Raw genomic sequence first — 48,991 nt, 5'->3', positions numbered from 1 at the left:
CGCCCAATTGAACAACTTTTGAAGGATGAATATTCTTGTTAGTCCAATCCATTTCTGAAACGTGGATCAAACCTTCAACACCCTCTTCCAACTCTGCGAAGCAGCCGTAATCAGTCAAATTGGTTACTTTTGCTTTCACACGAGCGCCTTCAGGGTAGCGCTTGGTGATTTGTATCCATGGATCTTCGCCCAATTGCTTCAGGCCCAGAGATACACGGTTACGCTCACGATCAAACTTCAATACTTTAACGTCGATTTCATCACCAACGTTTACGATCTCACCTGGATGCTTGATGCGCTTCCATGCCATGTCAGTGATGTGCAGCAAACCATCAACACCGCCCAAGTCAACGAATGCACCGTAGTCGGTAAGATTTTTAACAATACCTTTAACTGCTTGACCTTCTTGCAAGGTGGCCAGCAATTCATCGCGCTCAACAGAGTTGGCTTGCTCAAGTACAGCACGACGAGAAACAACTACGTTGTTGCGCTTTTGGTCGAGCTTGATAACTTTGAATTCCAGCTCTTTGCCTTCAAGGTGAGTAGTTTCACGTACAGGGCGAACATCTACCAATGAACCAGGAAGGAAGGCACGGATACCAGCAACGTCAACGGTGAAACCACCCTTAACTTTACCGTTAATAACACCTTTAATAACTTCTTCAGCAACGTGAGCAGCTTCGAGAATTTTCCAAGCTTCAGCGCGTTTGGCTTTCTCACGAGACAGTTTGGTTTCACCGAAACCATCTTCAACGCTTTCCAGAGCTACTTGTACTTCGTCACCGATCTGGAGATTCAACTCACCCAGCTCGTTACGGAATTGTTCTGCGGGGATAACACCTTCAGACTTAAGGCCTGCGTGTACTGTAACCCAATCTTTATCAATATCGATTACCACACCAGTAACGATGGTGCCTGGAACCATATCAACGGTCTTTAAACTCTCTTCAAATAACTCAGCAAAACTTTCGTTCATACTCATGGTATTACCTATAGATTAGAGGTACAGACGTTAAAAGCACGCCCTACCTATTCCGCATGGCCAGTCATACGGGTCAATTAAAGTAAAGTGAACATCCCCTCAGGCTGGGTTTGACGACATTCACTACTACCAACTGAACCAAGCAATAAAAGCAGGCAAAATTAGCAGGTGCAGCAGACTATCAGAATGCCCTTTATTTTTCAATTGCTTAGGAGTGTTGCAATACCGAAGAGACTGAAATGGAACAACAAGTAGGGGAGGATTGATAGGCTCCAGCATTCAGAACCTATCGAGCTGAGAACGAATTAACGCCCAACCACACTCAAACCACGGCCGACCGCATAATATTGAAAGCCTAAACTTGCCATTCTTTCTGGCTCATAAAGATTACGACCATCAAAAATCACAGGGTTACGTAAAGTTGAGCTAATTTGCTCAAAATTAGGCGCTCGGAAGTTCTTCCACTCTGTGCAGATCACTAATGCATCAGCACGCTCCAAAGCAGCCTCTTTAGTCCCAACCAGTTTGAGATCATCCCTTAAGCCATAAATGTGCTGGGTTTCATCCATAGCCACTGGATCGTAGGCCTGAACTTTCGCGCCAGCGGCCCATAGCGCCTCCATCAATACTCTACTCGGAGCCTCGCGCATATCATCAGTATTTGGTTTAAAGGATAGCCCCCAGAGGGCAAATACCTTACCCTTCAGATCAGAACCAAAATGTCTGGAAATATAGGAGAACAACTTATCTTTTTGGGCTTGATTAACCTTGTCTACCGCTTCCATAAGCCCTGCGGTGTAATCAACGCCGTTAGCGATGTTAATCAGAGCTTTAACATCCTTGGGAAAGCATGAGCCACCATAACCACAGCCAGGGTAAATAAAGTGATAACCAATGCGAGGGTCAGCACCTATACCATTTCGCACCTTTTCAATGTCAGCACCCAACAATTCGGCCAAATTAGCCATTTCATTGATAAAGCTGATTTTCGTTGCAAGCATTGCATTGGCGGCATATTTAGTTAGCTCAGCAGAGCGCACATCCATAAATATCATACGGTCATGGTTGCGGTTAAATGGTGCGTAAAGCTCGCGCAGCAACCCTTCAGCCTTTTTACTATCTGTTCCCACAACGATGCGATCAGGCTTCATAAAATCATTGATTGCTGCCCCTTCCTTCAAAAACTCAGGGTTAGAAACAACATCAAATGGCACATCAATGCCGCGAGTCGCGAGCTCTGCAGAAAGAGCTTTGCTTACAATATCCGCAGTACCAATCGGTACGGTAGACTTATTTACAACCACTTTATAACCAGTGATTCGCTGGCCGATAGTTTTTGCTACCGCGACCACATATTGCAAATCAGCAGATCCATCCTCACCCGATGGAGTTCCAACGGCAATGAATTGCAGATCTCCGTGCTGAACAGCTTTATCCATGCTTGTCGTAAAATTGAGCAAGCCATGCTGGACAGCCTGCTTGACCACCGAATCCAGGCCCGGCTCATAAATCGGAATAATACCTTGGTTTAGGTTGTCTACTTTTTTCTGGTCGATATCTACACACAAAACATCATGACCAACATCGGCCAAACAGGCACCCGTTACCAATCCGACATAACCAGTTCCAAACACTGTGACTTTCATTAGAAACTCCCTAGCCTATTAAATTTAAGAACGACCGTAACTATCTTCGTAACGAATAACATCATCATCTTCAAGGTAGGGCCCTGATTGAACCTCGACAATCTCTAATGGAATTTTCCCCGGGTTGCTCAAACGATGCTTTGTGCCAACGGGGATATAAGTTGACTCATTTTCTGAAAGAAGCACGCTTTCATCCCCCTTCTGAACCAAAGCAGTTCCCTTCACAACAATCCAGTGCTCTGCTCTATGGTGATGAACCTGCAATGAAAGACTGCCGCCCGGTTTTACCCTAATACGGTTAACCTGATAGCGATCCCCAGTATCAATTGCATCGTAACAGCCCCACGGACGATAAATTTCGCGATGCTGTAAATGCTCTGAGCGCTTCTGTTTTTCGATCTGTGTAATAACTGATTTAACCTGCTGCGCCTGCGATTTATCCGCGATTAGAACAGCATCAGGAGTATTAATAATCATCAAATTATTAACACCTAAAGTAGCAACCAATTTGTCTTTTGAGAAAACGAGCGTATTGGTTGATCCGATATCGATGGTATCGCCAATTAAACTATTTCCAGCCTCATCTTTAACTGATAGATCGCCAAAAGACTTCCAGTCACCAACATCACTCCAGCCAGCATCAAGCGGGACACAAACAACATTTCGACTTTTTTCCATCAGCGCGTAATCAATCGAAATGTTAGGGGCATGAGAAAATGCTTCGCGGTCGACACGAATAAAATCCAAATCTTCAACTGCAGATACTTTTGCCAACTCAGCTGCAGAAACAACTTCTGGACTTTGATTTTTTAAATCTTTCAAGAATATTTCTGTTTTAAATACAAACATTCCGCTATTCCAGTAATAGCAGCCTTCGGCAAGGTATTTTTCCGCAGTTGCCAAATCCGGCTTCTCTACAAACTCCGAAACAGGAAAGAAAGCATCTTTACTAGCGCCTAATCCACGCTGCGTCTTGATGTAGCCATAGCCAGTTTCAGGGCATGTGGGCTGAACACCAAAAGTGGCGAGATGCCCAAGCTGGGCAGCCTGAATTGCATCTATGACCGCAGCCTGGAATACATCGACATCACGAATCATATGATCCGCAGACAGCACAAGTAACGTTGGATTATCGCCCAAAGTCTGGGCATGAATTGCAGCGAGAGCCAATGCAGGAGCAGTATTGCGAGCGATAGGCTCAAGAATAATTGATGACTTTTTCTGACCAATTTCATGCAGCTGCTCAGCAACCATAAACCGGTGCTCTTCATTGCACACCACAATTGGAGGGGCAAGATTCGGTAACCCCTGCAGCCGTAATAATGTTTGCTGCAGCATCGTAGTATCACCAAACAACTTCAACAGCTGCTTCGGATAGTGTTTGCGAGACAATGGCCATAGCCGCGTGCCAGAACCCCCAGCGAGTATTACGGGAATAATCAATTAATTCTCCTTAATGCAGATTCTAAACTCAGTGTTGCTTTGATAGGCGGTGCAACTACCCACCTATCAGAAACTTTCAATCAATTACTTCGTGTAACGATCCTTGAGGAAGGATTTAAATTTACTGCCAACCTCAGAATGTCTCTCACCGTAAATTACATTTGCCATTAAGTATCCAATTTTTGTACCACAATCATGACTGCGGCCAATTAATTGATAAGCCTCAACTGTCTCTTGCGCCAACAATGTATCAAGCGCATCAGTTAATTGAATTTCCCCGCCAGCGCCAGGCTGCGTTTTAGCCAGCAGATCCCACACCGTTTTGGACAAAACATAACGACCAACAATAGCCATGTTGGATGGAGCTTCGTCGACGGGGGGTTTCTCAACCATTGCCTTAATAACCGCCGTTTTACCTGCGGGAATCTCTATACCTGAGCAATCGACAACGCCGTACTTATCTACTTGATCATGCGGAACTTGCTCAACAAGAATCTGACTGTTACCAGTCTCGTGAAAACGTTTGGTCATTCCGGCAAGATTGTCTTGTCGAAGATTACACTCTGCATTATCAACAATCACATCCGGCAACAGCACAGCAAAAGGCTCATCACCTACAACTGATTTTGCACACAAAATTGCATGCCCCAATCCTTTTGCTTCAGCTTGGCGCACGGAAATAACAGTGAGACCCGGCGGGGTAATTGAGCGAACCTCTGCAAGAAGAGAGCGTTTAAGTCGAGATTCAAGCTGAGCTTCTAATTCGAAACTGGTATCGAAATGGTTTTCTATTGCATTTTTACTTGCATGAGTTACCAATACAATTTCTTTTATTCCCGCTGCAGCTGCCTCTTCAATAACATATTGAATTAACGGCTTATCCACCACCGGCAGCATTTCTTTAGGAATTGCTTTAGTTGCTGGCAACATGCGAGTACCAAGACCCGCAACTGGAATTACCGCTTTCTTAACTTGCATAGTTGTTTCCTTGTAAATTTTGTTTATTAGCTATTGAGTAAATTCAGCACTTCTGTTGTTTTTTGGTCAACCAATACTTGGTCGTTACGACTTTCAACATTTAAACGCACAACTGGCTCAGTATTCGACATACGCAAATTGAATCGCCAATTGTCAAACTCAAGACTAATGCCATCGGTTCGATCAATGAGAATCGCATCTGCTGAATAGTGATTAAACACTTTTTCAATTGCAGTTTTGGGATCATTCACATGGCTATTTATTTCGCCTGGAGAAGGAAATTTCGCGATGCGATCCTCCAGCATACTCGATAGAGTTTGTTGCTTACGGCATAGTAATTCGCACACCAACAGCCACGGAATCATCCCGCTATCACAGTAAAAGAAATCACGGAAATAGTGGTGCGCACTCATTTCACCACCATAAACTGCATCTTCTTCCCGCATGCGCTCTTTAATAAATGCGTGGCCCGTTTTTGACTGTATCGCCAAACCACCATTCTTCTGTGCAATATCAAGAGTATTCCATGTCAATCGAGGATCATGAATCACTTTTGCACCAGGATTTTTAAGCAAAAAAGCTTCTGCCAACAATCCAACAATGTAATATCCTTCGGTAAAAGCGCCTGTTTCATCAAATAAGAAACAGCGATCAAAATCACCATCCCACGCAATTCCCATATCGGCTTTATGTTCGATTACAGCCTGAGTTGTTGATGCACGGTTTTCTACCAACAGCGGGTTTGGAATACCGTTAGGGAAAGTGCCGTCGGGTTCATGATTAATTTTAATAAATTCAAACGGAAGATATTTTTCTATCGCATCAATTACATGGCCAGCAGCTCCATTCCCTGCATTAACCACTAAGCGAAGTGGCTTGAGTTGGCTGACATCAATATATGAAAGTAGATGCTGAACATATGCATCCAAGGTGCTAATTTCCTTAATCTCGCCACGCGCCGCGAAATTTACGGGTGCAAAGTTGTTTTCTTCCGCGAGACGACGAATATCATTCAGACCGGTATCGCCACTAATGGGTTTGGAATTGGCGCGAACCAATTTCATACCGTTATAGTCGATTGGGTTATGGCTTGCAGTAACCTCAATTCCACCATCAGTTTTTAAATAACTGGTAGCAAAATAAATTTCTTCAGTGCCAGCCATCCCTATATCGATAACGTCAACACCTTCGTCACGCAATCCATTACTTAGTGCCGTTTTTAAGGTTTTGCTTGTTAGACGAACGTCGCCGCCAACAACAATTGTCTTCGGGCGGAGGAATTGTGCAAATGCACGACCAATACGGTAAACAATATCTTCATTGAGTTCTTCACCCAACTTTCCGCGAATATCGTAGGCTTTAAAACAAGTTAACGTCATGTCTTAATCTCATCTTGAGTAAAAATAATCTTGTAGCCCGATGCTGTCGTGTAAAAAATATTGTTATTAAGAGAACAACTATTGCAAATTAAATGAGCATTCTTACCGTTTGTTGACACAAACTTGATGCTACATGCGAATCACTTGATTGCCGATAACATCCTGGTAAATACCTCATCGATAGTCATAGCCGTACTATCAATAATAATTGCATCACTAGCCGGTTTTAGAGGTGAAATGGCACGATTGGAGTCTCGCTCATCACGATCACTAATATCTTTGATCAATTCGTCAATATTGACGGATTCACCCTTGGAAACTAGCTGTTTGTATCGCCGCTCTGCACGAGCTTCGGCACTCGCAGTCAAAAATAACTTAGTGTTCGCGAAAGGAAATACAGTTGTACCCATATCCCTACCATCAGCAATCAAGCCGGGAGCAACAGCAAACGCACGCTGGCGCTCAAGTAGTGCAGCCCGAACACCGGGATATGCTGCTACCTGCGAAGCCCCCATGCCAACCGACTCCTGCCTGATTGCACTTGTCACCTCTTCGCCATCCAGCAAAATCTGCGCCGCTTTTTCATTTTCGAGACTAAACACAACATCCAACGTTGATGCTATCTGACTAACTTCCAGCTCTTGGCGCAAATCGATTCTTTTCTTAATCGCAGACAGTGCAACTAATCGATAAAGCGCACCACTATCCAGCAAATGATATCCCAGATGGCGCGCCAACATTTGACTAAGTGTTCCCTTACCTGAGCCACTAGGTCCGTCGATTGTGATAACAGGAGCTGCATTATTCATAACTGGAACCAAATATCTCTCAAAAGAAACTGACTAAAATCAAGCCAAAGATTGAATAATAGATTTACAGGTCTCTGCAGGATTGGAAGATTGGGTAATGGGCCGCCCAATCACTAAATAGCTACTACCCGCAGCCACTGCGGCAGCAGGCGTAAGCGTACGACGCTGATCATCAGCAGGAGAACTGGCAAGACGTATACCAGGAGTGACCAAACAGAATGAAGAACCAAAGTTGGAACGCATCAACGTTGCTTCTTGCGCAGAACAGACAATGCCATCCAAACCACAGGAATGCGTTAATTTAGCCAAACGCATCACATGCTCTTCCGGACTGGATAGAATACCTACAGCAGATAAATCGTTCGATTCCATACTCGTGAGCACAGTAACCGCAATTAATAACGGGCGAGCACCAGAATAACTCTCAAGCGCATCTCGAGCAGCAATCATCATGCGCTCACCACCGGATGCGTGTACATTTACCATCCAAACGCCCAAGTCCGCTGCAGCTTTTACAGCCTTGTTTGTAGTATTTGGAATATCGTGGAATTTTAGATCGAGAAATATCTCAAAACCCAATGCCATTAGCTGCTCAACAATCTTGGGGCCGCATGCTGTAAATAGCTCTTTGCCTACTTTGAGACGGCAGTCGGTCGGAGACAGGCGCTTGGCCATTGCTAGACATTGATCAGCGTTGTCATAGTCCATAGCGACAACAATTCTCGGACCTTGTACGGACATATAATGATCTCCAAAATAAAAAAGCCTGAGTTGTTAAACTCAGGCTCCTATTAAAACAAAAATTAACGCAAAATTCATTCGTTACCACCCAAGAGGGTGTTAACAGCTACCTAAATACGGATATTTTCACGGTTAGCATTAAGAGTCGCTTCACCTATACCTTTTACTTCCATCAACTGATCCACAGTTTTAAATTCACCGTTTTCCTTTCTCCAGGCAACAATCGCTTCGGCCTTTTTCTCTCCAACTCCTTTCAGCTTGGTTAATTCCTGTACATCAGCAGTATTGATGTTGATACCCTCCTGTTTGGCTACAGCTTCAGCTTTAGCAACTGGAGTTTTTACAGCAGGAGTTTCAGCAGCAAAAGCCAATGAAGACGTGCCCAAGAATAAAACAACAACTGAAATGAAAGACAAAATGAGCTTCATATAAATTCCTTGTATATTGATTATTTATACGCACAACCGCGTACTTAAATAGAATATGGCAAGCTCAAGTCGCTTTGAAGCCGATAAATACCAATTCGACTGTGCGACTTTTCTTACAAATTTGAGGCAAAAAAAAGCCCCAGTTCACAAAACCGGGGCTTTTTAGAGTTTTTACTCTTTACTTAAGCAATGTTTTTAAATCTGACGCATTCCAGTGCGGAAAATGTTTACGGATTAGAGCATTTAACTCCAACTCAAACGCACTGTAATTAGCCGCAACCTCTGTCTTCGCTTCCAATTGATCGATCACCATACCCGCTCCGACAGTAATATTGGTAAGACGATCAATTACAATAAAAGCACCAGTTGCACGATTATGTTTATATTGATCAGCCACTACCGACTGAGTCAAAATAATATCAACAACAGCAATATCGTTTAATTGCAATTGATTAACGGTCGAATGCTCTTGCGTATTTACATCAATACGGTAATCGATTGACTCAATAGCACCACTTACCGCTTTACTGGCAAATTTAAACAGATATTCAGATTGCGACTGCGCCGCTTTTTCCGCCATCCAAACGATATGAGCTTTAAGGTGATTTGATTGCGGAACAGAATCTTTTGCGAGCACCAACATATCACCACGGCTCACATCTACTTCCGTAGTTAATGTGATTGTCACCGCCTGACCCGTAAACGCTTCAGGTAAGTCACCATCGTAAGTCACGATGGATTTCACATAACTGGTTTTACCGGAAGGCAATACGCGAACTTCGTCGCCCACTTTAACAACACCGGATGCAACATTGCCGCAAAAGCCACGAAAATCCAGATTAGGGCGATTAACGTATTGCACTGGGAAACGGAAATCTGCAAAATTTTTATCGCCCGCTATAGGCACGGTTTCAAAAATTTCCATCAAGGTTTCACCTTGATACCAAGGCGACCGCTCGGAACGATTAACAACGTTGTCGCCATCCAGAGCAGATATGGGCACAAACATTACATTCGTCATGCCGAGTTTTTCCGAGAATTCCAGATAGTCTTGTTTGATTTTTTCAAACACAGCCTTATCAAAATTCAACAAGTCCATTTTATTTACAGCAACAACAATATGCTTAATACCAAGCAGTGAAGCGATATAACTATGGCGACGAGTTTGGGTAACCACACCGTAGCGCGCATCAATCAAAATAATCGCAAGGTCACAGGTTGATGCACCTGTTGCCATATTGCGAGTGTACTGCTCGTGACCGGGTGTATCGGCAATAATAAATTTGCGTTTTGCAGTGGAGAAATAACGATAGGCAACATCGATAGTAATGCCCTGCTCGCGCTCGGCTTGCAAACCATCCACCAATAACGCCAAATCAATTTTTTCGCCGGTAGTGCCATGCTTTACGCTGTCAGAACGTATTGCATCCAATTGATCTTCATAAATCATTTTGGAGTCATGCAGCAAACGGCCAATGAGCGTGCTCTTGCCGTCATCAACACTGCCGCAAGTTAAAAAACGCAGCAATTCTTTCTGTTCATGTTGCGCAAGATATGCGTTGATATCCTGAGCAATTAATTCGGACTGATGACTCATAAGGGTCTCTTTGCAATCAGTAAGATGTAATAAATTTGTATCAGGAAAACTTAGAAATAGCCTTCTTGCTTTTTCTTTTCCATAGAGCCTGAGCTGTCATGATCAATCACTCGCCCCTGACGCTCCGATGTTGTTGTTAACAACATCTCTTGAATAATTTCAGGTAGCGTGGTCGCTTCCGATTCAACGGCACCAGTTAATGGGTAGCAACCAAGGGTACGGAAGCGCACCATTTTCTCTTCAACTTTATCGTTAGGGCCGATAGGCATGCGGTCATCATCAACCATAATCAAAGTGCCATCGCGCTCAACTACCGGACGCTTGGCTGCAAAATAAAGCGGCACAATCGGGATATTTTCCAAGTGAATGTATTGCCAGATATCCAACTCAGTCCAGTTTGATAAAGGGAACACGCGAATACTTTCGCCTTTATCTACGCGGCCATTGTAAATATTCCACAATTCAGGGCGCTGATTTTTGGGGTCCCAACGATGGTTTTTATCGCGGAAAGAATAAACACGTTCTTTCGCGCGCGATTTTTCTTCATCGCGACGAGCGCCACCAAATGCTGCATCAAAACCATATTTATTCAACGCTTGTTTCAAGCCCTGGGTTTTCATGATGTCGGTATGCTTGGCGCTGCCATGAACGAAGGGACTAATACCCATATCCACACCTTCCTGATTGATATGCACAATCAGATCCCAACCTAAATCCTTGATTCGTTGATCGCGAAACTCAATCATTTCGCGAAACTTCCACGTGGTATCTACGTGCATCATCGGGAATGGTGGTTTACCAGGAAAAAAGGCTTTCATGGTGAGGTGCATCATCACTGCAGAATCTTTACCCACAGAGTAAAGCATGACTGGCTTGTCAAATTCGGCAGCCACTTCGCGGATGATATGAATACTTTCAGCTTCAAGCTGCTTGAGGTGAGTCAAGTTGTAGTTTGACATTCAATAGTTACCAGATTGAGAACAGCGTTAGCAGTTAATGCAGGTGTTGGAAAAACAGCAGCAATTATATAGGAGCTTGAACGCAAGGTTTAATGATTAAATGCTTCTAAGTTTATTCCTGTAAGTTTAGATACTTACAGATTAATCCTCTTTCGACGCAGCATGACGCTTGGCCAGCATAACGGTGAATTCATCACGCGCCTCTTTTGCGCGACTAAATACATTCAGTAAATAATCGCTATCTTCATGTTCAATACTGCTGCGCAGACGAGAAAGGTTATCGATGAATAAATCCATCGACTGCAAAATCGCACCTTTATTCGCTCGCATAATGTCGTGCCACATGACCGGATCGCTCGATGCAATGCGGGTAAAATCGCGAAAACCACCAGCGGCGTAACGGAAAATGTTGGGGTTTTGAATATCTTGCGCCAGAGTATCAACCAGGGAATAAGCAATCACATGAGGAAGATGGCTCGTTGCACCTAACACTTCATCATGCTCAGCTACCGACATACTCAATACCTCGGCACCCACTGCTTGCCACATTCTGGTGACCAAATCGAGATGATAAGGAGAAGTATTTTCCAAAGGAGTAAGAATGACACGGTGATTTTCGTACAGATTGGGATTGGCAGCGGTAACACCACTTTTTTCCGAGCCAGCGATAGGATGTCCAAGTACTAGTTGTGAAGGTACAGCACCAAAAACAGACTCTGCCGCGCGTTCCACGCTGCCTTTCACACTGGCGCCGTCGGTGATAGTTACGGTATCTGCAACGTATTGTTTAATTTCTTCAAATACGGCATTTACCGAGAGAGTCGGCACCGCAATAAAAATAACATCACCCTGCCCCAGTTCAGCTGCAATCTCCTGCAAGGAGGTGTAAGCGCGATCAACTACAGCATGTTTTACTGCTTCAGTGCAGGTATCGGATTTGCGCGCAATACCAATAACTTCGGCACAAGCACCACGCTGTTTCAAACCGGTAGCAAGACTGCCACCAATTAAACCTATACCAACAACAACAAATTTATTGATCAAGGGTTGGGACATAGATAATCACAACACCGCTTTAGGGTAAGAGCCGAGCAACTTTAAATCGGCGCAACGACTGGCAACTTCTTTCATCACATCACTAATCAGTGGTTCATCGACATGACCAGCAAAGTCGATAAAGAAAACGTAAGTCCATGCGCCGGTGCGCGAAGGACGAGTCTCTACTCGCGTCAGATCTATATTGTGGCGATGAAAAGGTTCCAACAATTTATGCAGTGCGCCAGGTTCGTTGCGCATGGCTACAACAATGGAGGTTTTATCAACGCCGCTTTGCGGAACTGCTTGTTTACCAATAATTAAAAAGCGTGTTGAGTTGTCCGGTTGATCTTCGATTTTTTCGGCGATCATTTTTAAACCGTATAACTCGGCCGCCATAGAACCGGCGATAGCAGCAGCATTCCACTCGCCTTTTAGGCGCTTTGCCGCCTCAGCATTACTGCTTACTGCGATACGCTCCGCATTCGGATAATGCGCGTCCAACCATTTGCGGCACTGCGCCAAGGATTGGGAATGAGAGTAAATACGCGTGATGCTATTGGTATTAGTTACATCAGACACCATCAGATTGTGGTGAATGCGCAATTCTACTTCGCCACAAATTTTCAGGTTAGAACCCATAAAATTATCGAGGGTGTGATTCACTACACCCTCGGTAGAATTCTCAACTGGAACCACACCGTAATTCACTGCACCAGCTTCCACTTCGCGAAACACTTCATCGATAGCAGAAAAAGGAAGCACCACCGCAGAATGACCGAAATGTTTTAACGATGCTTGCTGGGTAAACGTACCTTCAGGCCCGAGATAGGCAACCTTGATTGGATTTTCCAGCGCTAAACATGCGGACATAATCTCACGAAACAAACGAGCAACTTCTTCATTGCTCAGCGGACCTTTATTCTGTTCCATCGCTTTGCGCAGCACTTGTGCTTCACGCTCGGGGCGATAAAACAGAATTTTTGCATCCTCTGGCAGATTTGCTTTTTTCACATCCGCAACTTCTTGCGCGCATTCAGCACGAGCTGAAATCAAGCGACCGATTTCTTCATCGATCGCATCAATTTTGTTGCGCAACGCGAGTAGCTTTTCTGCTTCGATTTGATCAGTGCTCATTTACTTACTCGTCAATCGCTTCGTCTGCGGCATCGTCGACAATATCGTCAGCTACATCATCTGCAGCTACGCCATCATCAAGTGCCTCTTCGCCTTCAGCTGCTTCAGCACGCGCTAGTTCGCGCTTTGCATTTTCATCCACATTTTCTTCAATGCGCTCCAAGCCCTGCATACGCTCGCCTTCTTTCAGCTTAATCAGGCGCACGCCTTGCGTATTACGGCTAAGCACAGAGACTTCATCAACACGAGTGCGAACCATGGTGCCTTGGTCAGAAATCAACATGATTTCTTCGCCATCAAACACTTGCACCGCGCCAACCAGTTGGCCGTTACGCTCGGTTGTTTGCATACCGATAACGCCTTGCGAGCCACGGCCTTTGGCTGGGAACTCACCGACTTCAGTACGCTTGCCATAACCATTTTCACTTACGGTAAGTACTTGGCCATTTTCCATCGGGATAACCATACCAACCACGCGCTGGCCTTCAGCCAAACGAATGCCGCGCACACCGCGCGATGTACGACCCATCGCGCGCACTTGCGACTCACGGAATCGTGCGGCTTTACCCGAACTGGAGAACAGGATTACATCGCATGAACCGTTGGTGATTGCGGTGCCCACCAAGGTGTCACCTTCATCCAATTCAATCGCACGCAAACCAACGCTGCGTTGACGCGAGAATTGAGTAAGTGCAGTTTTCTTCACGGTACCGTTAGCGGTAGTCATAAAGATAAACTTGTCGTCGTCGTAAGACTTCACTGGCAGGATCGATGTAATACGTTCGCCTTCTTCCAATGACGGCAGCAAGTTAATTACTGGTCGGCCACGCGACTGGCGGCCGGCCACAGGAATCATGTAAACCTTCAGCCAATACACTTTACCGGCGTTAGTAAACAGCAGCACAGTATCGTGAGTGCTAGCGATTAATAAGTGCTGCACATAATCTTCATCTTTCACTGCGGTTGCAGACTTGCCCATACCGCCGCGACGCTGCGCTTGATAATCATCAAGCGGCTGACTCTTCGCATAACCACCGTGGGAAATCGTCACAACGCGATCTTCAACGTTAATCAAATCTTCTGTGGTCAGATCAAGGGTTGAAGCAACAATTTCGGTGCGACGCTTATCGCCATAATCGTTGATGACTTGCGTTAATTCTTCGCGAATAACTTCCATCAAACGCACAGCATTGCCAAGAATTTCGAGGAACTCGGCAATCTGGATCAACTTTTCATCGTACTCGGCAAGCAGCTTATCGTGCTCCATACCGGTCAAACGATGCAAGCGCAACTCAAGAATGGCTTGGGCCTGGGCTGCGGACAGATAATAATGGCCATCGCGCATGCCAAATTCAGGCCCCAAATCTTCCGGACGGCAGGCATCTTCACCCGCACGCTCCAGATAAGGAGCCATTTCGGCAGCATCCCAACCGCGCACCATCAAACTGTCTTTTGCTTCAGCGGGAGAGGCAGAGTTTTTAATCAGCGCAATGACTTCGTCAATATTGGAAATGGCGACAGCCAAACCTTCAAGGATGTGCCCACGCTCGCGTGCTTTACGCAGCAAATACACAGTGCGGCGAGTAACCACTTCGCGACGATGCTTAACAAATGCTTCGAGCAATTGCTTGAGGTTGAGGATCTTTGGTTGACCATCATCCAGCGCAACAATGTTAACGCCGAACGTGGTTTGCAATTGGGTTTGTGAATAGAGGTTGTTGAGCAATACATCAGCTGCTTCACTCTTCTTCACTTCGATAACGATACGCATCCCGTCTTTGTCAGATTCATCGCGTAGCTCGCTAATACCTTCGATTTTCTTTTCTTTTACCAATTCCGCAATACGCTCAATCAAACGCGCTTTGTTTAGCTGATACGGAATTTCGTGAATGATGATGGTTTCGCGACCGGTTTTGTCATCGCGCTCAATTTCTGCTTTAGCACGAACAATAATGCTGCCACGACCAGTGCGATATGCCTGTACGATGCCAGCACGGCCATTGATGATGGCACCAGTGGGGAAATCTGGCCCCGGAATAAACTCCATCAATTCATCAATGGTGATATCAGGGTTATTGATCAACTCAAGACAGCCCTGCACCACTTCTTTCAAGTTGTGCGGCGGGATGTTGGTCGCCATGCCTACAGCGATACCAGAGGAGCCGTTAACCAACAGGTTGGGAATACGGGTGGGCATCACTGCCGGAATTTGCTCGGTGCCATCATAGTTAGGTACGAAATCGACCGTTTCTTTATCCAGATCAGCAAGCAAATCGTGGGCGATTTTCGCCATACGGATTTCGGTATAACGCATTGCCGCTGCGCGGTCGCCGTCGACCGAACCGAAGTTACCCTGGCCATCGACCAGCATGTAACGCAGGGAGAAAGGTTGCGCCATACGGACGATAGTGTCGTATACCGCGGTATCACCGTGTGGGTGATATTTACCGATTACGTCACCCACCACACGGGCAGATTTTTTGTAAGGCTTATTCCAATCGTTGTTCAGTTCGCTCATCGCAAACAGCACGCGACGATGTACGGGCTTCAAACCATCACGCACATCAGGCAAAGCGCGGCCTACGATTACGCTCATTGCGTAATCAAGATAGGACTGTTTGAGTTCGTCTTCGATACTTACTGGTGATATTTCTTTGGCGAATTCGACCATGGGAATACAGCTTTCCTTTCTTATTTAAAGCTACGGGCTTATAAAGCTATGGCTTATTAAAGCATTGGTTTTGGTTACTGTGATTGCAAGCGATTAGACTTAGAGCGCCTGTTTTGCGCACCAATCGAATAGAGGCAAAAACCGCTACCCTACTACTTGCCAAACAAGAATCTGGCTAAAAATGCATCTAACGCTTAATTCAGGGGCGCGATGGTAGCATAAAATCTGTTGTATAGGCAGTTGGCCGCTTCGTATCGTTATGAAAATACAGTCAAATTTGACAATAAAAGCAAAACATCAAAACGGCTAGTCGAGCCTGCAAATCCACCGTGGCCGATTGGGGGCTTTGCAGTATACTGGGCGCCCCTTTTTGCGCCCGATTCAGCTTGTTACGCCTATGTCGACGACCACTTTTGAGCAACATTCAATCGATTTAATCATTAAAGCCCGCTGGATTATCCCTGTCGTACCCGAAAATCGCGTACTTGAAGATTGCGCAGTGGTGATTGATAAAGGCCGAATCATCGCACTAATGCCCAACGATGAGGCCGCCCGCCGTTTTACCGCGGCGGAGACAATCAACCTCGATAATCACGCACTCATCCCCGGACTGGTCAACGCGCACGGGCATGCGGCAATGTCACTGTTGCGCGGCTACGCCGACGATCAACCGCTGCACACATGGCTCAATGATCATATTTGGCCGACCGAGAACCGTTGGGTAGGTGAGGAATTTGTCCGTGACGGCACCCAGCTCGCCATGGCAGAAATGATTAAAACCGGCACCACCTGCTTTGCGGATATGTATTTCTATCCCGAGCAAGCGGCCCAGGTTTGTCTTGATGCAAAAATGCGCAGCCAGATCAGCTTCCCGATTTTTGACTTCGCTACTTCTTGGGGCGTGGGCGCAGATGACTACTTTAATAAGGGGCTCGCATTACATGACAGCTTGCGCGCTACCGATCTGGTGAATATCGCGTTTGGCCCTCATGCGCCCTACACGGTATCGGATGGTCCGTTGCAAAAAATTGCTATCCTCGCACAAGAAATGGATATGCCGGTGCAGATCCATCTCCACGAAACAGCATATGAAGTAGAAGAATCGATCAAACAATACGGTAAGCGTCCGACCCAGCGCTTGATGGATTTAGGCTTGTTATCGCCGCTCACGCAATGCGTCCACATGACACAAATTACCGATACTGATATAGCGCTATTACAACAAACTGGTGCACACGTGATCCATTGCCCGGAATCCAATTTGAAATTGGCGAGCGGCTTTTGCCCAGTCGACAAATTGATTAAAGCCGGAATCAATGTTGCACTCGGCACAGATGGAGCGGCGAGCAACAACGACCTGGATTTATTCAGTGAATTAAAAACAGCTGCGCTGCTTGCAAAAGCCGTTGCTGGTGATGCCGCGGCACTTGATGCACACATCGCATTGCGTATGGCAACACTCAATGGCGCCAAAGCGCTGGGAATGGAAGAAAAAATCGGCAGCCTCGAAGTAGGGAAATTAGCCGATCTTGTTGCAATCGATTTGAGCGGCGTGGGAACACAACCACTCTACAATCCTGCATCGCAACTGGTTTATACCCACTCGGGCCAAGGTGTGTCACACGTGTGGGTGCAAGGTAAAGCCCTACTCTTAAATCGCCAGCTAAAAACGCTTGATGAGCGTGAAATCTTAGGTAAAGCCAATTGGTGGCGGAAACAAATCGCCACTCACTAAATTTACGAAATGGAAAATATTATGGCCAATGTTGATAGCGCGGAAATTGCAAAATTTGAAGCACTCGCCAGCCGCTGGTGGGACAAGAATAGCGAATTCAAACCACTACATGATATTAACCCCCTGCGCGCCAATTTTATTGATGAGCGCTCACCAGTCGCGCAGAAAAAACTCATCGATGTAGGTTGTGGCGGTGGCATATTGGCAGAATCGCTCGCACAACGCGGCGCAGTCGTTACCGGTATCGACATGGGTGAAGCACCACTTTCGGTTGCTCGCTTGCATGCACTTGAGAGCGGCGTTGAATTAACGTACGAGCAAATTACTGCGGAAGAAAAAGCATCGCACATGCCAGGTGCGTTCGACGTAGTTACCTGCATGGAAATGCTGGAGCACGTACCTGATCCATCCTCCGTCGTTCGCGCCTGTGCACAATTGGTGAAAGGCGGCGGCGATGTCTATTTCTCCACCATTAACCGCAACCCAAAAGCCTACGCTTTTGCGATTTTGGGTGCGGAATATGTTTTGAAACTGCTGCCAAAAGGCACTCATGATTACAGCAAATTTATTCGCCCTTCTGAATTGGCGAAATGGCTGCGCGCTGCGGGGCTGGAACTGCAATCAATTAGCGGCATGACCTACAACCCGCTCACCAAGCATTACAAACTTGACCCGCATGACGTCAGTGTTAATTATCTTTTACACGCAAAAAAAGTGAGCGACTAATGGCAAAACCTATCCGTGCAGTAATGTTTGATCTCGACGGAACCTTGCTGGACACCGCACCCGATTTTATCGTTGTTGTTAATCAACTCCTCACCGAACAACAACGTCCGACACTTGCGCCGGATATTATTCGCGCAGGTGTATCAAATGGCTCAAAAGCATTGATTAAACTCGCTTTTGGTATCGAAGAAAACGATGCGCAATTTGAACCTTTACGTCATCGTTTATTGGAATTGTACTTAGCGCACATTGCTGTTTTCACAGTGCCATTTCCTGGCATCAATTCTTTACTCGACAAATTGGCAGACAACAATATCGCTTGGGGCATAGCCACCAACAAACCGGCAACCTACACATTGCCACTGATGGCCGCGTTAGATATCCAACCTGCCCCACGCAGCGTTATTTGCCCTGACCATGTTGCGCGCAGCAAGCCCGATCCGGAATCACTTTTTCTTGCGAGCAAACAATTGGGTTGCGCGCCAGAAGAAATTATTTATATCGGCGACCACAAACGCGACATCGACTGCGGCAAAGGTGCAGGCAGCATTACTATTGCTGCTGCCTATGGATATCTTGATGCAGATGAAAATCCAGCGAACTGGAATGCAGATTACTGCGTAAATCATGCCGATGAGATTTGGCCGATTGTTGAAAAGTATTTGTAACCTGTCGGAATTCTTCTGAATTACGACCATTAATTGAAGACATAGCTATGCAAATTCCAAACGACTACAGCATTAAGGCTGATGCGTTAAACGGCAAAATTATCATCGTTACCGGCGCTGGCGCTGGCATTGGAAAGACGGCAGCAAAAACGTTTGCCGCATCTGGTGCTACAGTCATTCTCTGTGGCCGCACCATGAGCAAATTAGAAGAGGTTTACGATGAGATCGAAGCTGCCTGTCACCCACAACCGGCGATCTATCCCATCAACTTTGAAAGCGCGGTAGAGAAAGATTACGACGATATGTGCAACGCGCTGGAAGATACCTTTGGTCGTGTTGATGGCATTTTATTTAATGCTGCTGATCTGGGTGAGCGCACACCACTGAGCAATTATTCCGTTGGTGCTTGGCTACGCTGCATGCAAGTTAATGTGAACGCACCATTTATGATGACGCAGGCATTGCTGCCACTGCTGGAGCGCTCTGAAAATGCGAGCATTCTGTTTACCAGTTCAAGTGTGGCATTTAAAGGGCGCGCCTTCTGGGGTGCTTATGCAGCATCAAAAGCAGCGACTGAAAATTTCATGCAAACACTGCATGATGAACTCGAAGGTGCAACACGTATCCGCGCCAACAGCATCAACCCGGGCGCAACCCGAACTGCCATGCGTGCGTCTGCTTACCCAGCCGAAGACCCTGAAACCGTAAAAGCACCCGACGCATTAATGCCCGTGTATGTGTATTTGTTGAGTGATGATTCCGTAGGTGTTAGCGGACAGGCATTTCATTATTCCGATTAAGTCAAATACGTCTCAAACGAAGATCAATATTGATCTTCGTTTTCCTCTCCCTTCCTTGCAACTTTATCTGCCATTTTTCATTAGCAATTAATGATCCATTCACTGTTAAATTGTTATACCGCTGACAGCGAATGTTATCGCGCATAAAAATGATAGGATTCCGCAAAATCCAATCATTCCGTGAACATATCTGCGCCAAAAAATTGCACCTTTTCAAAATTAGTGACCAAGTTAGTTTCTAAAATCCGCAATGACTGGATAATGCTCGTGCACAGTAATTTCCAAAACTTATCGCATTAAAAATCACAATAAACATGCAATACCGAACTGTGCATTTTTAGTCTGATTTTTGATTGCTTCTACTGCTGATTTTTATAAGCAAATGCGATGACACAGAAATCACCCCGTGCATAATTGTTTATTCATCCGCGGTCTCTTCAATTATCCTTGTACGCAGTTGATGTTTATCGTCAGTAACAGTAAACGAAGGACCTTTTATTTACTTCGAGGGAATTATGAATTTTTTCAGATATCCGTTACGCCAAACTGCAACCCTTATGGGGCTTGGCATACTTGCACTGCAATCAGCGCAAAGCTACGCAGCGAAATGTGAATATGTAGTACAGAGCGACTGGAATAATGGCTTTGTCGCCAGCGTTCGCATAACCAATAACACCAGCACCGCGATTAATGGTTGGTCAGTGAATTGGGCTTATACTGACGGTACATCGCGTACTAGCGGCTGGAACGCAAATGTCACGGGCAACAACCCCTACACCGCGACAAGCTTAAATTGGAATAACACGATTAATCCAGGTCAGTCGATTGAGTTTGGCGTGCAAGGCATAAAAGGTTCGGGGAGCAATCCTGCGCCCAAACCTATCATTAGCGGTAATGTTTGCAGTGCAAGTGTTAGTAGCGTGGCGGTATCTGCAATATCCAGCGTTTCGAATTCGGTATTGCCAAATTACAGCTCTCACTCCAGCAGCTCTCAGGCCAGCAGTATTTATACGAGCGCGTACTCTTCATCACGCAGCAACAGTAGCAGTAGCTATCAGAGCACGAGTTTTCCGTTCACCAGCAGCTCACGCATTTCCAGCAGTGCAAGTAGTGGATACCCGAGCACCAGTGCGCCATTTATCAGCTCACGCTCATCAGCCAGCAGTTCATATATATCCAGCAGCAGTTATACAAGCTCATCAAAATCTTCATCAAGTGCAGCAGTACTGCCAATAGCTGATTTCAATGTGACTGTTAACGGCTTAACCGTTTTTGTAGATTCACGCATCTCAAGCGATCCGTTGAATAGACCGCTTAGACAGCATTATATTAATTTCGGTGACTCATCAGCTTTGGCTCATACACATGGCTGGCACACCTATCAGGAACCGGGCGAATACGAAATCACTTTAAGCCTATATGCAGCTGGCTCTGGCACACAAGTTACAGCAAAAAAATGGGTTCAAACTTACGCTCCTACCGACTCCAATCGCGCGCCCATTAATATGTTGGCCGCTGCTCGTACTGGCTTAAGCTTCAGTGCATGGGGCTCAGCATCGTTTGATGAAGATGGAGATTCATTGCAGTACATATGGGATTTTGGCCAAGGTGAATTCATTGGCAATAGTAAAGAGCTTCATTACGAATGCATGGGTGGATCATCATCGTCTTACGCATCAACCAGTAGTGTGAGTTCATTATCCAAAGTAATACTTACCGTTTCCGACGGAACACTCGCTGACACTAAAACGGTAACAAGAAGTGCTAATTGCCGCTACAACGAAGAGCTTTACCCAACTCCCAAAATCAAGGTGCGCGCCGATGGCTTGACTATTTATGCTGACGCGCGCGAATCGTCGTCTGTTACTGGCATTGTTTGGGACTTTGGTGACGGCAGCATTTCGAACAACTTAATCGCCTCGCACACCTATGCAACAGCGGGCGAATATCAGCTGAAGCTGACAGGACTAGGTGAGTATTTTAATAACTCCGTTATATTGCCAATCACCATTGGTAACGTTGCGTCATCATCAAGTTTGCGTTCATCGACGCCATCGAGCCAGTCATCCAGTTCAAGCTCTGCGGTATCTTCTGTGCCCGCATCATCTTCAAGCGCGCAATCCTCAACACCCAATCACTACAACGCGCCACGAGCAGCAGTAGCGCCGATTATTGATGGTATCGAGGAGGCGGTATGGAGTAATGCAACCTGGAGTCCCATCAATGTTTTCTGGTTAGGTACACAGCCCAATCCAAATTTCCTTGATTACGGCGGCCGCTACAAAGCCGTGTGGACGCCGGAATATTTATACTTGCTCTTTGAAATAACTGACGATCAATTGTTCGATGGTGTTAGCAATCCATTGGATCGTTACTGGGAAGATGACACAGTCGAATTGTTTATCGACGAGAACCACAACGGTGGCGAGCACGCATACAACACTTCAGCCTGGGCTTATCACGTAAGTACTTTAGGCGATGTAGTGGATTACACCACGTCAGGCCCGAAATTGCTGAACGATCACATCCAGGTAGCACGCAGTTTGTCACCCGGCAATTTACATCGCTGGGAAATGCGCGTGAAAATTTTTGGTGAAGACTATGCAGATTGGAAAACCAATATACCACTGACATTGTACGCCGGAAAATTGATGGGATTTTCTGCCGCCTATATTGATAACGATGGCAGCCCACAGCGCGAAAGCATGATGGGATCAGTCGATACTCAAGGACACAAAAACAATCAGGGTTATCTGGATGCAAGCGTGTTCGGAACCTTGCAATTAGTGGAATAGTACGAAGTACTGATACAAAAAAACCGCTCTGAAAAGAGCGGTTTTTTATTTGCTGAAAAATACTAACGACTGCTTTTTTGCATCATCTCTAACAATGAAGCCTCTGCACGCGATAGACCACAACGCCGCGCCACTTCATCACAATCCATCCCCATCTTAAACATTTGGGCGGCCTGTGAGTAAGGTTGAAACTCATCATCATTGTAGTAATCAATTTTTTCTGGTTGTTTGGTAGCGCTGGCCTGCAACCGTTTTTCCATCGCCAACAACCGCTGCCCCATACCAACAGAGCCGCTACTGGACGCTGCAACATCACGCATTAATTTTTGAATCAGCTTTTCGTTTTCACCTGCCTGCTTACGCACACGCTGCAAACTGATGGATGCAACCACCAATGCCAGCACACTCACTGCCGCACAAACGACTAAACCTATCTCCAATAATGTCATGAATATTTCTCTGCGCCTGATTCCATCATGTGCAACAGACTACCTTGGGTTGCCTGACGAATCAAACATCTTCCAACTCAGACCACTCTTCGCTGGTTAACAACTTATTCAAATCGATCAGGATCAACAGCTCATTGTTTTTGTGGCAAACGCCTTGAATGAATTTGGCACTTTCTTCATTGCCAACGTTCGGTGCCATTTCGATTTCTGATTGGCGCAAGTAAACCACTTCCGCAACGCTATCCACCAAAATACCGATGACATGGCGGTCGGTCTCGATAATCACGATGCGGGTGTTATCAGTGATCTCACCGCTGGACAGGTTAAAACGGTGGCGAGTATCAATTACCGTCACCACATTACCGCGCAGGTTGATAATCCCCAACACATAGGATGGCGCACCTGGCACCGGCGCTATCTCGGAATAGCGCAGCACTTCCTGCACCTGCATTACATTGATGCCGTAAGTCTCGCCGTCGAGGCGGAAAGTCACCCACTGTAATACCGGATCATCAGTACTCTTATTTTTTGCTACATCTGTTGCCATCGTTTAATTCCTCTGAAGCCGCCCCGATAAGCGGCAAATCACTTAAATGTCGTTATAACTATAGCCGAGGACTTTTCCTATGCCACTTTTGTTTGATTGTCAGGTTTATCTGGAAAGGATCGAGCAGAATAGCGCGATTTAAGCAGCCCTACCCGCGCATGAAGTTTTTGTCTGCATCGATCAGCATTTGGCCAATTCGCGGGATATCCAGCAGTGCACACATATGCTCTTTGACCGTGCCTGCAAGCCAAGGACGCTTGCTGCGATCACCGCGCCATTTAACATCATCCGGTTGCAAGGTGATGGGCTGATTAACCGAATCGACCGCCAAGCCCCAGGGCACACCATTGATAGAAACTACATATTTCGCCGTTTCCAGAAAGGTCTCATCGTACCGCTCCGGCATGACAAACTTGGCGGTATTCACCGTGCGGATTTTGCCAGCCGGTGTTGGTTGCAGCCCCATAAACCAATCCGCCTGCCCAAAGAGCGGGGTCAATTCATCGGTCAGTGGCTGGATTTGCCCCAAGGAGATCAAGGGCACTGCGAGAGTGAGGCCTGATACCTTGAACAGAAGCACATCAAAACGCGATTGCGCCCATTGTGGAAGACCGTTCTCCAACCACTCCAAACCATCGATTTGATAAGGCGCGGGCTGGGTTGTAGCCTCAACCTGAGGCTCTTCAATTATTTCAGGCGATACAACCTCTACCACCGGAGCTTCAATTACCCAATCCTGGATTTCTTGGGGATCGCTAACAAATGCCGCTTTCACTTCTACTGCAACTTCCGTGACTACCGGCGTTTCGACCAATAATTGAGTTCGTGCGGATTGCAGGAGTTTTTCAAGTTTGAGTTTTTGCTCTAGCGTTTGTACTGGCTCCGGCTCAACAAAAGCTGCCACCGGCTTGGGCACAGATTTAGGTTTCGGCTCAGCGCGCAACGCTGGTTTTTTTGGTTGTTCTTCGAGATTCTTTTTGGTTGGCAGGGAAACAACACGCGCGCCACCGCCAGAACCGGCGGCCAGCGGCATTGGGCGCTCATCCATTGCGGCTAGCGCATGATCAAGCAGGTCTTCGCCGCCGAGCAAATCATCAAAATAATTACTCAGGCTATCATCCGGCGGACGAATTCCGTCGCCGCTGTCTTTTCGCTTAGTCACGACACAGCTCCGGATTTACTGGCAACAGCCATAGGAGCGACATCGGTCTTTAATTCATCATTACGAATTGCCTTTTCCAGCCAATGCCAAAGCGATAAATAAGCTTCTGCGCCACGACTGGCCGGATCGAATAAATGCGGCGGCACGCCTGCTTTGCTTGCATCGCGAAAGCGTGTGTCAATCGGGATATGACCGGGCCAAGCCTGCTCAGGATATGTATTACGGATGGTGCGCAAACTCGTCACCGATGCTTGGGTGCGGCGATCAAACATCACCGGCACGATGGTATAAGCCAAGGCCTTTTTGCGCGAGCGCGACATCATTCTGAGCGTGTTGACCATCCGCTCCAACCCTTTGAGCGCAAGGAATTCAGTTTGCACTGGAATCACTAAATACTGGCAAGCTGCCAATGCGTTAACCATCAACACACCCAGCAAAGGTGGTGTATCAATCAGGACGTAATCGTAATCATCAGCAAGATGAGCAAGCGCCCTGCTCAACACCAATCCCATCCCATCCTGTCCAATCGCTTGGCGCTCAAGTGTGGCCAATGCAGTAGTTGAAGGAAGCACATGCAGGTTCGGGTAATCAGTTTGAATAATGAGCCGCCGAATAGAATCGCGCGAAAGCTCTTTACGCTCCTGGAACAAGGTATAACTGCTGAGGGTTTGGGTGTCAGGATCCTGACGGAAATAGGTTGATAGAGAACCATGGGGGTCGATATCCAGTAATAGCACACGCTTTCCGGAATCGGCTATGAGCCCTCCAAGAGACACGCTAGTGGTGGTTTTACCGACACCACCCTTTTGATTTGCTACTGCGATAACACGCACATTGAATCCTCTCTGGCGTCAAACACCAGACAATTTTGACATTAAATCAATCAAAGCAAGCTCTGTGCCCACTCGCTTGAGATTTGATGACTAAGAGTTCGGTACTTTGCTGGTTACTGGCGTCTTTATCAACACCGAAAATCTACCAGATCCATGTCCCGCGTAATCAGACCAATTAAGGCGGTTATTTTTCGACCGACCGGGAGTTAAGTATTGCCCAGCCCAAAGGAACTTCAAGCTATCGGCATTTTTTGGGAAAAATATAGACAATCTGGAACACGAACGAGAGGCACAGCAGTAGCAAACTAGGGAGTTGCTGAGGACGCAGGTTGAGTGATTGGAGCAGGATTCACATTGACACGGGGGCGATCCATTTTTCGTTTGGCGATCATAATAGCCACACGACGATTCTGCGCCCTGCCCTGATCTGTATCGTTGGCAGCAACCGGCTGATATTCACCATACCCAACCGCCGACAAACGCTCAGGCGCCACACCTTTGCTGGCAAGGTATTTCACGATTGCGCTGGCGCGCGCGGTCGATAACTCCCAGTTGGTAGGGTATTTCACACTCTTGATCGGAATATTGTCGGTAAAGCCTTCGACCTGCACCGGGTTCGAATAATTTTTTAAAATCCCGGCAATCTCATCAAATATTTTTTGCGCCTGATCGCTGGTATCTGCACTACCAGACGAAAACAAAATACTGTCTTTTAATTCGATCTGCAGCCAAAGTTCATTACTGGATACCTGAATCATTTGGTCATTGATTAGCTGAGTGAATTTTTCGGTGACCAAATCCGAAATCTGTGTCAGTTCATCACTGGTTTTAACCGGATCAGTTTGTTCAGGAACAGGAAAAACGGTGTTAGTCGAGTTGTCACTCACATCAGTAGTGTGGTCACTCTGCGTCGCCGTTGTAGTGACTGTCTCGATAGGCGAAATTACTTCACTGGAGGGTGACGGATTATCTTGCGGTTCAACACTGGTTTGGGTATTGGCAGGTTGATTAAAAGCTTCCACAAACGTATCAGACAGCACGCGATACTTACTATCGCTCACTTGGGAGATGGAATACATAACCACAAAAAATGCGAACAATAGTGTAATGAAGTCGGCATAAGAAATTAGCCAACGCTCGTGATTGACGTGAATCTCTTCTCGCCTGCGACGCACCATAAAAACACTACTGTATTGACTATCAGCAATAAAAACATTTACACCGCATCAATGCGGATGTAGATAACCGTTTAATTTCATTTCGATTGAGCGCGGATTTTCGCCATCTGCGATAGCGATAATTCCTTCGATAATTAATTCGCGATATTGTGAATTCTCGTTCACACACATACGCAATTTATTTGAAATCGGGATGAACACCAAGTTCGCTAGCGCAACACCATAAATAGTCGCCACAAACGCAATCGCAATTCCAGGGCCGAGCGTTGCAGGGTCGGCAAGATTATTCATTACATGAATCAACCCCATCACCGCACCGATGATGCCGATTGTGGGAGCATAACCGCCCATGGATTCGTAAAATTTTATTGCGTCAAAATCGCGTTGCTCATCAACAATCAAATCGGTTTCCATAATACGGCGAATAACTTCCGGCTCGTTACCATCCACCAAAAGCTGCAACCCTTTTTTTGCAAACCTATCTTTTTCACGCTCGGATACAGCCTCAAGCCCTAAAAGTCCATCTTTGCGCGCGGCGGCGGCCCAACGGACAATATTGGAAACACCCTGTTTGAACGGAACATAGGGAGGCTTAAAAACCCAGCTGATAATTTTTAGCGCACGGCGCAAACTATTTTTTGAGGTTTGCAATACGGCAGCACCTAAAGTACCGCCCACCACAATGACCGCTGCCGAGCCATTCAGCAGCGAACCAATACCACCACCTTCTAAAAAATTACCACCAATAATTGCAGCAAAAGCAACGATGACGCCAATGATGCTAAGAACATCCATTACATTACCTCTCGCACCAAACGCGGCCCAATTTCTTTCAGGCTGAGCACTTTGTCAGTTAAACCGGCGCGCGCTACTGCCATGGGCATACCATAAATGACGCAGCTGGCTTCATCTTGTGACCACAGAGACGAACCCGCATCTTTTAGTAATCGCGCACCATTGCAACCATCTGATCCCATTCCCGTTAACACCACGCCCAGCACTTTATCGGCATAGGTATTAGCAGCCGATCCAAAAGTGATATCCAATGATGGTTTGTAATTCACACGTTCATCGTCAGGCAAAATCCGCACTGAACCGCCGTTGCGCTTATCCAGCATCAATTGTTTTCCGCCAGGTGCAAGCAATGCTAACCCCGGCTGTAACTGATCACCATCTACTGCTTCACGTACGCGAATATTGCACTGCTTATTCAAACGCTCGGCGAACGCTTTAGTAAAGTTCTCCGGCATATGTTGGACCAACACAATAGGCAACGGAAAATTGGCAGGAAGAGTAATTAACACTTCAGCAAGTGCCACTGGACCGCCGGTGGATGCACCAATGACCAGAATTTTAGGCTGCTTTTTTAAGCGGTAATTATCGGGGCCGGCTGCTTTCGCAGAATCATGCTGCACTGAAGCAGTTGGTGTTGATGCACGAAAAGACGAAGGCGCAGCTTGGGAAACTGGCGCGCGCATGCTAGTCGGGGCGGATATAGAGGAAGGTTTTGATTCAACTAAAGGTGCTGCCGCTATACGTGCAGATACGCCTGCCAGCGTAATTAAACGCTCGTGCAATTTCTTCTTGAGCGCCTCAGAACTGCGCGACACTTCGGCAAAATCTTTCGGGATAAAATCGAGTGCGCCAGCAGCAAGCGCATCCAAAGTAACCTTGGCACCTTCATAGGTAAGCGAGGAAAACATCAAGATGGGAACCTTGCGATTCGCCATAATTAATTTGATTGCAGTCACACCGTCCATCACCGGCATTTCAAAATCCATGGTGATGATATCGGGCTTCAACTCTTCGGCTTTTTCTACTGCTTCGCGACCATTGCTAGCGATGCCAATTACTTTTAAGTCCGGATGCTCATTAATTATGTCTTTCAGGCGGTGCTGAAAGAAATTCGAATCATCAACTACTAATACCCGGACAGGCATCTAACTTACTCCGCAGTCGCAACTGCTCTGGAAAAAATATTGATTAATATTGAGAGCATTAGCGCCAGCTGGCTGACGACTAACTATGCCCCCAACTCGTCGATCCTTTTGCGTAGCGACGTAATAAACTCGGAATATCCAATATCAATGCGATGGTGCCGTCACCCGTAATAGTTGCACCGGCCATACCCGGTGTACCTTGCAACATTTTACCCAGCGGCTTGATAACAACTTCTTCCTGACCGATGAGCTGGTCAACAACAAAACCAACGCGGCGAGTACCAACCGTTACTATGACTACGTGAGCATTATCAGGACGCTCACCAAACGCATTTTTTACCAACCAGTCTTTCATGTAGAAGAGTGGGATTGCCTGATCGCGAATTGCCACACAATCCTGACCGTCAACAATATGGCTCTTGCGCAGATCCATATGGAATATCTCATTTACGCTAACAAGCGGAAACGCAAACGTTTGCTGGCCGAGCATAAACATCAAGGTCGGCATAATCGCCAACGTCAATGGCACTTTGATAATAAAACGAGTGCCTTTACCCAACTCGGATTTAATTTCCACTGTGCCGTTAAGTTGGGTAATTTTGGTTTTCACCACATCCATTCCAACGCCACGACCAGACACGTCGGAAATTTCTTTTTTGGTGGAAAAACCTGGAGCAAAAATTAAATTATAAGCTTCAGTGTCAGATAAACGATTGGCAGTATCTTCGTCAAAAAGACCTTTCTCGACGGCAATGTTGCGCAAGCGAACCGGGTCCATACCTGCACCATCATCGCTGATCGACAGGAGAATATGATCGCCCTCCTGCTCAGCCGATAACACTACCTGACCAATACGCGGTTTACCTGCGGCTTCACGTGTATCGGGAAATTCGATGCCGTGATCGACAGAGTTACGCACCAAGTGCACCAGCGGATCGGCTAACGCTTCTACCAGATTTTTATCCAGATCGGTTTCTTCACCAACCAATTCCAGATTAATTTCTTTGCGCAGGCTGCGCGCCAAATCGCGCACTACACGCGGGAAACGGCCGAATACTTTTTTGATCGGCTGCATGCGGGTTTTCATTACCGAGGTTTGCAAATCGGCAGTGACCACATCCAAATTCGCAACCGCTTTTACCAAGGCTTCGTTGGCAGAATTATTTCCTAAACGCACTAAACGATTGCGCACCAATACCAACTCGCCGACCATATTCATAATATCGTCAAGGCGCTGGGTATCTACACGAACGGTTGTTTCAACTTGCGGCGCTTCTTTATCGCTTGCTGGCGCCGGCGAAGCTGCTGGTGCAGGAGTTGGTGCCGGTTTAGGTGGCTCAACTTTTTTAGCGGCAACCGGCGTCGGTTTTGCTGCAGCAGCAGGTTTAACTTCTGGCGCAGGTTTGGCAACTGGCGGAGCGACTGCTGCGGCTGCAGGTGCAACTACAACACCAGGTCCTTTACCTTTACCGTGCAATTGGTCGAGCAACGCATCAAATTCATCGTCACTAATTAGATCGCCACCCGCACCTGCCACGACTGGAGCTGGTGCAGCTACCGATGCAGGCGCTGTTGGAGCAGCACTTGGTCCTGGAGCTTTTCCCTTACCATGCAGCTGATCAAGCAATGCTTCAAATTCGTCTTCACTAATTTCATCGTTAGCAGATGTCGATGCAGCAACAGGTGCTGGTGCAGTTGAAGCCGCCAAGCCTGGTGCTCCACCTTTACCGTGTAATTGATCTAACAACGCATCGAATTCATCCTCAGTAATTTCATCGCTACCACTGGCAGGAGCAGCAGTTGATGAAGCAGCAGGCGCTGCTGAAGATGTTGACTTGCTTGCTGCAGGTTGCCCTGCAATTGCATCTAATAATTGCTCGAATTCTTCGTCGGTAATATCGCCACTTGGAACATCGGCAGGCAACGATTGTGCAGCAGGAACTTCATAACTCACTTGCGGCACTTCTTCAGCGGCAGACTCATTGAGATCTTCGCAAGAAACCAAACGCTCCAGCGCGGCAATCAATGAATGTTCAACTGGTGGTAATTCTTCACGCTGGGAAACCAATTCGAATTGTTGGTTAACCATGTCCAGCGCTTGCAGCACCACATCCATTAATTCAGGAGTAACAGTGCGCTTGCCATTACGCAAAATATCAAACAAATTTTCGGTGACGTGACAGCACTCAACCATTGGCGTCAATGCCAGAAATCCTGCGCCGCCTTTTACGGTATGAAAACCACGAAAGATTGCATTAAGCAAATCTTTATCTTCCGGGCGCTGCTCCAGGTCAACCAATTGCTGGCTGAGGCGCTCCAGGATTTCCCCCGCCTCCACCAGAAAATCCTGGAGAATATCCTCGTCATCACCAAAACTCATTCAACGATCCTCGCGTAACCCGCAAACCTGGAAACTTAATAATTTAAAATCCGAGACTCGATAGCAAATCATCGACATCGTCTTGCCCGGAAACTACATCTGCCCGCTCTTTATTGATTTGTGGTCCTTCGGCTTCGGTCTTGCGTTTATGCATTATTTCCATATCGTGTTCGAGTGTTTCAGGATCATCTGAAAGACCAGCGATCTCTTCAACCTGCCCCGCAATTCGAACAAGACTTACCAAATCTTTTTCGACATCATTAATCAAACCAATCACGCGTTTTAATACTTGACCAGTTAGATCCTGAAAGCCTTGCTCTAAAACAATATCTTGCAAGTTTTTACTGAGTTGTTCTGTGCCGGTTACCATTTGCCCGAGAAATCCGTCCATGCGTTCGTAGAGCTGGCGGAATTCATCCACACCCATTTCCCGCCGCTTGAGACGTGCCCATTCAGCGCGCAAACTGCTAGCTTCTTGCCCGAGGTTCATCGCAATCGGTGCAGCTTCATCAACGACATCCATCGTTTTTTCCGCCGCTTTTTGCGTGAGTTCAATAACGTAATTCAGGCGATTGGAAGCATCATGTATATCTGAATTCGCAATCTTTGGTGGCTCTTTGGTGAGATCAGCATCGACATTGAAATTCACAATGGCGTTATGCAAACCACGCGTTAGCCGCCCTACTGATTGAAAGATATGCCGATCACGCGCTTGCGTGATGGTTTGAATTAGCACCGATGCTTCTTCGAATTGATTGCTTTGCAATTTTTCCGTAAGAAGCTTGGCGCTTTCTTTCAACTCGATAACGAATTCGTTATTGGAGGATGTTTGGAGTTCAGATGCCATGACAACGCCTTATTTATTATTTGATCGAGCCAGCAACTACCCTACGCGATCAAAAATTTTCTCGATTTTTTCCTTGAGTGCTTGCGCGGTAAATGGCTTGACTACATAGCCATTAACACCCGCTTGCGCCGCCTCAATAATCTGGTCGCGCTTGGCTTCCGCCGTCACCATTAATACCGGCAAGGTGCGCAGTTTTTCATCGGCACGCACTGCCTTTAATAGATCAATACCGGTCATACCTGGCATGTTCCAATCTGTTACCAAAAATTGGAAATCGCCGCTTTTCAGCATAGGTAATGCAGTAACACCATCGTCTGCTTCATGGGTATTGGAAAAGCCCAAATCACGCAGCAAATTTTTAATAATCCGTCGCATTGTTGAAAAGTCGTCAACAATCAGGATCTTCATATTCTTATCCAACGCAACCTCCACTCACCCTGATGGGATTTTCATTTACTCATAGTCTAGTAGGAGTTGAAGCTTCGGCCAGTTCCGGCGCACAAATCTTCAACTTTTAATTCGAATCATAGCCCAAATTGCTGATAACGCTGGTTATTTGCCCAAATATCAACCACCGAAAAAGACTTTTCGCCTGATTCGCTTACTATTTAAACAGTGATTACGCGGATTGCCAATCAGACAGCTTGTTGCGCAAGCGCGCTGCCGCTTGACTATGGATCTGACTAACACGGGATTCACTTACACCGAGCACCATGCCAATCTCTTTCAGGTTTAATTCCTGATCGTAGTAAAGCGCTAATACCATGCGCTCACGCTCGGGCAAAACGGCTATCGCATCGACCAGTGCTTTTTTGAGACCATCGCGTTGAATACCTTCAAGCGGGCTGGCAAATGCGCTGCTGTGCTCGGATGCATCGATGTTGCTGTCTTCTTCGCCAAAGGTTTCTTCATAGCTGAATAAGCGGCTGCCGTTGGAGTCTTGCAACATGACATAGTATTCGTCGAGCTCTACCCCAAGCTCTGCGGCAACCTCAGCATCGCTCGCATCGCGACCAGTGCGCGCTTCGACAGCAGCTACTGCCTGGGACACTCTGCGAGCGTTGCGATGCACGGAACGCGGAACCCAATCACCACGACGCATTTCATCCACAATTGCACCGCGAATACGGATACCCGCATAGGTTTCAAAACTGGCACCACGAGAGGCATCGTATTTTTGGGAGGCTTCGATAAGACCGATCATGCCGGCCTGGATAAGATCGTCTACCTGCACGCTCGCAGGCATACGCATCATCATATGATAGGCAATACGCTTCACCAACGGTGCGTAGTCTTCGATTTTGATCTGCGCATCGAGTAAGGTTTTTTTATCGTACATGGCTAAACCATTGACTGCGGCCATCGAGCACCTTCTGTTCAGCAACATCAGGATGCGTTACCGTTAATTCGGCAACACATCCTTTTACATCCATACTTTTTTCACTGTGAAGCAATGAGCTAACGCGCATTCGCGGCCTGCAACAAACGCTCTACAAAAAACTCAAGGCGACCCGTTGGTGAATTTGGTAAAGGCCATTTATCCACTACTTGGGCAAGCGCGCGAATCGCCACCGCTGCTTTTGAGGTTGGAGCAAACTCCAACAGTGCTTTTTGTTTCTGTACTGACTTACGTACATTTTCATCAAACGGAATTTGACCGACGAATTGCAAAGTCACATCCAAAAAACGCTCGCAGACGGTATTTAATTTGTTAAACATATTGATCCCTTCCTGCGGAGTGCGCGTCATATTCGCAACCACGCGGAAGCGCTGCATCCCATACTCTTTATTGAGTAATTTGATCAACGCGTAGGAATCGGTAATAGATGATGGTTCATCGCACACCACAATAATCACTTCATTGGCGGCGCGAACAAAACTGACTACGGTGTCGGAAATACCGGCAGCAGTATCAATAACAAGAATGTCGACCTGATCGGACAAATCATTAAATGCATTGATCAAACCGGCGTGTTCAGCCGAGCTCAACTCCGCCATACGCTGTACGCCGGAAGATGCGGGAACGATTTTCATACCGGCAGGGCCGGTTACCAAAACATCGGTCAGACTGTGCGTTCCCGCCAACACATCAGCCAAGGTGTGAGTGGCGCGAATGCCGAGGAGCACATCGACATTGGCCAAGCCGAGGTCGGCGTCTAACAAGACTACGCGACGGCGCAACTCTGCCAGCGCAATACTGAGGTTAACGGAAATATTGCTCTTACCTACCCCGCCTTTGCCGCCGGATACCGCGATCACTTGTACTGGTCGCATTTGGCTCATCTACACATAACTCCAAACCTGTTCGTTGAGTTGTGCGCTGGAGAGTCGCAATTTCTGCGCTCAACTTAGCCAGGGCACACCAATGGTGAACTGAGTATAGATAGAGATTGGTAAATCATCCGACTAATTTCAGTTTCACCAGCAAATTTCCGTGGTTATAACTGTTTACTGATTAAGAAACCGCCGATGCTGGATTAGCTTTGAGCAAGGCGACAGCTTTTGATACCAATTGGTGAGCGCGCGCCACTTCCAGATTCTTGGGGATATCCTGTCCATCAGTGGTGTAAGCAATCGGCAGACAGTTCTGCATGACTACACCCAGTGCTTCACCAATGCTGGCAGTTTCATCGAGCTTGGTCAGCACACAACCTTGCAAACGCGCAGCACCGTAAGCGTGGATCGATGCTTTCAGCATTTGCGCTTGGCTATTGCATGACATCACCAAATAGGTTTTTACCTGTTGTTGATCCGCCAAGGCTTTGAGCTGGGCTTTCAAATGTGGATCGCCATGGCGGAAACCGGCGGTGTCAATCAAGACCAACGAACAATGACGCAAGCTGCGCAATACGGTATCAAGCGGATTTGCCTCATCCACTACGCGCACAGGTACACGCAAGATGCGCGCGAGTGAACGCAATTGATCGTGCGCGGCGATGCGATAAGTATCGGTAGTGATCAGCGCCACTTTATCGGCACCGTGCTGCAACACATAACGCGCGGCCAATTTTCCGATGGTAGTAGTTTTGCCCACTCCGGTTGGGCCAACAAATGCAAACACGCCACCTTGATCCACGATATCGCGACCACTGATCGGCAATTGATGCGCAAGATTCGCCAATGCGTCCGGCCAGGCATCGCTCAGGGTTTTGGTTTTGCTGCAAGAGTTAATCACTTTGGCAATCACATCTTTCGGTAAGTTCAATCGCTCAAGACGACGCGCAACACTCGCCAAAATAGGAGAATCAATTGGAGTTGATTGCTGACCAGTCAAGCGATCCAGTTGTTGCTCAAGCAGGAAACGCATATCGGCGATCTCTGCTTGCAGGTCATTCAATTGTGAAGCGTGATCCGAGGTTTCCGGCACTGCAGCAAATGATTGTCGGGCTTGCGCCTCTTGTTGCAATGTTTCTTTAAATGAAGCCTCTTTGAATGAAGCTGTTTTGGTTGCTACAGGCGCGGCATCAACCAACGGATACTTCTCTGCGGCACTCATACCTTTCATTGGCTTTTGTACAGCGGCAGTGGCATGACGAGGAATGCCGGCATTAACAACGGTATTTTTACCTACTAAAAATTCTTTGGCTGACTCTTCCGCCTTACGCGCTGCAATCATGCGCAGGCGAGCTTTTTCAATATCATCGGCCAATTGCGCACCGGTTTTTCCAGCGTTAGGGTGAGCTGCCGCTATCTCGCTAATCACCGGCGCAACTTTGCGCGGTTGATTGCTATTCAATGCACGCGGGGAAATATCACCATCACTTAACAATGGCTCGCTCGCCGCAAAGGTGGATTCAGCAAACGGACGGTTTTGCAGCTGTTTAAGCTCGTAATCAGATCCCATGGTCGTCAGCAATTCCACACCTTCAGGGATGCGATTGCTAGAGAGAATAATTGCATCTGGCCCCAATTCCTGGCGAACCAATTCCAACGCACGACGCATATCAGCAGCTACGAAACGTTTGACTTGCATATCCAACTCCTGCCCTGGGTGGGCGACCGTATCAAATTAATTAATTCAGTTACTTTTTATCAGCGCCGACACTCGCATCGATACTGATTTGCTTGTTGTCCGGGATCTCGTTGTAAGCCAACACGCGCATATCAGGAACGCTGTGACGTACAAAGCGCGACATCATGGGTCTGAGTGACGCAGCAACCAACAACACCAACGGCTTACCAGACAACTCTTGCTTTTGCGCTGCGCTAATCAGTGATTGCTGCAAGCGGTCGGCAAGCCCGGGCTCAATAAACGCACTGTCATCAGCGCCAGCTTTTTGTGCCTGTTGAACGGTATTTAGCAACAACTGTTCCAAACTCGGTTCAAGCGTGATTACAGGCAGGTTTCGCTCGTTTCCAACGATGTTTTGGACGATTTGACGGCAGAGCGCAATCCTCGCCAAGGACGTTAAAGCGGCGGGATCTTGACTCTTTATCCCTGCCCCCGCCAAGGCTTCGGCGATGGAGCGGATATCGCGGATGGGTACTCGCTCGCGCAACAGGTTCTGCAGAACCTTTAACAGCACGTTGATGCTGATGGTATTCGGCACCAACTCTTCCACTAATTTGGGTGATGTCTTGGCGAGCATGTCTAACAACTTTTGGACATCCTCGTGACCGAGCAATTCAAACGTGTGTTGCTGCAAGATTTGGTTGAGATGAGTTGCTACCACCGTGCTTGGATCTACCACTGTGTAACCCAAAGTCTGGGCCTGCTCACGTTGGTTCGGGTTAATCCAGATCGCGTCCAAACCAAACGCCGGGTCTTTGGTTTTAATACCATCCAAAGTGCCGAATACTTGCCCCGGGTTAATGGCCAACTCGCGATCCGGATAGACATCCGCTTCGGCCATAGACACACCCATCAAACTCAAGCGATAACCGGTTGGGTTCAAATCCAGATTGTCGCGGATGTGAACGGAAGGAATCAGGAAGCCCATCTCTTGCGATAACTTCTTGCGGACACCTTTGATGCGACCAAGCAGCTCCCCACCCTGATTCTTATCCACCATTGGGATCAGGCGATAACCCACTTCTAAACCAATCACATCGACCGGTTGCACATCATCCCAACCTAATTCCGGTGATTCAGGTGCTCCCGGTGGAAGTGCTGGAGCTGAACGCTGTGGCGCAAGATTAGCCGCAGAACCGCCACCACCGCCCGGTGGAACATCACTTGCCACACGTGTGCCTGCTGGGATGAATGAGTTGTCTTCTACGACGGCAGGCTGCTGCTTGCGCCAGTAAATGTAGTAGGCAACACCCGCACACAATATACCGAGACCGAGGAACGCAATGTGCGGCATTCCTGGAACAGTACCCATAATAATCAACATGATAGCGGCGACTGCTAATGCTTTAGGCGAGGTAAACATCTGCCCAACAACCAGCTTACCCATGTCCTCGGAGCTGTTAACACGGGTCACCAAAATCGCTGCAGCAACGGACAATAACAAACCGGGAATCTGTGCAACCAGACCGTCACCAATGGTGAGGATGGTGTATTTTTCGAACGCATCACTGAATTCCAGATCGTGCTGCATCATTCCGATGGCAAGGCCACCAAAGATATTGATAAACATAATCATGATGCCCGCGACCGCATCGCCGCGCACAAACTTACTCGCACCGTCCATCGCACCGTAGAAGTCAGCCTCAGAGGCTACTTCCTGACGACGAGTACGTGCCTGATCCTGGTCGATAAGACCGGCGTTCAAGTCGGCATCAATCGCCATTTGTTTACCGGGCATCGCATCCAGGGTGAAACGCGCACTTACTTCAGCGATACGACCAGCACCTTTGGTAACCACCACAAAGTTGATGATCATCAAGATGATGAACACCACTATACCGACCGCCAGATTCCCGCCGATCACAACGTGACCAAAGGCCTCGATCACCTTACCTGCCGCATCACCACCGTTATGGCCTTCCAGTAACACGACACGGGTAGACGCCACGTTCAAACCAAGGCGCAACAAAGTCGCAATCAACAAAATCGTCGGGAAGGCGGCGAAGTCGAGCGGGCGCAAGGCGTAGACCGCCACCAATAACACCACCAGCGAAAGGGCGATGTTGAACGTAAAGAAGATGTCCAATAACAGCGGCGGCATTGGCAAAATAATCATTGCCAACAAGATCATTAATAGCAGTGGAATACCCAGATTCCCGCGCCACAACCCTTTAAGCGAGCTTAATGCCGCGCGGTTGTTAACGCTGTTGAACTGGTTGAATGTAGGTAGTGCCATAAGTACGGATTCTTGACGGTGGATGCCAGTTTTCCGGGGTATCGCAAGAAGCGTACCGATTTATTAATCGGTTCAATTGAAGGCTCAAAATAGATTATTGTTTGACCAGCAATAAAAATGCGCATAACCTATGCGCATGTTGTTTTAACGCATTACTGAGCATGAAATATGAATGGTATTTACGATCCAAGCGCGCCTAAAAAAGCCACAAACTTGAGTATTAACAGTGAGTTACTACGTAAAGCTAAAGAGTTTGATATCAATTTGTCGGCCACCTTGGAACAGGCACTGATTGAGAAAGTGAAGCAGCGTCAGCGCGAGCTTTGGCTTTCAGCGAACAAAAGTGCCATTGATGATTACAACAGCTACGCAGAACAAAATGGTCAGCTCAGCGACAGCTTGCGGAGTTTCTAATGAGCCAATTCCGCGTCTACAGAAACGCTAGTGCAAGCAGCGACCATATTCCTTACCTGCTTGATGTGCAGAACGAATTATTGGCAAGCCTTGAAACACGAATGGTGATTCCGCTTATCCGGGAATCCAGTTTTAAAGGTAGCGGCATCACAACCTTGACACCCAAAGTGGAAGTCAACGGAGAATCCCTATTCCTGCTAACACCGCAAATGGCAGGGATTAGCAGGCGGCTATTAGTCGAAGAGGTTCACGATTTGAGTGACTTCCGCTATGAAATCCTGGCGGCGATTAACTTGCTGGTCATCGGATTTTAGTTAGCAGCATTAATCCACTTTACCCGATGCGTTGTAGCGCATATCACGCGGCACATTGATGTTGCGTGGATAATTTGGCTTATCGCCCTTCCCTTTACGATAGTTGCGCAGTTGGAATACGTACGCCAACACCTGCGCCACAGCCATGTATAAGCCTGAAGGGATTTGTTGATCCACTTCTGTGGTGTAATAAATTGCCCGCGCCAATACCGGTGATTGGATAATTTCAATCTTGTGCGCGTTGGCGATTTCACGAATTTTTAACGCCGTATGGTCGCCGCCTTTTGCGAGCATAATCGGCGTATCCATTGTCTCCGGGTCATATTGCAAAGCGACAGAAAAGTGTTCCGGGTTAGTGATAATCACATCGGCCTGCGGCACATTGGACATCATGCGACGCTGCGCCATTTCCCGTTGCAATTGGCGGATACGCCCTTTCACTTCCGGCTTTCCATCGGTATCTTTGGCTTCGTCTTTTTGATCCTGTCGCGACATTTTTAACTTTTTGTTGTATTCGTAAATTTGCAGCGGCACATCTATCGCCGCAATGATGATTGTCGTCGCAGAAAGCGCAATAGTGGCAAAAATGGAGATTTCTAACGAATGGATAATCGCGTTGCCGATACTCTCATCGGTTAGCCGAAACATATCCTGCGCATAAATTTTTAGTAGCCAAATAGTAGCGCCAAGAATAATTAAAACCTTGCCGAGCGATTTCAACAATTCGATCAACGACTTCACCGAGAACATTCGCTTAAGACCCGCCAATGGGTCCATACGGCTCAATTTCGGCTCCATCGCCTTGGCGCTGACATTCCAACCGCCCAAGGCAATTGGACCGACAATGGATGCAATCAAGAGAATTGCCATTAAGGGTGCAATGCTAAAAAGACCATCGTAAATTGCGCTGGCTAGATGCGCGATCATTGCATTGGGATCGTAAATCGTAGTGCGGTTAAGGACAAAGTTTTCGCGCGTGAGGCCAATAATTTTGCTGCCCATAAATTCCGCAAAAAAATACAAACCTAACGCCGCCAGCATTAACACTGCTGTCGTTGTTAAATCGCGCGATCGGGGAATCTGGCCTTCTTCGCGCGCCTTCTCGATCTTTCGCGCACTGGCCTCTTCCGTCTTTTCCTGACTGCTGTCGCCTTCTTCAGACATAACTACACTCTAGGGAGTCAAAGCCAAGGTACGCAGCACACCTATGCCCTCTTCCATAATTTCAAAATAAATTGGCAGGAAGTTGGCGAAGGTAAACCACATGAGAATAAAACCGAAGATCAGGGTAATAGGGAAACCCACAGTAAATACGTTCATTTGCGGCGCGGACCGGCTCATGACACCGAAGGACATATTGACGATCATTAACGACGTGAAAAGCGGCAGCGTAATTAATAATGCAGCGCTAAATAACCAGGAACCGAGATCAACAATCGTCATAAAATGCGCCGTGTTCATCCCTGGGCCACCGATGGGAAAGGTGGTAAAACTGTCGATCATCAATTGCAGTACCACCAAGTGAGCATTGCTGCTTAAAAATAACAGGGTAGAAAGCAACAAATAAAATTGCGATAAAATCGTTACGCTCACACCACTGGATGGATCGTTCATCGCCGCAAATCCAAGCCCCATTTTCATCGCCATAAATTGACCGGCAAGAATGAAAACATGCATTACCACTTGCATGGCAAAACCCAGCGCAAGCCCAATCAATACTTCTTGAATGATCATCACAAATGCTTGTGCAGATAAAAATGAAACCGTGGGTGCAGCTGGCAACACCGGAGCAAGCATGATTGCAGTAAATAGCGTGAGAATAATACGGACACGAGCAGGAACAGTACGGGCGCCGATAATAGGCACAGCGAAATAAAAGGCTCCAATACGCAGTAATGGCCAAAGGTACTGACCAATAAATTGCATGAGCTGCTCTTCGCTGATGATAAGTTCTTGCATCGCAATCTACCCGATCAAGGTAGGTACAGCCGAGTAAAGGCGATCAAATAAATCCATAAATTTGGTTAGCAACCAAGGGCCAGCCATCATTAAGGTGATCAAGGTTACAATCAGACGCGGCAAAAAGCTGAGGGTTTGTTCGTTAATCTGGGTAGCCGCTTGAAACATACTCACGATCAACCCCACGATCAAACCCGGGCCGATAATAACCAGCAGCATTAAAATCACCAGAAAAAAAGCTTCTGCGAACAAATCCATTACGACTTCGGGTGTCATCATAGAAAAACCTCCGTCATATACCGTAACTGGCGGCGAGCGTACCCACAATCATTGCCCAACCATCGACCAGAACAAACAGCATAATCTTGAACGGCAGTGAAATAATCAGTGGCGACAACATCATCATACCCATTGCCATAAGCACACTGGATACAACGATATCAATAACGAGAAAAGGGATAAAAATAATAAAACCAATCTGAAACGCGGTTTTTAATTCGCTGATAATAAATGCGGGAACCAAAATGCTGAACGGTGTTTGTTCCGGCTGTGCGATTGGTGGATGCTTGGCGATACCTACAAACAATGCGATATCGGATTCGCGAGTCTGCGCCAACATAAAAGCATGAAAAGGTGCGGCTGTTTTTGCCAATGCTTCCTGCGCACCAATTTGTTGGTTGATGTAAGGCTGCAACGCATCTTCATTCACCTTATTAATCACGGGCTGCATGATAAACAGCGTTAAAAATAATGCGAGACCAATCAAGATCTGGTTTGACGGCGACTGCTGTAAACCTAGCGCCTGTCGCAAAATAGAAAACACGATAATGATGCGCGTGAATGACGTCATCATCATTAGCAACGCTGGCAAAAATGTCAGCGCCGTCATAATCGCAAGAATTTGCAGCGTTACCGTATATTCCTGAGTGCCGTCAGCATTGGTTTTTACAGTCAAGGCAGGCAGGCCTGGAATTGCAGGCAAAGCGCCGAGATTGGACGGTGCAGTTTGTGTTAGCGGTAAACTACCTGAATTGGGATCAGCCAAAGGCGCCGGTGTTGTCTGTGCAGAAACAAAACTCGCACAAAACAGCAGCACCATTACCATCAACGACTGTAAAACGATGCGTTGTTTAATCATCAAAAAGTTGATCATAATTATCCCTGCGACGCGGAACCGTTTTTGTCATTCGATGAAGGCCCTGACTGCTTCTGCTGCAAAATTGTCATTAATTTGCGGCTGAAATCGGATTGAGCTTCAGGTTTATTATCAATAACAATTGGCTCTGCAAATACATGGAGAGTATTAATATTGGTTGGTGTAATCCCTAGCAACAGCTGTTGACCACCGGCGTCAATCAGCACAATACGCTCACGTGTTCCAAGCGGCATTGACGATAGAATTTTAAGTTGGGAATTGCCCGAAAAAGCCCCACCACCAAACCGTTTAACAAATTGGGATAAGGCATAAATCAGCGCAATAATGGCGATCAATCCCAAAGCAACATTGACCAGATGTCCACCACTGCCAACTTTTGGCGGTGCCTTTGCAGCGTTTTGTTGCGCATCGGTCTTTTGATAAAACGGAGTAACTGTCTCGGCGGCTGATGATTGCAAGCTGGATGCTACTGAAGAAACTGCTTTATCTTGTTGCGCTGCCTGAGCTGATGAAACGTCTGTAGTTGCAGAAGATGTTTCGGCATAGGCAGAAGAAGTTGAAAATAAAATCGCGACCAACATCAACCACCGGCAGGCCACGAAAGCGCAAGAAACTTTTGATCGTAACAACATTCTTAAACGTTCCTAGCGCAGTTTTTTAATACGTTCTGCCGGGCTGATAACATCGGTCATGCGTATGCCGAATTTCTCATTCACCACAACTACTTCGCCGTGTGCGATCAAGGTGCCGTTAACCAGTACATCCAGCGGTTCACCGGCAAGGCGATCCAATTCAATTACCGAACCCTGATTAAGCTGCAGCAAATTGCGAATGGTAATAGACGTACGCCCTACTTCCATTGAAATTGAAACGGGAATATCCAGAATGACATCCAGATCAGGGCTGCCTGCGGGCTGCTTTAACACTTCATTTTTTAATTCATCAAAGGATACCGCGCTGGCAGCCATGGCCTCATCAACATCGGCCTGTTCTGCCATAGCAGCAGCCCAATCATCTGCCATCGAATCTTGATCAACGTCATCACTTGCCATTTTTTCCACCTGTATTTGTACTGTCTTTGGTGCCGTTTGCACCGCCAGATTTTCCATCGCCTTTTGTGCCAGTGATATTGTAGGCACTACTGCGATCAATAAATTCACGGATTTTTAAACTCAAAAATCCGTTGGTTTGCCCCAACTGTGTTCTAAACATTGGGACACCGTTTGCTGTTAATACATGATAATCAGGGAATTCGATGGGGATAATATCGCCTTCCTTTAAATCAACGATGTCACGCAGGGTAATGTCGCGGCGAACAATATCGCATTCCAAATCTACGCTCGCAGATAACACATCTTCACGCAGTGCTTTCTCCCAACGCTCATCATGTTCATCGCTATCACTTTGTAAACCGGCATCCAACACCTCACGGATGGGTTCAATCATCGAATAAGGAACAGTGATGTGCATTTCGCCACCACCGCCATCAAGTTCGATATGAAAAGTGCTAACCACTACCACTTCACTGGGGCTAACGATATTTGCAAGTGAGGGGTTTACTTCGGAATGGACGTACTCAAAATTAATGGGGAATACCGCTTTCCAGGCTTCGGTTAAATCGATAAACGCCTGGTTTAATACCATTTGCACAACGCGCAACTCGGTCGGGGTAAATTCGCGGCCTTCGATTTTTGCGTGGCGACCATCACCGCCAAAAAAATTATCTACTAACTTAAACACCAAACGTGCATCAAGAATAATCAGTGCTGTTCCACGCAACGGACGAAATTTCACCATATTCAAACTGGTGGGTACATAAAGCGTATGAACATATTCACCGAATTTTTGAATCTGTACGCCGCCGACAGAAACGTCAGCTGTTCTGCGCAATAAGTTAAACATACTGATGCGGGTATAACGCGCAAAACGCTCATTGATCATCTCCAGCGTGGGCATACGCCCACGCACAATCCGATCCTGACTGGTGAGATCATATGTTTTAACCGTACCGGGCTCTATGTCCGCTTCGGTATCTATGTCACCGTCATCGACGCCGTGGAGGAGCGCGTCGATTTCGTCTTGCGAGAGAAGATCTTGCACAGATGTTTCCTTATTGCATTACAAAATTGGTAAACAACACTTGTTCGACATTTGCAGAGGAAGTCTCTTCGCTTTTACCCGCAGCCCCCAGAGCCTCTTGTTCTTTTTTGACATAGTCACGGATTATTTGCAGCGCTTCTTCACGCAACTTGTCCTTACCTTCCGGAGTTTGCAGCTCCTCAAAATTTTTCCCGCTCAGCAACATAACCAAACCATTGCGAATGGCGGGCATGTGCAACTTCAATAAATTCTCAAGTAATGGGTCGCGATACATCAAGGTGATCGCCGCTTGCAGATAACGTTGGCGACCATTTACGTTGAAATTAATCGTAAAGTTGGGCTTCATTTCATAATAAATAGCGGGCGCAAGATCTTCTTTAGCATGCTCTTTCGTTTCTCCCGCTTTACCCGCCTCTGGTGCTGGTGATAACACCTTCAGCGCAACGACAGTACCGCCAACTGAAATAGCGATAAGCGCTACCGCGATACCAATCATTAGAAATAGCTTTTTCTTTTTGGGAGCAGCTTCAGCACTGCCTGCATCATTTTTTGCTTTTGGGGCTGCCGCCATGTCAAAACTCCGTCACTTTCAGAGGCTAAAAGGGTTTCAGCAATACCTATGCCAGTATCGCCCTTGAAAGCTTAGCAGCGGATGAGGGGTTTGCGAGGAAGAAGGAAGATAAATAGAAAAGAAATGCGATACAAAACAATGGCGTAGAGAAGCTGATCAACTTGGTCAGCTTCTCGCCAGCACTGAAAGGAAATTGGGCGCCTAAGCTCGCTTAAGCGTAATGATCGACCAGTCGCATGGAGATTGCTTGAGTCATTGCCACTGGCGCCAACTCTTCATCGTCTACATCGAGATTAGCCTGACCTTTGTTTGCCTCTCCCTGCTCTCGCTCCTGTTGCGCGAAAGATTTATCAGAGACATCCACATTGACCAGATTCAAACCTTGCTCCGAAAACATTTCGCGCAGACGGTTTAACTGCTGATCAAGAGCATCGCGCACCACTGGATGTGGACTGGTAAAGGTAATATTCGCCTGATCCTGATTAACACTGACTTTTACCTGCATAGGACCAAGCTCGGGCGGGTCTAACCGTATTTCAGCAGAGCTAACATTTTGCGCCGCAAGCCACAGCACCTTATCGCCAACAGCCTGGCTCCATTGCGGAGTACCCACAGTGACGGGAACACCCGTTTGCACGACAAACGCTCGCGCCGCTGGAGATTGGGCTTCAGTTAGACGGCCAAGCGATTCAACCAGGGCACCGACGGGAGATGCTTTTGCCAGTTCCGGAGCAGGTGTAGCCTTATCTAAATTGCTAGTCGTTAAGTTGGTTTCGGTTAATTTATTAAGCGCGGCCTTTGAATTTAGCAGCAGAAAATCCGGGTTTTCTCCTACGTCTATATCAACAGTCGCCTCGCCCTCTTCAGGAGTAACTGAAGCAGCTGCGGTATCCACTGACAAGTCATCAAGGCCGTTACCGATCAAGCCTTCGCTAATCAGCTGCACTGCCGGTGTTTGCGTGGTCGGTTGCGTCTTGGCAGACAATCCAGCAGCTATTTGCCCAAGTCCAATCTGCGCTTGAGCTGGCGCCACCAGTGGTGATAGCTCGACACTCTCATCTTCAGGCAGGTCGGACTGCGCCTGCGGCGAATTTCCCGCTAGCAAGCTCGCATCCTGCAACAATGGATCAACATTTGTCAGGTCAACAGACTCTTGATTTTCTTCATCCGAGACCTGCAAAGTGTTATCAGATAGTTCCACCAAATTGTCTAAATTTAATGGGGAATTAGTTATTTCACCGCTGAAATCAGAAAGCACCTCATCGTCCTCTTCAGAAAGAGGAATAGTTAAGTCCAAACTCTCAATTGGTGTGTCAGTTAGAGCTTGAGGTACGGCGCACTGAATTACCGTAGCATCTTCCGAGGATTCTCTGTCAGCATCATCAACGGGTTGCTTGTCTGCTTTTGCATTCCGCAATGGAGAAGCGCTTTTGACACCCGCATCAACAGCCTTACTATCCTCAGTAGACGATTTTTTCAACTCGTCTGTAGGAGACTCTTGCCGTGATACTTTTTGGCTAGCTGCTTTTGCTGCTGGGCGCGCAGTATCTGGACGTTCAGCAGGGGGCGCCTCTTTCCGGGCAACCGGCTTGCGGGCGGCAACTTCTGGCCTTGCCTGTTCGAGCGCTTGCTGGAACTTTTCTCCCGTTTCAGCACGGGTTTTTGCTGCGGTTGTTTTCGCTGCAGCAGTATTTGCGCCGGTTGCGCCCATTAAAGCGTTTAGGAGATTGCCATTATTCATCTGCTGTTCCTGCTATGACCCACGGCAAAGGATTGCCGCTCGATCAGCCAATGGTTAGGTTCAACAGGATAATTGCAAAGCAAGTGCCAAATTGGCTATTACGGAGGGATATCAATCCAAAAACAAAAAGCAGAACTGATAAAAAATTAGAAACTACAGGGAGCGCAGCAAGTTTTGAACCTGAGCAAATTCCCGCTCTATCGCGGAAAGATCAGCCACCAAGCCATCAAAGTTGTTCGCCAGTGCTTTTTTCTCCAAAGCGGAACATAAAGCAGACAGCTGCAGTGCGCCAATATTACTACTACTTCCCTTAAAGCTGTGAGCTGCACGACGTATTGCATCTGCATCTAAACTTTCGATAACCGTATGTAAAGTTCTGACCCGCTCGGTAGAATCCTGAACAAAGGTGTCGATCAATAACGCGAAATCATCCTCCATTACATCTTTAAGCGTTGTTAAGGTCTCGTAATCCAGATGTTCCATTGATTGGGATCTCATCACTGTTTAAAGATAATTACCGTCTACTCAGTCATCACTCACCCAGGAAAAGGCGACTTCCACGATATTACCGCAACCGAGATAGGTTACGGTACCACAAAGCTTTTCTACCAGTGCGATGCCGCGCCCACTATAACCGAAAGAAGAAAGATTATCGGTCGACCGGGATTGATGATCAAAACCATTACCGCTATCTTCGATTCGAACCTTCAATAAACCGCCATTCTCATTGGTCTTATGGGCGATATAAATACGCACAAACCCTTCGCTCACTTCATTGATACGCTGTTCGCGCAGCACGTAATACTCCGAAAAACCATCCGGTGTTCGCTTGAGTTCCGAGTCCAACTTTAAAACGCCGTGCTCCAATGCATTGGTATAAAGTTCGGCAAGAATAGTGTAAAGCGTACTGCTGAACGCGCGCAGGCTGGGCACTTCCATCAGTACATTCAACAACATAGGAAGAGGATCAAATACTTTGAAGCTGGTGGGTTTTACTTCAAAACTCATTGTCCATTCGATTTCAGAGTTGCCAAAACGATCGCTGGCCTCTTTGGAAAAGCTATTTACTTTGGCTGGTTCATCCATGCGGATTTCCAACAAGGACAAGTCATCATCCTTCTCTCCATTGCCAACGAATTGTTGTACTCCCTCAATGATGTCATTAAATAAACGTTCAGGATTGCGGTTGCGACTAAAGACTTGCTGCAACCGCTCTTCACCAAACATTTCACCTTCGGAATTGCGCGCTTCGTGAATACCGTCCGACCACACAAAAATCCGATCATTTTCTTCAAGATCAAAATATTCGCAGTTGTCTTTAAACGCGCGATTGGATAAGACACCAAGAGGCAAATGTGTGGATTTAACCGCAGTAACTTTGCCGCTTCTGTTATGGTAGACAAAACAATCCGGCAAACCGCCATTCCAGATTTTTAATTTCTTCTTACGGAAATTAATATCCATCATGGTGGCGCAACAAAAAATTCCCACGGGCAAAATATTTTTCAGCTTGCCATTAATTTCACGCAGGATATCAGTCATCGAAAAACCTTTTGGCACCATGCCATAAAAGGTCGACGCAAGTGGCATAGCGCCAATTGCAGCAGGCAAACCATGCCCGGTGAAATCACCTAGCAATACCATCATGCTACCGTTCGGCCGCATTGCAGCAACCAGCACATCACCATTAAATACAGCTAGCGACGATAAAAAATACCGGACATTACTCGCATTCAGGCAACCGCTGTGCGCCACATTATCAAATACATGTTTTGCGACAGTCTGCTCTTGCAGCAAGCGATTGTTGTACTGCACGATTTGGTTACGCTGCGTAACCATAGTACTGTGCAATTCACGCATACGGTTAAACGATTTAATTTTTGCCTGGAGGATAATGCGATTGTAAGGCTTTGAAAGAAAATCATCGCCGCCCGCATCCAGACACTGAACCAAAGATTCGGTATCAGAGAGCGACGTCAGAAAAATAATAGGAACCAACTCATCGCCCGCCAGTTCTTTAATCTGGCGCGCCGCGCCGAAACCATCAAGTTCCGGCATAAGGGCATCAAGTAAAACGATGTCGGGACGTTCAGAGGAGTAGACTTGAATCGCTTCAAGTCCGTTGCAAGCAGAAACTACGTGATGGCCTTCTTTGCGTACGATGCTTTCGAGTATAAGCCTATCGGAGTCCGTATCATCAGCGACCAAAATTTTTAAACGACGTACATCATTCATAAATTCGCTTCCATACATCCCTCAACACGCACCGAACTGGCCTTTCACCTATTGGATATCAAATAACTGCTCAAAATTGGAAATGAGTAAAATCTTTTTAACATCAGGGGCACAATTCACAATCTGGATACTGGACTGCTCACCACCTGCGTAGTCGCGCAGCAATAAGAGCATGCCCAACGCCGAACTATCCAGATACGAAGTACCCTGTAAATCCACCCGATAATGTGTCGGGGTCTGGGCCAGTTTTTCATAAGCCCCGCGAAACTCCTGATGGGAACTGAAATCGAAGCGGCCCTGTATATAAATAGTGACTTGATTGCCATCAGGGGATACTGTTGACGTGATCGCCATGTCTTACCTCATCAAAAAACTTCTGAACATTCCT

The 48,991-nt window shown here is 46.9% G+C and carries 46 protein-coding genes; 7 read left to right on the top strand and 39 right to left on the bottom strand.

The window, feature by feature from the left end:
- From AAGC78_RS17680 to gyrA, 13 genes are all read right to left on the bottom strand, one after another.
- Nucleotides 1–976 (bottom strand): 30S ribosomal protein S1 (locus AAGC78_RS17680; protein ID WP_435785429.1); only part of this gene is annotated, 976 nt, incomplete at its 3' end.
- Nucleotides 977–1,287: 311 nt separating this feature from the next.
- Complete coding sequence (locus tag AAGC78_RS17675) at nucleotides 1,288–2,628, bottom strand: UDP-glucose dehydrogenase family protein (protein WP_435785427.1); 1,341 nt, start codon at nucleotides 2,626–2,628, stop codon at nucleotides 1,288–1,290.
- Between the two features lie 24 nt (nucleotides 2,629–2,652).
- Nucleotides 2,653–4,071, bottom strand: coding sequence for a mannose-1-phosphate guanylyltransferase/mannose-6-phosphate isomerase (locus AAGC78_RS17670; RefSeq protein ID WP_435785426.1), 1,419 nt, complete (start codon nucleotides 4,069–4,071; stop codon nucleotides 2,653–2,655).
- Between the two features lie 84 nt (nucleotides 4,072–4,155).
- A complete protein-coding gene (gene galU / locus AAGC78_RS17665; protein WP_435785425.1) occupies nucleotides 4,156–5,049 on the bottom strand; it encodes a UTP--glucose-1-phosphate uridylyltransferase GalU in 894 nt (297 codons plus the stop codon).
- A gap of 26 nt (nucleotides 5,050–5,075) precedes the next feature.
- The gene (locus tag AAGC78_RS17660) at nucleotides 5,076–6,428 is read right to left on the bottom strand and encodes a phosphomannomutase CpsG (RefSeq protein WP_435785424.1); all 1,353 of its coding nucleotides are present in this window, start codon (nucleotides 6,426–6,428) and stop codon (nucleotides 5,076–5,078) included.
- A gap of 140 nt (nucleotides 6,429–6,568) precedes the next feature.
- Nucleotides 6,569–7,237, bottom strand: coding sequence for a (d)CMP kinase (gene cmk / locus AAGC78_RS17655; protein ID WP_435785423.1), 669 nt, complete (start codon nucleotides 7,235–7,237; stop codon nucleotides 6,569–6,571).
- Between the two features lie 39 nt (nucleotides 7,238–7,276).
- Complete coding sequence (gene pyrF, locus AAGC78_RS17650; protein ID WP_435785422.1) at nucleotides 7,277–7,978, bottom strand: orotidine-5'-phosphate decarboxylase; 702 nt, start codon at nucleotides 7,976–7,978, stop codon at nucleotides 7,277–7,279.
- A 110-nt stretch (nucleotides 7,979–8,088) separates the two neighbouring features.
- Nucleotides 8,089–8,406 (bottom strand): ComEA family DNA-binding protein, encoded by a 318-nt coding sequence (locus tag AAGC78_RS17645; RefSeq protein WP_435785421.1) that lies wholly within the window; start codon nucleotides 8,404–8,406, stop codon nucleotides 8,089–8,091.
- Between the two features lie 178 nt (nucleotides 8,407–8,584).
- Complete coding sequence (gene cysN, locus AAGC78_RS17640) at nucleotides 8,585–10,003, bottom strand: sulfate adenylyltransferase subunit CysN (RefSeq protein ID WP_435785420.1); 1,419 nt, start codon at nucleotides 10,001–10,003, stop codon at nucleotides 8,585–8,587.
- Between the two features lie 50 nt (nucleotides 10,004–10,053).
- Nucleotides 10,054–10,962: a sulfate adenylyltransferase subunit CysD gene (cysD, locus tag AAGC78_RS17635; RefSeq protein WP_435785419.1), complete on the bottom strand. Its 909-nt coding sequence runs from the start codon at nucleotides 10,960–10,962 to the stop codon at nucleotides 10,054–10,056.
- 141 nt (nucleotides 10,963–11,103) lie between these two features.
- Entirely contained in the window at nucleotides 11,104–12,018 is a 915-nt protein-coding gene (locus tag AAGC78_RS17630; protein WP_435785418.1) for a prephenate dehydrogenase/arogenate dehydrogenase family protein, read from the bottom strand.
- A gap of 6 nt (nucleotides 12,019–12,024) precedes the next feature.
- Nucleotides 12,025–13,134, bottom strand: coding sequence for a prephenate dehydratase (gene pheA / locus AAGC78_RS17625; protein WP_435785417.1), 1,110 nt, complete (start codon nucleotides 13,132–13,134; stop codon nucleotides 12,025–12,027).
- Between the two features lie 4 nt (nucleotides 13,135–13,138).
- Nucleotides 13,139–15,805 carry a DNA gyrase subunit A gene (gene gyrA / locus AAGC78_RS17620; protein ID WP_435785416.1) on the bottom strand — a complete coding sequence of 889 codons (2,667 nt, stop codon included), beginning with the start codon at nucleotides 15,803–15,805 and terminating at the stop codon, nucleotides 13,139–13,141.
- A 397-nt stretch (nucleotides 15,806–16,202) separates the two neighbouring features.
- On the opposite strand from gyrA, the gene AAGC78_RS17615 reads away from it, so the two are divergent.
- The 5 genes from AAGC78_RS17615 to AAGC78_RS17595 all read left to right on the top strand — a co-directional run bounded on the left by AAGC78_RS17615 (nucleotide 16,203) and on the right by AAGC78_RS17595 (nucleotide 22,529).
- On the top strand, nucleotides 16,203–17,540 hold the full coding sequence (locus AAGC78_RS17615; RefSeq protein WP_435785415.1) for a TRZ/ATZ family hydrolase: 1,338 nt from the start codon (nucleotides 16,203–16,205) through the stop codon (nucleotides 17,538–17,540).
- Between the two features lie 21 nt (nucleotides 17,541–17,561).
- Nucleotides 17,562–18,266, top strand: a complete 705-nt coding sequence (gene ubiG, locus AAGC78_RS17610; protein ID WP_435785414.1) for a bifunctional 2-polyprenyl-6-hydroxyphenol methylase/3-demethylubiquinol 3-O-methyltransferase UbiG — start codon at nucleotides 17,562–17,564, stop codon at nucleotides 18,264–18,266.
- Complete coding sequence (locus AAGC78_RS17605) at nucleotides 18,266–18,934, top strand: HAD family hydrolase (protein ID WP_435785413.1); 669 nt, start codon at nucleotides 18,266–18,268, stop codon at nucleotides 18,932–18,934. Before ubiG ends, AAGC78_RS17605 begins: the two co-directional genes overlap by 1 nt.
- A 47-nt stretch (nucleotides 18,935–18,981) precedes the next feature.
- On the top strand, nucleotides 18,982–19,734 hold the full coding sequence (locus tag AAGC78_RS17600; protein ID WP_435785412.1) for a YciK family oxidoreductase: 753 nt from the start codon (nucleotides 18,982–18,984) through the stop codon (nucleotides 19,732–19,734).
- Nucleotides 19,735–20,249: 515 nt separating this feature from the next.
- The gene (locus AAGC78_RS17595) at nucleotides 20,250–22,529 is read left to right on the top strand and encodes a sugar-binding protein (protein ID WP_435785411.1); all 2,280 of its coding nucleotides are present in this window, start codon (nucleotides 20,250–20,252) and stop codon (nucleotides 22,527–22,529) included.
- Between the two features lie 62 nt (nucleotides 22,530–22,591).
- Here the strand turns inward: AAGC78_RS17595 and AAGC78_RS17590 are convergent, their stop codons facing one another.
- The 14 genes from AAGC78_RS17590 to flhA all read right to left on the bottom strand — a co-directional run bounded on the left by AAGC78_RS17590 (nucleotide 22,592) and on the right by flhA (nucleotide 38,113).
- Entirely contained in the window at nucleotides 22,592–22,978 is a 387-nt protein-coding gene (locus AAGC78_RS17590) for a DUF2802 domain-containing protein (RefSeq protein WP_435785410.1), read from the bottom strand.
- Nucleotides 22,979–23,039: 61 nt separating this feature from the next.
- On the bottom strand, nucleotides 23,040–23,525 hold the full coding sequence (locus AAGC78_RS17585) for a chemotaxis protein CheW (protein WP_039913855.1): 486 nt from the start codon (nucleotides 23,523–23,525) through the stop codon (nucleotides 23,040–23,042).
- A 148-nt stretch (nucleotides 23,526–23,673) separates the two neighbouring features.
- On the bottom strand, nucleotides 23,674–24,687 hold the full coding sequence (locus tag AAGC78_RS17580; protein ID WP_435785409.1) for a chemotaxis protein CheW: 1,014 nt from the start codon (nucleotides 24,685–24,687) through the stop codon (nucleotides 23,674–23,676).
- Nucleotides 24,684–25,520 (bottom strand): ParA family protein, encoded by an 837-nt coding sequence (locus tag AAGC78_RS17575; RefSeq protein WP_435785408.1) that lies wholly within the window; start codon nucleotides 25,518–25,520, stop codon nucleotides 24,684–24,686. The genes AAGC78_RS17580 and AAGC78_RS17575 overlap by 4 nt, the downstream gene beginning before the upstream one ends.
- Nucleotides 25,521–25,825: 305 nt before the next feature.
- Nucleotides 25,826–26,698: a flagellar motor protein MotD gene (gene motD / locus AAGC78_RS17570; protein WP_435785407.1), complete on the bottom strand. Its 873-nt coding sequence runs from the start codon at nucleotides 26,696–26,698 to the stop codon at nucleotides 25,826–25,828.
- A 48-nt stretch (nucleotides 26,699–26,746) separates the two neighbouring features.
- Nucleotides 26,747–27,493: a flagellar motor protein gene (locus tag AAGC78_RS17565; RefSeq protein ID WP_435785406.1), complete on the bottom strand. Its 747-nt coding sequence runs from the start codon at nucleotides 27,491–27,493 to the stop codon at nucleotides 26,747–26,749.
- On the bottom strand, nucleotides 27,493–28,638 hold the full coding sequence (locus AAGC78_RS17560) for a protein-glutamate methylesterase/protein-glutamine glutaminase (RefSeq protein ID WP_435785405.1): 1,146 nt from the start codon (nucleotides 28,636–28,638) through the stop codon (nucleotides 27,493–27,495). The genes AAGC78_RS17565 and AAGC78_RS17560 overlap by 1 nt, the downstream gene beginning before the upstream one ends.
- A gap of 79 nt (nucleotides 28,639–28,717) precedes the next feature.
- Entirely contained in the window at nucleotides 28,718–31,018 is a 2,301-nt protein-coding gene (locus tag AAGC78_RS17555; protein WP_435785404.1) for a chemotaxis protein CheA, read from the bottom strand.
- A gap of 43 nt (nucleotides 31,019–31,061) precedes the next feature.
- On the bottom strand, nucleotides 31,062–31,865 hold the full coding sequence (locus AAGC78_RS17550) for a protein phosphatase CheZ (RefSeq protein ID WP_435785403.1): 804 nt from the start codon (nucleotides 31,863–31,865) through the stop codon (nucleotides 31,062–31,064).
- 36 nt (nucleotides 31,866–31,901) lie between these two features.
- On the bottom strand, nucleotides 31,902–32,285 hold the full coding sequence (gene cheY, locus AAGC78_RS17545) for a chemotaxis response regulator CheY (protein WP_039914554.1): 384 nt from the start codon (nucleotides 32,283–32,285) through the stop codon (nucleotides 31,902–31,904).
- Nucleotides 32,286–32,484: 199 nt separating this feature from the next.
- The gene (locus tag AAGC78_RS17540) at nucleotides 32,485–33,228 is read right to left on the bottom strand and encodes an RNA polymerase sigma factor FliA (protein WP_435785402.1); all 744 of its coding nucleotides are present in this window, start codon (nucleotides 33,226–33,228) and stop codon (nucleotides 32,485–32,487) included.
- Between the two features lie 95 nt (nucleotides 33,229–33,323).
- Nucleotides 33,324–34,148: a MinD/ParA family protein gene (locus AAGC78_RS17535; protein WP_435785401.1), complete on the bottom strand. Its 825-nt coding sequence runs from the start codon at nucleotides 34,146–34,148 to the stop codon at nucleotides 33,324–33,326.
- A 172-nt stretch (nucleotides 34,149–34,320) separates the two neighbouring features.
- The gene (gene flhF, locus AAGC78_RS17530; protein ID WP_435785400.1) at nucleotides 34,321–35,838 is read right to left on the bottom strand and encodes a flagellar biosynthesis protein FlhF; all 1,518 of its coding nucleotides are present in this window, start codon (nucleotides 35,836–35,838) and stop codon (nucleotides 34,321–34,323) included.
- Between the two features lie 49 nt (nucleotides 35,839–35,887).
- Complete coding sequence (gene flhA, locus AAGC78_RS17525; protein ID WP_435785399.1) at nucleotides 35,888–38,113, bottom strand: flagellar biosynthesis protein FlhA; 2,226 nt, start codon at nucleotides 38,111–38,113, stop codon at nucleotides 35,888–35,890.
- Nucleotides 38,114–38,281: 168 nt separating this feature from the next.
- Here flhA and AAGC78_RS17520 point away from each other — a divergent pair, with 168 nt between their 5' ends.
- Both AAGC78_RS17520 and AAGC78_RS17515 read left to right on the top strand, forming a co-directional pair.
- Entirely contained in the window at nucleotides 38,282–38,527 is a 246-nt protein-coding gene (locus tag AAGC78_RS17520; RefSeq protein ID WP_435785398.1) for a type II toxin-antitoxin system CcdA family antitoxin, read from the top strand.
- On the top strand, nucleotides 38,527–38,841 hold the full coding sequence (locus AAGC78_RS17515) for a CcdB family protein (protein WP_435785397.1): 315 nt from the start codon (nucleotides 38,527–38,529) through the stop codon (nucleotides 38,839–38,841). The genes AAGC78_RS17520 and AAGC78_RS17515 overlap by 1 nt, the downstream gene beginning before the upstream one ends.
- A 9-nt stretch (nucleotides 38,842–38,850) precedes the next feature.
- Here the strand turns inward: AAGC78_RS17515 and flhB are convergent, their stop codons facing one another.
- From flhB to AAGC78_RS17455, 12 genes are all read right to left on the bottom strand, one after another.
- A complete protein-coding gene (gene flhB / locus AAGC78_RS17510) occupies nucleotides 38,851–40,005 on the bottom strand; it encodes a flagellar biosynthesis protein FlhB (RefSeq protein ID WP_435785396.1) in 1,155 nt (384 codons plus the stop codon).
- Between the two features lie 9 nt (nucleotides 40,006–40,014).
- Nucleotides 40,015–40,800, bottom strand: coding sequence for a flagellar biosynthetic protein FliR (gene fliR / locus AAGC78_RS17505; protein ID WP_435785395.1), 786 nt, complete (start codon nucleotides 40,798–40,800; stop codon nucleotides 40,015–40,017).
- 6 nt (nucleotides 40,801–40,806) lie between these two features.
- Complete coding sequence (gene fliQ / locus AAGC78_RS17500) at nucleotides 40,807–41,076, bottom strand: flagellar biosynthesis protein FliQ (RefSeq protein WP_435785428.1); 270 nt, start codon at nucleotides 41,074–41,076, stop codon at nucleotides 40,807–40,809.
- Nucleotides 41,077–41,092: 16 nt separating this feature from the next.
- Nucleotides 41,093–41,953, bottom strand: coding sequence for a flagellar type III secretion system pore protein FliP (fliP, locus tag AAGC78_RS17495; protein WP_435785394.1), 861 nt, complete (start codon nucleotides 41,951–41,953; stop codon nucleotides 41,093–41,095).
- A gap of 2 nt (nucleotides 41,954–41,955) precedes the next feature.
- Nucleotides 41,956–42,588: a flagellar biosynthetic protein FliO gene (gene fliO, locus AAGC78_RS17490; protein ID WP_435785393.1), complete on the bottom strand. Its 633-nt coding sequence runs from the start codon at nucleotides 42,586–42,588 to the stop codon at nucleotides 41,956–41,958.
- A 12-nt stretch (nucleotides 42,589–42,600) separates the two neighbouring features.
- Nucleotides 42,601–43,008, bottom strand: coding sequence for a flagellar motor switch protein FliN (fliN, locus tag AAGC78_RS17485; protein ID WP_435785392.1), 408 nt, complete (start codon nucleotides 43,006–43,008; stop codon nucleotides 42,601–42,603).
- Nucleotides 42,998–44,056 (bottom strand): flagellar motor switch protein FliM, encoded by a 1,059-nt coding sequence (gene fliM / locus AAGC78_RS17480; protein WP_435785391.1) that lies wholly within the window; start codon nucleotides 44,054–44,056, stop codon nucleotides 42,998–43,000. Before fliM ends, fliN begins: the two co-directional genes overlap by 11 nt.
- Nucleotides 44,057–44,066: 10 nt before the next feature.
- Entirely contained in the window at nucleotides 44,067–44,627 is a 561-nt protein-coding gene (locus AAGC78_RS17475; protein ID WP_435785390.1) for a flagellar basal body-associated FliL family protein, read from the bottom strand.
- Between the two features lie 211 nt (nucleotides 44,628–44,838).
- Nucleotides 44,839–46,368, bottom strand: coding sequence for a flagellar hook-length control protein FliK (locus AAGC78_RS17470; protein ID WP_435785389.1), 1,530 nt, complete (start codon nucleotides 46,366–46,368; stop codon nucleotides 44,839–44,841).
- Between the two features lie 153 nt (nucleotides 46,369–46,521).
- A complete protein-coding gene (locus AAGC78_RS17465; protein ID WP_435785388.1) occupies nucleotides 46,522–46,851 on the bottom strand; it encodes an Hpt domain-containing protein in 330 nt (109 codons plus the stop codon).
- Between the two features lie 42 nt (nucleotides 46,852–46,893).
- Nucleotides 46,894–48,603: an ATP-binding SpoIIE family protein phosphatase gene (locus AAGC78_RS17460; protein WP_435785387.1), complete on the bottom strand. Its 1,710-nt coding sequence runs from the start codon at nucleotides 48,601–48,603 to the stop codon at nucleotides 46,894–46,896.
- A 48-nt stretch (nucleotides 48,604–48,651) separates the two neighbouring features.
- Complete coding sequence (locus AAGC78_RS17455) at nucleotides 48,652–48,957, bottom strand: STAS domain-containing protein (RefSeq protein ID WP_435785386.1); 306 nt, start codon at nucleotides 48,955–48,957, stop codon at nucleotides 48,652–48,654.
- Nucleotides 48,958–48,991: the final 34 nt, after the last annotated feature.

Origin of the sequence: Cellvibrio sp., assembly GCF_039207905.1 — a bacterium.
Taxonomy (GTDB): domain Bacteria; phylum Pseudomonadota; class Gammaproteobacteria; order Pseudomonadales; family Cellvibrionaceae; genus Cellvibrio.
Note: the sequence above shows the minus strand (reverse complement) of the source record. Positions and strands in the feature narration are given on the sequence as shown.

Excerpts from the sequence above, each read along its gene's own strand:
- AAGC78_RS17675 (WP_435785427.1), bottom strand. The coding sequence starts at position 2,628 with ATGAAAGTCACAGTGTTTGGAACTGGTTATGTCGGATTGGTAACGGGT.
- galU (WP_435785425.1), bottom strand. The coding sequence starts at position 5,049 with ATGCAAGTTAAGAAAGCGGTAATTCCAGTTGCGGGTCTTGGTACTCGC.
- AAGC78_RS17660 (WP_435785424.1), bottom strand. The coding sequence starts at position 6,428 with ATGACGTTAACTTGTTTTAAAGCCTACGATATTCGCGGAAAGTTGGGT.
- cmk (WP_435785423.1), bottom strand. The coding sequence starts at position 7,237 with ATGAATAATGCAGCTCCTGTTATCACAATCGACGGACCTAGTGGCTCA.
- pyrF (WP_435785422.1), bottom strand. The coding sequence starts at position 7,978 with ATGTCCGTACAAGGTCCGAGAATTGTTGTCGCTATGGACTATGACAAC.
- AAGC78_RS17645 (WP_435785421.1), bottom strand. The coding sequence starts at position 8,406 with ATGAAGCTCATTTTGTCTTTCATTTCAGTTGTTGTTTTATTCTTGGGC.
- cysN (WP_435785420.1), bottom strand. The coding sequence starts at position 10,003 with ATGAGTCATCAGTCCGAATTAATTGCTCAGGATATCAACGCATATCTT.
- cysD (WP_435785419.1), bottom strand. The coding sequence starts at position 10,962 with ATGTCAAACTACAACTTGACTCACCTCAAGCAGCTTGAAGCTGAAAGT.
- AAGC78_RS17630 (WP_435785418.1), bottom strand. The coding sequence starts at position 12,018 with ATGTCCCAACCCTTGATCAATAAATTTGTTGTTGTTGGTATAGGTTTA.
- pheA (WP_435785417.1), bottom strand. The coding sequence starts at position 13,134 with ATGAGCACTGATCAAATCGAAGCAGAAAAGCTACTCGCGTTGCGCAAC.
- gyrA (WP_435785416.1), bottom strand. The coding sequence starts at position 15,805 with ATGGTCGAATTCGCCAAAGAAATATCACCAGTAAGTATCGAAGACGAA.
- AAGC78_RS17615 (WP_435785415.1), top strand. The coding sequence starts at position 16,203 with ATGTCGACGACCACTTTTGAGCAACATTCAATCGATTTAATCATTAAA.
- ubiG (WP_435785414.1), top strand. The coding sequence starts at position 17,562 with ATGGCCAATGTTGATAGCGCGGAAATTGCAAAATTTGAAGCACTCGCC.
- AAGC78_RS17605 (WP_435785413.1), top strand. The coding sequence starts at position 18,266 with ATGGCAAAACCTATCCGTGCAGTAATGTTTGATCTCGACGGAACCTTG.
- AAGC78_RS17600 (WP_435785412.1), top strand. The coding sequence starts at position 18,982 with ATGCAAATTCCAAACGACTACAGCATTAAGGCTGATGCGTTAAACGGC.
- AAGC78_RS17595 (WP_435785411.1), top strand. The coding sequence starts at position 20,250 with ATGAATTTTTTCAGATATCCGTTACGCCAAACTGCAACCCTTATGGGG.
- AAGC78_RS17590 (WP_435785410.1), bottom strand. The coding sequence starts at position 22,978 with ATGACATTATTGGAGATAGGTTTAGTCGTTTGTGCGGCAGTGAGTGTG.
- AAGC78_RS17585 (WP_039913855.1), bottom strand. The coding sequence starts at position 23,525 with ATGGCAACAGATGTAGCAAAAAATAAGAGTACTGATGATCCGGTATTA.
- motD (WP_435785407.1), bottom strand. The coding sequence starts at position 26,698 with ATGGTGCGTCGCAGGCGAGAAGAGATTCACGTCAATCACGAGCGTTGG.
- AAGC78_RS17565 (WP_435785406.1), bottom strand. The coding sequence starts at position 27,493 with ATGGATGTTCTTAGCATCATTGGCGTCATCGTTGCTTTTGCTGCAATT.
- AAGC78_RS17560 (WP_435785405.1), bottom strand. The coding sequence starts at position 28,638 with ATGCCTGTCCGGGTATTAGTAGTTGATGATTCGAATTTCTTTCAGCAC.
- AAGC78_RS17555 (WP_435785404.1), bottom strand. The coding sequence starts at position 31,018 with ATGAGTTTTGGTGATGACGAGGATATTCTCCAGGATTTTCTGGTGGAG.
- AAGC78_RS17550 (WP_435785403.1), bottom strand. The coding sequence starts at position 31,865 with ATGGCATCTGAACTCCAAACATCCTCCAATAACGAATTCGTTATCGAG.
- AAGC78_RS17540 (WP_435785402.1), bottom strand. The coding sequence starts at position 33,228 with ATGGCCGCAGTCAATGGTTTAGCCATGTACGATAAAAAAACCTTACTC.
- AAGC78_RS17535 (WP_435785401.1), bottom strand. The coding sequence starts at position 34,148 with ATGAGCCAAATGCGACCAGTACAAGTGATCGCGGTATCCGGCGGCAAA.
- flhF (WP_435785400.1), bottom strand. The coding sequence starts at position 35,838 with ATGCAAGTCAAACGTTTCGTAGCTGCTGATATGCGTCGTGCGTTGGAA.
- flhA (WP_435785399.1), bottom strand. The coding sequence starts at position 38,113 with ATGGCACTACCTACATTCAACCAGTTCAACAGCGTTAACAACCGCGCG.
- AAGC78_RS17520 (WP_435785398.1), top strand. The coding sequence starts at position 38,282 with ATGAATGGTATTTACGATCCAAGCGCGCCTAAAAAAGCCACAAACTTG.
- AAGC78_RS17515 (WP_435785397.1), top strand. The coding sequence starts at position 38,527 with ATGAGCCAATTCCGCGTCTACAGAAACGCTAGTGCAAGCAGCGACCAT.
- flhB (WP_435785396.1), bottom strand. The coding sequence starts at position 40,005 with ATGTCTGAAGAAGGCGACAGCAGTCAGGAAAAGACGGAAGAGGCCAGT.
- fliR (WP_435785395.1), bottom strand. The coding sequence starts at position 40,800 with ATGCAAGAACTTATCATCAGCGAAGAGCAGCTCATGCAATTTATTGGT.
- fliQ (WP_435785428.1), bottom strand. The coding sequence starts at position 41,076 with ATGACACCCGAAGTCGTAATGGATTTGTTCGCAGAAGCTTTTTTTCTG.
- fliP (WP_435785394.1), bottom strand. The coding sequence starts at position 41,953 with ATGATCAACTTTTTGATGATTAAACAACGCATCGTTTTACAGTCGTTG.
- fliO (WP_435785393.1), bottom strand. The coding sequence starts at position 42,588 with ATGTTGTTACGATCAAAAGTTTCTTGCGCTTTCGTGGCCTGCCGGTGG.
- fliN (WP_435785392.1), bottom strand. The coding sequence starts at position 43,008 with ATGGCAAGTGATGACGTTGATCAAGATTCGATGGCAGATGATTGGGCT.
- AAGC78_RS17475 (WP_435785390.1), bottom strand. The coding sequence starts at position 44,627 with ATGGCGGCAGCCCCAAAAGCAAAAAATGATGCAGGCAGTGCTGAAGCT.
- AAGC78_RS17470 (WP_435785389.1), bottom strand. The coding sequence starts at position 46,368 with ATGAATAATGGCAATCTCCTAAACGCTTTAATGGGCGCAACCGGCGCA.
- AAGC78_RS17465 (WP_435785388.1), bottom strand. The coding sequence starts at position 46,851 with ATGGAACATCTGGATTACGAGACCTTAACAACGCTTAAAGATGTAATG.
- AAGC78_RS17460 (WP_435785387.1), bottom strand. The coding sequence starts at position 48,603 with ATGAATGATGTACGTCGTTTAAAAATTTTGGTCGCTGATGATACGGAC.
- AAGC78_RS17455 (WP_435785386.1), bottom strand. The coding sequence starts at position 48,957 with ATGGCGATCACGTCAACAGTATCCCCTGATGGCAATCAAGTCACTATT.